Origin of the sequence: Streptomyces sp. CC224B, assembly GCF_030010595.1 — a bacterium.
Classification (GTDB): domain Bacteria; phylum Actinomycetota; class Actinomycetes; order Streptomycetales; family Streptomycetaceae; genus Streptomyces; species Streptomyces longispororuber.
Map to the genome: position 1 here is coordinate 57,048 of NZ_JASCXL010000011.1, position 56,232 is coordinate 113,279.

The window sequence follows — 56,232 nt, forward strand, 5'->3', positions numbered from 1 at the left end:
TCGCGGCCGATTTGCTGGCCGATGCCGAGGAGCAGAACGAGGAAGTCAGGACCCACCGCGCACGGGTTCTGATCTGGGAGGGTCCGGAAGGCGCCGCCGACGACGCCCTGTACCTCCACGAGCGCGAACCCGGCACCGAGTAACCACACCCGCAGACGCGGGCCCGTCCACCACCTCACATGACGAACGGGCCCGACTGACCAAAGGGAGCGACCCCCCATGGCTGACACCCAGGCTACCCAGCAGCCGGCCAGGGCCGCGAACCTGCCGCCCGCGGTAGGCCGGTCCGTATCCGTACGCATCCTCGACGAGGGCATGTACGACGACCTGCGGGTGATCATGCAGACCGGATGCGACGTGAGCGCCGCTGTCCGACAGGCGTTGCTCATCCTGGCGAACGTGTACCACGAGGCGTGGAAGGGCGGGCACTACCCGCCGGGCGTCGCGCCCGTCATCACGCACACGAGCATCGCGCCGTACTGCCCTGTCCGACAGCCTGACCAGGCCGTATGACAGATGCGCGCCCCGCTGTACGACACGGCGGGGCGCGCGCCGCGCGTCCGGACGCGGGCCGCCATGCGCACGCGCGCGGGCGTCGTACACCGCCGGTTGCGCCGTTATCGTTCCGTGACCTAAAGTGGGGCCCGTCTTCGGCGTGCCCGGAAACAACCCACTAGCCAACGCCCCGCAGGCGGCCCCGCCGCGGGGCGTTTCTCATGCCCGCAACCGCGTAGGCCCCGTGCAGCCGTCTGGGGGGCGGCATCGCGGGGGAGCCCGCCACGGCGTAGAACGGTCCGCGATGGGCAATCATGATCTTGGCCGCGCGGCCGACTCACCGCGCAGCTAGGTGGAGAGCGGGAGCCCTTCTGGCTGGGAGGCTCCCGCTCGCTTTGTTCATCGCCCTCGCCCCGCTGGCACTGCGCCACGGGGCGATTCCCATGCCCGGCACCGCCGAGGAGTAGCGCCAGGAGGTGACCGCCGATGGCACGCCCCATCACGGACGCCGACCGCCGCAAGGTGCGCGAGCTGCACGCCGCGGGCAAGTCCCGAAACCAGATCGCCCGCCAGATCAACAGGTCGCCCTCGACCGTGTCGAAGATCGCCGCAGCGTTCGACCCCCCGCTCGTCTTCGACCGCGCCGCCGAGGTCGCCGTCGCCACCGAGGTACGCCGCGCCGACCTCGCCTCGCGCCGGACCGCCCTCGCCCTCGACCTCCAGGCCGACGCCGAACGCCTACGGGCCCAGCTTTGGACACCGACCACGCACGGCGAGTTCGCCGGACGCGAGGGCGAGTGGCACGAAACCCACCTGCCGCAACCACGCTTCGGCGACCAACGCGCGATCGTCGCCTCGGTACAGACCGCCGTCGGCACCTCGCTACGCCTCGCCCCGGCCGAGGGCGGCGAGGACGCCGGACAGGTGCGCTCCATGCTGGGCGCCCTCGGCGAGGCCCTGACACAGGCCGCCACCGACGACCAGGCCCACGACGACGGGGGCGACGCCGGGGGGTGAGCCGCCGTGCTCGACCTCGATCGCCTGCCCCTGTCCCGCAAGCAGCTCCGCTCGATCGGGCAGGCGACCGCCCGTATCAACCTGTGGCACGGCTCGGTTCGGTCCGGCAAGACGATTGCGAGCCTGCTCGCGTTCGTCATTGCCGTTGCCACTGCGGGACCGTCGGGCCTGATCATCGTGTGTGGGCGCAGCCTGCAAACGATCGAGCGCAACGTGTTGGAGCCCCTACAGGACCGCGCGTTGTTCGGGCCCCTCGCCCGGCACATCGTGCACACCCGCGGGGCGACCACGGCGACCATCCTCGGCCGCACCGTCCACCTGATCGGCGCCGCCGACGCCCGCGCCGAGGGCCGCCTACGTGGCCTCACCGCACAGCTCGCCTACGTCGACGAGGCCACCCTCGTACCCGAAGGCTTCTGGACGCAGCTCCTCGCCCGCCTGAGCGTCCCGGGCGCCCGCCTGTACGCCACGACCAACCCAGACAGCCCGCGCCACTGGCTGAGGACCGGGTATCTCGACCGCGCGGGCGAACTGAACCTGCGTGCCTGGCACTTCCGCCTCGCCGACAATCCGTCGTTGTCGCCCGAGTACGTCGCCGACCTCACCGCCGAGTACGTCGGCCTGTGGCGCCGCCGCATGATCGATGGGGCGTGGGTGGTCGCCGAGGGCGCGATCTACGACATGTGGGACGAGGGGCGGCACGTCGTCGCCGACCTCCCCGACATGCGCCGGTACTGGCTCGGGTGCGACTACGGCACCACGAACCCGTTCTCGGCGGTCCTGCTCGGCGAGGGCACCGACGGCCGCCTGTACGTGTGCGCCGAGTGGCGCCACGACTCCCGCGCCGCGCACCGCAGCATGACCGACGCGCAGTACAGCGCCGCCGTCCACGCATGGCTCGACGCCCTCGGCATCACGCCCGAGTGGACGTTCATAGACCCGTCCGCCGCCAGCTTCTCTACGCAGATGTGGCAGGACGGGCACCCCGGCCTCGCCCGCGCCGCGAACGACGTGACCGACGGCATCCGCAGTGTGTCGAGCCTGCTCGCCGCCGACCGGCTGCTCGTCCACGAGTCGTGCGAGGGCCTGCTCGCCGAACTCCCCGGTTACTCCTGGGACCCCAAGGCGACCGAGCGCGGCGAAGACGCGCCGATCAAGGTCGACGACCACTCAGCCGACGCGTTGCGGTATGTCGTCCACTCCACCGCGCACGAGTGGCGCCACCTGCTCACCGCCCCCGCATCCCACATCGCCAGGAGGTGAGCCCCGATGGCACTGCCCGAGACCGGCGCAGCGTGGCCGCCGCCCGAGTGGGCCGCGTACTACGACCGGATCGCCGTCGACGACGCGTGGTACTCCGGCGACCGGGGCCGCCTCGCCCGCATCTACGGCCGCGAGCCGAAGACGCCGCGCCGCCGTCTGTGGAGCCGTCGCAGCACCGCGCACCGCCCCGGCCGCGACACCCGCCTACACGTCCCCCTCGCCGGCGATATCGCGCAGACCAGTGCTGACATGTTGTTTGCGGACATGCCGCGGATCGTCGTCGAGGACGCCCGGACTCAGTCCCGCCTCGACCAGATGCTCGATGCCGGCCACGTTCAGCAGATGCTCTTGTCGGCCGCCGAGCAGTGCGCCGCCCTCTCCGGGATCTACCTCCGCGTGACGTGGGACCGCGACCTAGTCGACCGGCCGCTGCTCACCGCTGTGCAGCCCGACAACGCCATCCCAGAATGGCGTTTCGGGATGCTCGCCGCGGTGAACTTCTGGCGGGAACTGTCCGGCAGCACGACACAGGCCGTATGGCGCCACGTCGAGCGGCACGAGCCCGGCCGGATCGTCCACGCCCTCTACCAGGGCAGCGGCGACAACATCGGCCGACGCGTCCCGCTCGCCGAGCACCCCGACACGGCCGCCCTGGTCGGCAGCATCGAGAACGACGGCGAATCGACGACGACCGGTATCCGGCGACTCACCGCCGCGTACATCCCGAACATGACCCCCAACAGGCTGCATAGGGGATCACCGATCGGGCGCAGCGACTACGCCGCCCCGATCTATGACCAGCTCGACAGCCTCGACGAGGTGTGGACGAGTTGGATGCGCGACATCCGCCTCGCCCGCGCGCGGCTGATCGTCCCTGATGGCTACCTCCGCAGTCACGGGCCCGGCAAGGGCGCGTCGTTCGACGAGGACGCCGAGGTATACGCCCAGCTCAACATGCCGCCGACCGAAAACGGCGGCATCACCTTGAGTCAGTTCGAGATCAGGGTCGAGGAGCACCAGCGCACGACCGAGGCACTGACCAGGCAGGCCGCCCAGTCCGCCGGGTACGCCGCCCGGTCGTTCGGCCTCGACCAGGACGGGGGCGCCGCCCGGACCGCGACCGAGGTCGACAGCGACGACGACAAGAGCACGATTACGCGCAGGAAGAAGGCAGGCCACTGGAAACAGGGCATGTCCGACGCCCTGTTCGCCCTGCTCGACCTCGACGCCGCGCACTTCGGCAGCAGGGCGCCCGCGGAGCGCCCGCGGGTCGAGTTCCCCGACGGAGTCGCCGAGTCGCCGATCGATACCGCGACGACCCTCGACCTGCTCAACCGCGCACAGGCCGTGTCGACCGCGACCCGGGTCAAGATCCTGCACCCGGAGTGGGACGACACGGAGGTCGCCGCCGAGGCCGCCGCGATCCTTCGGGAGACCGGCACCGCCGCCCCGGACCCGGGCGATACCTACCCGCTCGCCGCGTAGACGACGAGGGGGTGCGCCGTGCCGATTCACCCGGGCATGGTCGAGGATCTGGCCGCGACGACGCGCGACACCTACGCCGCGGCCGAGGAGAGGTTGTTGGGCATCATCGCGCGCCAGCTCGCCGCCGGCCTCGACGCGCCCGGGTGGGTCGAGGCCAAGCTCGCCGCTGTGCAGCAGGTACGCCGCGCCGCACAGGCCGTCGTCGATGAGCTGGGGAAGGCGACCAGCCTCGATGTGTTCGACGCGGTCGCCGAGGCGTACAACACGGGTCACCGCGCCGCCGTCGCCGAGTTGGGCGCCCTGTCCGACGACGCCCGCGCCCTGGTCGACGACCGCGTGCCGAACGCCCAGGCCGTCGACCGCCTCGCACAGGAAGCGGTCGACGTCGTCACCGCGACGCACCGGTCGATCCTCCGGGCCGTCGTCGACGGTTTCCGGGCCGTCATCGCGTCCGTGGCCGCCACGCCCCTACTCGGCACCGGCACCCGCCGGCAGGCCACCCAGGACGCGATGCGGGCGTTTGCCGACCGCGGGATACAGGCGTTCGTCGACCGCGCCGGCCGCCGCTGGTCGCTCCCCTCTTACGCCGAAATGGCCGTGAGGACCGCGACCGCGCGGGCCGCGACCGAAGCCCACATGCGCACGCTCGCCGAGGCCGGTGTCGAGTTGGTCGTCGTCAGCGACGCCCCGCGCGAGTGCCCCCTGTGCGCCCCGTGGGAAGGGCGCGTGTTGACGATCAGCGGGCCCGCGGGGGCGCGCACCGTCGAGGCCGAGCACGCCACCGAAGACGGCCGCATGGTGCCCGTTCGCGTCGCGGGCAGCCTCGACCAGGCCCGCGCCGCAGGGTTGCAGCATCCCAACTGCCGCCACAGCGTGAGCATGTACTCGCCCGGCTTGACCCGGATTGAGCAGGCCACCAGCGACCCGGACGGGTACGCGGCCGGGCAGCGTCAGCGCGAGATCGAGCGGACCATACGGAAGTGGAAGCGCCGCGAGGCCGCCGCCGTCGCCCCTGTCGCGCAGCGCGCCGCCCGCGCCAAGGTCAGGCAGTGGCAAGGCGCCATGCGCCAGCACCTCGCCGACCACCCCGACCTCCGGCGCAACCGCGTGCGCGAGGAGATCGGCGCCGGCAACCTCCCCGAGAAGCGGACCGAGGCGACGCCCGAGCAGGTCGAGGCCGCCCGCGTGTGGTCGGGCGACGACGCCAGCGTGCGCGCCATGAGCGACGACGACCTCGCCGCCGCCATGCGCTCGGCCCTGCTCGACGACCGCGCCCGCGCGCGGATCGAGGCCGAGGCAGACCGCCGCGACCTCGCCGCCCTGCTCGACCGCGCCGCGCCCCGCGGCACCCTCGCCGCCGACCTCACGCCGTTCAGCGACAGCGAGCTAGGCCGCGTGATCGGCCACGTTGACGACGCCGACGCACTGCGGATCGCCGCCGAACTCGACCGCCGCGACGTCGCCGCCCGCCTCCCGGGCGTCCGCCCGGACCTGGTCGGCCTGTCCGACGACGAACTCGCCGCCCGCGTCCGCCACGCCATCGAGCACGGCCTCGACGACGTCGACCAGCTCGCCGCCGAGGCGCACCGCCGCGACATGCTCGCCGCGATGTTCCCCGGCGGGCGCCTGGTCGACGACCTGTCCGCCCTCGGTGACGACGACCTCGCGTGGGTCATGCAGTACGCCGACGACGGCGAACTGTTGCGGGTCGCCGAGGAGTTCGACCGCCGGGACGGAGTCGACGCGGCGCCGCTGCCCGAGCCGGCCGACACGGGCGACCCCGTCGCCGACATGCTCGCCAACCGCGACGCCCTCGCCGAGGTAATGGGCGCCGTACCCGACCCGATCGTGTGGGGCGCCCTCGCCGGCGACAGCGAGGCCACCGCGCCGCGTGACTGGGGAGCGCTCAGCGACGAGGAGATCGAGCAACTTTCCGACGAGGAGTTCGCCCAGTTCCGCAACTCCGAGGCCGCCGCCGCCTACTGGCAGCGCCTCGCCGACCGCGAGGCCAAGGCCGCCGAGGAAGCCGGGCAGGAAGCCGTTCCCGAACACCGCATCACCCGGGCCGAGGCCCGAGAGATGTACTGGGAATGGGTGCAACGGCAGATCGCCGACGCCGAGGCCGCCACCAACGGCTACATGTTCAACAAGAAGTACGCCACCAAGGGCTACAGCTACGAGTCGTTGTTCACCGGCCCGCACCGCATCGGCTACGCCCGCGCGTCCGACGAACTCAAGGAGTGGTGGGAGACCCACCCGCGCCTCACACAGGCCGAGTTCATCACGCAAGTCACCGGCAAGACGCAGCGTTGGGCGACCGGCGCGAGCGAGAATCGGTGGGACGAGCAGATGAAGAGGTGAGCATGGGCGCGCGAGGCGACATCATCCGGGCGACCGTCGCGGGCCGGAAGGCCGGCCGGGACGGCGAGCGCGCGAGCGCCTGCCCGTACCCGGCCACGTCCCTACTCCGGACCGCGTGGATCAAGGCGTACGCCGAGGCCCGGCCCGTTCCGGCCGATGTCGTCGACGACGACCAGGCCGTCGAGTAGCACCACCCCAGCACCACACCCCGAAGGGGGGTCCGCCACCACGGCGGGCCCCCCTTTCGCATGTCCGCACACCCCCCGCCCCGTTCTACGAGGAGCCACCGTTGCCTGAGCAGCCCCCGAACCCGTCGGCCGACCCCTCGACGGACCCGACCAACCCCCCGGCCCCCCCAGCCGGACCCCCGGCCGCACCCTCGCCCCCGGCCGCACCCTCGGCCAACCCGTCGGCCCCGCCGCAGGGCGACCCCCAGACGCCCGCCGAGGGCGACGTGTCCGCGCTCCCCGAGTGGGCCCAGAAGCTCATCAAGGACGCCCAGCAGGCCCCGAAGGAGCCAGCCCCGGCCGCGGTCGAGCCGGCCGCCGAGGGCGACGTGTCCCGCCTGCCGAAGTGGGCACAGCAGCAGCTCACCCAGGCGCAGGAACAGGCCCGCACCGCCGCCGTACAGGCCGCCGTACTGCGCACCGCGCCGAGCGCCGGCGCCAACGCCGCGGCCCTGCTCGACTCGCAGTCCGCCATGACCGCGCTCGCCGCGGTCGACCCCACCGACCACAACGCCGTGACGGAGGCGATCAAGGCCGCCGTTCAGGCACAGCCGCACCTCGCCGCCGCCGTGGGCCCCGCCCGGGGTGGCGCCGACTTCGGCAGTGCCACCCCGCCCGAGCGCAAGCCCGGATCGCTGCACGACGCCATCGCCGCCCGCCTGGGCGCCTGACCTAGGAGCACCCCTTGCCCGTCACTCTCGCCGAGGCGAAGAACAACGCACAGGACGACATCGACGTCGCTGTAATCGACGAGTTCCGCAAGGAATCCGCCGTCCTCGACAGCCTGACGTTCGCCGACGTCGTCAACCCCGCCGACGGGGGCGACACCCTCACGTACGGATACCGCCGTCTGATCACCCAGCCGACCGCGAATTTCCGGCCGATCAACACCGAGTACACCGCGTCGGAAGTCCAGACGCAGCGCTACACCGTCGACCTGAAGGTGATGGGTGGATCGTTCCGCGTCGACCGCGTCGTCGCCCGGGTTGGTCCGGCCGCCTCCGGCGCCGTCACGCTGAACATGACCCAGAAGATCAAGGCGACCCGTACGGCTTTCCAGGACACCGTGATCAACGGCGACGTGTCGGTCGACGCCGAGTCGTTCGACGGCCTCGACAAGGCACTGACCGGCACGGCAACGGAGTTCCGCGCCAACGTCGTCACCGACTGGTCGGATTTCGACACCAACGCGCGCGCCGAGCACAAGGCCCTCGACGCCATCGACGAATGGCTGTCTCTGCTCGACGGATCGCCGACGATCATCCTCGGCAACAAGCGGGCCCTTGCCCGCGTCCGCGCCGCCGCGCGCCGCGCGGGCATGTACACACAGAACCCCCTCGACGGCCTGCTCGGTCCGACCGGCCGCCCGATCGTCCGCGAGCAGTACGGCGACATCGTGTTCGCCGACCCGGGCGACAAGGCCGGCACGAACAACGCGATCATCCCGGTGGAGAACCGGACCGTCGGCGGCACCGCCGCAACCGGCCTCACCGACCTCTACGCGTACCGCGTCGGCCTCGACGGATTCCACGGCGTCGCCTGCATGGGCGGGACCGTCGTCCGTCAGTGGCTGCCCAACTTCGAGACCCCGGGCGCCGTCAAGTTCGGCGAGGTCGAACTCGGCCCCGTCGCCGTGGCGCTCAAGAGCACCAAGGCCGCCACCGTCTTCCGCAACATCAAGGTGGGCTGACCCATGGCACTCATCCGCACCCCCGTTGAGGGATACAGCGGCCCGGGCGTGGCCGGCCTGCACTTCGTCGACGGCCAGGCCGAGACCGACGACGAGGCCGTGATCGCCTACGCCCGCCGGCGTGGCTACGACGTCCAGGACACCGCTTCCAAGCGGAAGGCTCCGGCGAAGACCGAGACACCGAAGGAGTAACCCGGTGCCCCGCGTCTACGCCACCCCCGCACAGCTCGCGGCGTGGACAGGGGAGCCGGCCCCGCCGGACGCCGAGCGGCTGCTCGCCCGCGCCAGTGAGGACGTCGACGACGTCCTGCTGTGCGCCGTCTACGCCACCACCGCCGCGGGCATGCCGACCGATCCGGCCGTCGTGCAGGCCCTCGCCGACGCCACGTGTGCTCAGGTCGAGTACCAGCTCGCCACGGGCGACGACGGCACCGGCGCTACCGGCCGATGGGGCAGCGTCTCTATCGGGCCCGTCACCCTCGGCGAGCGCCGCGACGCACCGGCCGCGGCCGGCGACGTCGACCTCGCCCCCCGCGCGCACCGTGCCCTACGCCGCGCCGGACTGCTGCCGGGGGTGATCTGGTGAGGCGCGTACCCGGGTGGCTGCTGCGCCACGAGGTGACCATCGAGCCTTACCTCGGCGCGTCCGCCTACGGGCCCCGCTACGGGCCCTCTGCCCCCGCGCGCGCCCTGGTCGCCGAGACCGTCAAGCGCGTGCGCGACCGCACGGGCGCCGAGACCGTCTCAACCGCGCAGATCATCGCCGCCCCCGATCTGACCTGCCCGACCGGCTCGCGCATCACGCTGCCCGACGGCCGCCGCACGACCGCGATCAGCGTCGCCCACCACACCGCGCCGGGTCTGCCCGTGCCCGCCTGTACGGAGGTGATGTGCGAATGACGCAGCGCACCCGACTTCGCTGGAACGGCGACGCGGCCCTCGCCGCGACCCGCGCCGGCGCCGCCCGCGGACTGCGGCTCGCCGCCGAGCACATCCTCGAAGTCTCCCGCCGCCGCGTCCCGATCGAAGAGGCCACCCTCGACCGCTCTGGGGCCGCGACCGTGGACGAGTCGTCGCTCACGGCCGCTGTCTCGTACGACACCCCGTACGCGATCAGGCAGCACGAAGAGCTGACCTACCGCCACGATGCGGGGCGCACCGCGAAGTACCTCGAACGCCCCCTCGCCGAGGAGGCCGACACGGTCGGCGAGATCATCGCCGCGCAGGTGAGGCGGGCCCTGCGGTGACGTTCCTCCCCGACGTCGTCGACGGCCTGGCCCGCCTGCTCGACGCGCAGAGCGTCGGCACATACCGGCCCGACGGCCTGTACGCCGCGGGCGAGACCGCCATCACCGACACCGTGATGCCCGAGGCGCCCGACCGCGTGATCGTCCTGACTGCGTACGCGGTCGAGGAGTCGGCCGCGCTCACCGACACCGTGCTCGCCGTGCAGGTGCGCACCCGCGCCGGGCCTGACCCGCGCGAGGTCGCCGCCCTCGACGACGCCGTGTTCGCCGTCTTGCAGGGTCTCGGCCGCCACACCTTCGGCGCCGCCCACGTCACGTTCGTCTACCGCTTCTCGTCCGCCTCCTTCGGCGCCGACGCCAACGGCCGCCAGGAGCGCACCAGCAACTACCGCGTGCGCGGCCACCGCTCCCACCCCCGCCTCGAATAGGAGAACCTTCCCGTGAGTACGCCCACGCCTCCAGAGACCGAGACCGCGCTCGCGCGTCGTTACCGCCTCGAACTCAACACCGGCACCGACACCACGCCCACGTGGATGCTGGTGCCGGGAGTCCAAGAGTTCGCCCCGAAGGTCGAACCCACCCACCAGAAGTCGACGACGTACGAGGACGAGGGGTGGGCGAATCCCACCGTGACCGAACTCGCCTGGTCGATCGAGGTCAAGCTCGCGCACCGCTGCCACCCCACGACCGGGGCATTCAACGCCGCACAGGAAAAGCTCAGGCTGGCGTCCGAGAACTTCGGCAGCGCCTCGCGCGTGCACGTGCGCTACTACGACCGCGAGGGGCGCCCCGAGGCGTATGAGGGGTTCGCCCTGGTCACGTGGGAGCCCGACGGGGGCGCGGCCGATGACCTCGACACCGTCAAGGTGACGTTGACCGGCAAGGGCGCCCGCAAGACGATCACTAACCCGGCTGCGCCGCCCGCTGGCGGGGGCGCGCTCACCCTCGCCGCCACCGAGGGCAAGACCCTGAAGAAGGTGGCTGCCTGATGGCGTTCGAAGCCCTCGACGAACTGCTCGATGAAACGCTCGTCCTGCCCATCGGTGGGCGCCGGTACACCATCCCCGCGCCCACCGCGGATACCGGTCTGCGCGTACAGACCATCGTGCAGGCCGCCGCTGTCGCTGCGTCCGGTGGGCAGGTCGACGAGGAAGCCCTCGGCGATGCCGCCGAGGGCGACCTGTACCGCGACCTGCTCGGCCCCGCCTACGACGAGATGGTCGCCAACGGCGTCACCTGGCCGGCGCTCAAGCACGCCGCGCGCACCGCCATTGCGTGGGTGGTGCAGGACAAGACCGCCGCTGAGCGCGTGTGGTCCTCCGGTGGCGACCCTTCTCGGCTGGCCCCGAACCGGCAGGAACGGCGCCGGTCGGGCGGGGCGAATACGACGAAGTCTCAGGACTCTGGGAGTGGTACGAGTGGCCGCCCGGCACCGGCCCGAGCACGGCACAAGCGTCGTCGCTGACCTGGCCCCGTCTCCTTGACCTGTGGCCGTTGATTGAGGCTGATCTCCACGAGGTGTACGGAATCGACGTCGGCGACCGGTGCCTTATGCGCGCCCGGTCCTGGCGATGGCTGCGCGTGCGGATCTTCGGCCTTGCGTCGACTGACTCGCGCCTGTCCCGCCACCTTGCACCACCCGAACAACCCCCGCGGTAGTTCGCTGCTGTAGCAGCCCGCGCCCACCACCGAGCACGAGGGAGGTGGGGCGCGTGGCGCTGACCGTCGGCGAACTCACCGGCTTCATTGATCTTGACGACTCCGGTGCACAACGCGGCCTCGCCCGCACACGCGCCGGACTCGACGAACTCACCCGCGGCACCGACGGCCGCTTGCGCGATCTGCGCGGGAGGTTCGTTGCGGAGTCCGCGGCCATGGGCGGCGCCCTCGGCGACGGCGTCCGCTCCGGAGCGCTGCGCGCGGCCAAGGGTCTCGCCCTGGTCGGCGGCGCGGTTCCGCTCGTGGCTGCGGGCACTGCCGCGCTCGGCGGCCTGGCCGCGGGCGCGGTCGCCGCCGGCCTCGCGGTGAAAGCCTTCTCCGCTGCGGTCGGCCCGCAGATGGAAGCCGTACAAGAGGTCGCCACCCTCGCCGAAGAGGCAGAGAAGGCCGCCGCCGAGGGCGCAGCGGACGCGGCCGAGAAACAGCAGGCATACACCGACGCTCTCGCCCGGCTTCCGCCCGCGACCCGGGACGCGGCATCGGCGTTCATCGGCCTGAAATCGGACTATCAGGCGTGGTCCGACAGCCTGTCGACCACGACCATGCCCGTCGTCACCAAGGGCATCACGGTCCTGCGGGACCTGCTCCCCACGCTGACCCCTGTCGTCGAAGCCGCCGCGGACGCGTTCGGCGGGTTCTTCGACGACGTCTCAGCGGGCATCAAGAGCGCTGAATTCAAGGAGTGGGCGAGCGAGACGGCCGCCGTTGGCGGGCCCGCGCTGCGCGACATCCTCGACGTCGTCAAGAACTTCGCGATCGGGTTCGCCGGATTGCTCCAAGCCTTTCTGCCTGCCTCGACGGGGGTGACCGGCGGTCTGGTCTCGATGTCGGCCGCGTTCGCCGACTGGGGCACTTCGCTCGACGACAGCGACGGGTTCGCAACGTTCCTCGACCTGGCCGAGCAGGGCGCCGGAACGCTGGGCGCCCTGGGCGGCGCGGCCCTCGAACTGCTCGTCGCCCTCTCGCCCCTGCTCGGCGTCTCCGCGCAACTGGCGATCTACCTGGCGCAGGTCATCAGCGCCGTGCCGACACCGGTACTCGCCGCGCTCGCCGTGGTCATCGGTTCCGTGACCGTGGCCACGAAGGCATGGGCACTGGCCCAAGCAGTCGTTGCGGCTCGTAACCGCATCTGGACGAGCACCCAATGGGCCCTGAACACCAGCATGTTCGCCTCGCCCGTCTTCTGGATCATCGCGGCAATCGTCGCCCTGGTCGCCGTGGTGGTGCTGATCGCCACCAAAACCACACTTTTCCAACAGGCGTGGTCGGTGGCGTGGGGCGCCATCAAGTCGACCGCTGACACGGTCGTCGCGGGTATCGCCACGGCGCTGGGCTGGTTCGGGCAACTGCCTGGCCGTCTCGGCGGCTGGTTCGGCGCCGCGAAGGAAGCCGCGGTGCGTCAGCTCCTCGGCCTGCTGCTGTGGCTCGGCGGTATGCCGGGCCGTGCCGCGTCTGCTCTGTCCGGGCTGCCGGGCAGTCTGGGCCGTTCCGCGCGGGCCGGATTCGCGGCCTTCCGCACGGCCGCCGGCCAGAAGGCCGCCGAATTTCTCGGGTGGGTGCGCGGCTTCCCCCGCAGCATCGCCGCCGGTATCGGCTCCCTTGGGGGCCTGCTGACCGGGAAGGGCCGCGACATCGTGCGCGGCCTGTGGGCCGGTATCCGGTCCATGGGCGGATGGCTGAAGCAAACCCTCACCGGCTGGGCCAAGTCCATCGTGCCGGGGCCGATTGCGCGGGCGCTTCGCATCGGCTCGCCCTCGCGCCTGATGGCGGACGAGGTGGGCCGGTGGATTCCCGCGGGCATCGTCGACGGCATCGAGGCCGGGGCCCCCGCTGTCGACCGCACCATGCGCACCCTCGTGAGCACCCCCACCCCGGGCCAGGCCACGGCCGCGGCCATGGCCGCGCGCACCAGCACGCCCGCGGGCGGCGCCGGGTCCGGCGGGCGCCTGGTCCTCGACGTCACCGGCGCCGACCAGGACCTCAAGCGCCTCATTCGCCGCATGGTCCGCGTGGACGGCCGCGGCAGCGTCCAGACCGCTTTCGGCACGTGAGCAGGGGGTGAGCTGTGGCCTTCCCCGACACCCCGCTCGGCGTGCGCGTCGAGCTGCTGCTCGGCGCGTGGCAGGACATCACCGGCGACGTGTTCACGCAGTCGCCCGTCACGATCACGCGCGGGCGCCCGGACCAGGGCGCCCGCACCGACGCGGCCACGTGCACGTTCGTCCTGGACAACCGCACCGGCCGCTACTCGCCCCGCAACCCGCACAGCGACCTGTACGGGCTCATAGGCCGCAACACCCCCGTGCGCGTGTCCGTCCAGCCCGACCCCGCGGGCCCGCGCCTGGTGCGCTTCGTCGGCGAGGTCGCCGCCTGGCCCGTGCGCTGGGGCACCCCGCACGACGTCGCCGTACCGGTGCAGGCCGCGGGCATCCTGCGCCGCCTCGGCCAGGGGACCAAACCGCTTGACTCCACGCTGCGGCGCCGTATCCCCTCGGCGAACCCGCGCGCGTACTGGCCCATGGAGGAAGCGCGGGAGGCGACCCGCGCCTACTCGCCCATTCCGGGTGTGCGCCCCGCCGCCGTGACCGGGGTGGAGTTCGGCGCGGTCGACACCCTGCCCTCGTCGCGCGCGCTGCCGCGCCTGACCGGGGCCGCCACGCTGTCCGCGATCGTGCCCACCCACGAGGCATCCGGGCAGTGGCAAATGGAGTTCGTCTACAACGCCGACGACAAGATCCCCCCCGGAACGGGGGATTGGGCCGAGGTAATCGGCGTGTCGACCACCGGCACCGTGCGGCGCTGGGTGGTGGGCATGCGCAACGGGGCCGCGCGGCTGTACGGCTTCGACGCCTCGGGCGAGGACGTGATTTTCAAGGCCGTGGGGGTCGGCTCCGACGTGTGGCACGGCTGGGTGCGCATGCGCCTGTGGGCCCGCGACGAGGGCGCCGGCATCACCTACCAGTTGGCGTTTCAGGACGTCGGCGGGGATGCCGGTGGCCTGACCGGCACCCTCGCTGGCGCATCGGCGGGCCGCGTGACCGCCGTCACCGCCACCTGGGGGCCGCTCACTGAAGGGTGGTCCATCGGTCACGTCGGCGTCCTGCGGACGGCCAACGCCTGGTTGTACGACGGCAGCGATGACGGCTACGCGGGCGAAAGCGCGTGGCGGCGCATGGCGCGCCTGGCCACCGAGGAGGGCATCCCGATCGTCCGCATGGCGGGCCCGCTCACTACCGAGCGCGTCGGCCCCCAGCGCCCCGAGACGCTGCTGTCGCTGCTGGAAGCCGCCGCCGCCGCCGACGGTGGTCTGCTCCTGGAAGATCCGACCCGACTGGGTCTGCTCTACCGCGACCGCTCCACCCTCTACACCCAGGCCCCGGCGCTCACCCTCGCCTACGGCCAACCTGGGTTGGCCTCCCCGCTCGACCCCGTCGACGACGACGAGGCAGTGCGCAACGACATCACGGTCACCCGCAGCGGCGGCAGCTCGGCGCGCGCGGTCCTCGAAGAGGGCCCGCTGTCCGTGCAGGCCCCGTCCGCGGGCATCGGTGTGTACGACGAGGCCGTAACGCTCGCCCTGGACGACGATCTACAGCCCGAACAGCACGCGCACTGGCGCTTGCACCTGGGCACCGTCGACGGCGCGCGCTATCCCGCGGTGTCCGTGATGCTCCACAAGGCGCCCCACTTGATCCCCGGTGTCACGGCCCTGCGCGAGGGCGACGTCATCCGCCTGACTGGCCTTCCGCCGTGGGTGGCTCGCGAAGACGTCGACCTGATCATGCAGGGCTGCACCGAGACGCTGGACGTGCGCCGGTGGGACATCACGTTCACGTGCTCGCCCGCCGCGCCCTGGATGACCGCCAAGACCGATCATCCCCTGTACGGCAAGGCCGACACGGACGGGTGCGCCCTGCTCACCGCGGCGACGGCGACGGCGCCCGTGCTGGACGTGGTGAGCCAGGGCCTGCCCTGGACGTCCGACCCGGCCGAGATGCCGCTACCGCTCCGCCTCGGCGGGGAAGTCGTGCACGTCACGGCCGCAGCGCCGCTCGGGGACACCTTCGCGCGCACCGTCACCGACGGGTGGGGCACCACGGCCGCCGGCCTGACGTGGGCGACGGCTGGCGGAGCGGCCTCGGACCGCAGCGTTGACGGGGCCCGCGCGGTGGTCGTCCTGCCGTCGTCGGTCAGCACCCTGCGCGTTCAGACCTTGCTCGCGGCCGTGCGTGACTGCGAGGTCCGCGTGCGCATCCGCCCAGGGCAGGTCTCCACCGGCGGCAGCCTCATCCCGGGAATCTTGCTGCGCTACACCAGCGTCGCCGCCAGCTACCGCGTGCGCCTGCACCTGGGCACGAGCGGTGACCTGGCGCTGTCCGTCTCCCGCGGCTCCACGCAGGTCGGCAGTACCTCGCCGGTCCCCGGCGGCTACACCGCCGACGAGGAGATCGAGCTACGCGCCCGCATCGACGGGCACCGCATCCGGGCCCGCGCCTGGCAGGCCGGCGCGGTCGAGCCGCAGGACTGGCAGACCGACGTGACGATCACCGACGCCCCGATCGATGCGGGCGCCGTGGGGCTTTCCGCGTCCGGCTTCTCCGCCAACACCAACACCGCACCCGTAATCCGCTTCGGCGCCTTCGAGGTCGTCGGCGGACAGCGGCTGACCGTGACCCGCTCCGTCAACGGTGTCGCGAAATCACACGCACCCGGCACGGATGTGCGGCTGGCCCATCCCGCAATCGCATCCCTGTAAGGAGATACATGGCGACGCCTGTTGATCGGTGGCTGCCTGGCATGGATATCACCGCGGGCCGCTTGGAAAGCATGAACCAATCTCGGTCGAGCTTCATGGTGACCAATTTTGGCGCGGACCCCTCCGGCAGTATCAATGCCCACGCGGGTATTCAAGCCGCCCTCGACCTGGCCAGGGATATAGGCGGCGCCCAGGTTTTCGTACCGCCTGGAATTTACCTGATCGGCGCCACCCTGCGCATTTACTCCAATACGCGGCTCACGCTCATGGCGGGCGCCGAATTCCGTCGCAACCACGCTGGAACGATGATCGTCAACGGCGACCGTGGGCAGGCGTTCCCCGGCTACACCGGCCATTCACGGATCACGATAGAAGGTGGCTTGTGGAACATGCGCGGCACCGCTCCGGGCCTCACCGGTAGCGCGATGTGCATTTCCATCGGCCACGCGACGGACATCACTATTCAAGATTTGGAGGTACGTGACACCCCGGGATATCACGCCATCGAGCTGAACAGTACGAGCCACGGAGTGATCAGGAACGCCAAATTCAGAGGCTATATCGATCCGGGCGGCCGGGACTTTTCAGAGGCTATCCAAATGGACCTGGCGAAATCTTCCGGAGCTTTCGGGGCTTTTGGCCCTTATGACCACACGCCATGCGAGGATGTGCTGATCACAGGGTGCCACGTCGGAGCCTCCGGGACCCCGGGAACAACAGCATGGCCGCGTGGTATCGGTTCCCATTCGGCGACGATCACGAAGTATCACCGTCGCATACGAGTGTCCGACAATAGCTTTGAAAATGTTCTCCAGTACGCGGTGAGCGCGTACAACTGGGAGGATTTCACGTGCACCGGAAACACGTTCGTGTCATGCGGCTCCGGTGTCAGGCTCCGTGCCGTTATCCTCTCCGATCCCGAGGACACGAAAACGCCGGACGGGACCCAGACCAACGCATCCCAGGTGATGCGGAACCACACGATCACTGGCAATGCCTTTCGGGGCGGGGGAAGCTACGACGACCCGATCGTCGCATTGGGCGAGTCGTCCGGCCAGATCCTCAATGCCGCCATTGCGGGCAACAGCATTGACGGCTCGCAGGGCGGGCAGAACGGTATTCGCCTACAGCAGGCGTCGCGCGTGACTATTTCCGGCAACGTACTGGCGAATCTCAGCGGTACGGGACTGTCCATCGGCGTGTCCGGCAATGTGGTCGCCACGGGCAATGAGATATGGAACGTGGGGGGCAACGGCATTGCACTGACCACTGTTGACCACTCCACCATCGCCAGTAACCAAATCCGCGAACCAGGCTCGTCCGGAATTCTCGTCACCGGAAACAGCGACAACATTCATTTGCGCAACAACTACATCAAATCCCCAAGTCGCTCCAAACATGGGGATGCGTGGGGAATTCGCCTCCAGGGCGGAAGTTCCTCCATTTCTCTTTCCGGGAATAAGGTCCGGCCGCACGGCTCCGGAAATGAGGCCTCGCACGCCTTCTCAGCCGAAGGTGGCACCAATCCCGTCACCCTCATTCAGCGATACGGCAATGACTTCCGCGGCTCGTGGACGGTCGCGCCCATCGCCGAGGGCACGGGGGTCACCTCCAACACCTCGGCCGCCGACGTCACCTGACGCCCGCGCCCCGCCCCCACCTCGTACACCCCCCGTGCAACCGCGCCGGGGGTTTCCTCATGCCCAGCTCAGGAGCAGCCCGTGAAGTTCGTCCCGCGCGCGCAGTGGCGCGCCCGCCCCTCCCGCTACTCGCTCACCTACATACGCAGCACCCGCGGCGTGAAGATCCACTATGAGGGCACGTTCGTCCCGGCGAGCCTCGCGCGCCCGGAGTCCCACAAGCTGTGCGCGGCCCGGATGCGGGCCCTTCAGGCGAGCCACCTCGCCAACCCCGTGGAGGACTATTCCGACATCGCGTACAACGCCGTCGTGTGCCCGCACGGGTACGTGTTCGAGGGCCGCGGCGCCCACAAGAAGACCGGCGCCAACGGCAAGGCCACGCTCAACGCCCGCGACTACGCGGTATGCGCCATGCTCGGCGACTCCGGACTCACCGAGCCGACCGACGCGCAGCTCGACGGGCTGCGCGACGCGATCGAGTGGCTGCGTACCAGCGGGGGCGCCGGCCGCGAGATCGGCGGGCACCGCGACGGCTACCCGACCGCCTGCCCCGGTGGACCGCTCTACACCTGGGTCAAGCAGGGCGCCCCGCGCCCCGGCGGGGGCAAGCCCGACCCCAAGCCGCCGCGGGAGTACGAGCCGTTCCCCGGTGTCGCCTGGTTCAAGACCGCGCCGCGGTCGCCGATCATCACGGCCATGGGCCGACGCCTGGTCGCCGAGGGGTGCTCGGCCTACACCGAAGGGCCCGGGCCGCAGTGGACCGACGCCGACCGCGCGAGCTTCCGCAAGTGGCAGCGTCGGTTGGGCGACGACCCGCGGTACTGCGACGGGTGGCCCGGCCCCCGCCAGTGGGCCGCCCTCAAGGTCCCCAAGGCCTGACCCCGCCGCCCCCGCCCCCGCTGTCGCATCCCCCCTTCCCGAAATGAGGACCCCATGACCGACGCCGCGCGCCGCACCATCCGCACCGTGATCCAAACCGCCGTGGCCCTGGCCCTGGCCCTGCCCGCCATCGTGGACGCCTCCGGCATCCCCGCCGCCCTGCCCTGGGTCGCCGGCGCCCTCGCCGTCGCCGGCGGCCTCTCCCGCGTCATGTCCCTGCCCGCGGTCGAGGCCCTGCTCGACCGCGTCGGCCTCGGCCTGGTCGACGACACCGGCGAGGGCACCCCGTGACGATCCCCACCCCGTCCGATCCGACTGTCGCCGTTGAGTTGGAGAAGATCCGCGGGGAGCTGGCCGCGGGGTTCGCTCGCGTCGACGGCTCCCTCGCCCTGCTCGTACAGCGCGGCGACCAGACTGACCGCGCCCTCGCCGACCACGAGGCACGCCTCGACGCCCTCGAACGCGCACGGTGGCCGCTCCCGTCCCTGGCCGCCCTGGTCGCCCTGTGCGGCCTCGCCGTGTCCCTCTGGACATCTCTCCGCTAGCTGTCGCCCCCTCCGCCTACGGGCGGAGGGGGCTTTCGCCGTTCTCGGAGATCCCTCCCGAAGGCGAACGGGTACCGTTCAGGTGTCGAGTCAGACAGGAGCCAGCATGCACGCTCTACCTCATGACCACACCGGTAAGCGCATCAAGCGACTGCGCCTAGAACGCCACCTCACCCAGCGGGCCCTTTCCGACCTCTCCCGAGTGCCGTACAGCACTCTTACCAAGACCGAGCAGGGCGTCATTCCGGCCAGCCCACATGTTGTCGCGAGCGTGGCGCGCGCCTTGCGCGTGGACGTCTCAACCATCAACGGTCAGCCGTACATGGTTGAGTTGCGCACTGATGAACTAGACGTCCTGATACGGCCCATTCGCGAAGCGCTCGACGTTTACGACTTGGGGGCCGATCCCGACATCGCCCCCCGTCCGCATGCGCTCCTCGCCGATGATGCCGAGGCCCTGCTCGTTGCCGTCCGAGCTGGGGAGATCAAGCGCGCGGCGAGCGAAGTCGCCGGCCTCATTCAGGAAGCGACCACCGCAGCACACACCGCTCACACCTCAGAGGGGTGGCTACTCCTCGCCAGCACCTACCGCACGGCCTACGACGTGGCGACGAAACTCGGCTTCGCGGACCTTGCCGCAATCGCCCTGTCCCGTATGGACTGGGCCGCGCACCGTGGCTCTGACGCTGTGTTCGGCGGCATGTACCGCTACATGCGCGCCTTGACCTACCTCCGCGAGGGCCAGTTCCGCACCGGTGACCGCTTGGTCCGCATGGGGCTGAACATCCTTGAACAGGCCGACCCTGGGCGCGAGCGCGACGTCGTGACGGGACAACTCCACCTTGGGGCAGCAGTCATGGCAGGTCGAGCCCATGACGGGTCCCGCGCGGAAGGGCACCTGACCGAGGCAGAACGCCTCGCCGAGCGCACCGGCGAAGCCGTAAAGGTGCACTGGCTGAGCTTCGGCCCTACCAACGTCGCCGTACACCGCGTCAGCGTCGCGGCTGAACTCGACGAGTACGGCGACGCGGTCAGCGCCGGGCGTACGGTCCGCTTCCCGAAAGACTGGCCCGCTTCTCGCCGCAGCCATCACTACGCCGAGTACGCCCGCTCGCTGATGTGGACGGGTGACCTCGACACCGCGTACAACAACCTTCTGAAGTCCCGGAAGGCGGCTCCCCAGCAGGCGCGGTATCACCCCACTGTGCGAGAGACGTACGCAGGGCTGGAAGCCGCGAAGCGTCAACTACCCGACAGCTTCCTCTCGTTCGGCTCTTGGCTTGGTGTGTAACAGCACGTAAAGCTCTAGCCCCGGCTATCAACATGTCTTGATAGTCGGGGCCTTTCCATGGGGCCAACATGCGGTGACGGCCGCTCCTACCCGGAGTGACGAAGACGCCCGTAGCCCATCCCCAAGGGGCCCGCATGTCGACAGCCCAGCAACCACCGGAACAGCACACCGCCGCCGACGAGCCACCGGCGGACAAGCTGACGGCGCAACTCGACGCGCTACAGCGAGACATCGAGCAGCACCTCGCCGCTCTGCGAGGAGAGGCGGACCGGTGGCCCTCGGGCACCTCCGGAAGCGCCCGGCGCCTCGACTACCGCGAGCACAGCACCCGCACCTACCGCGCCGAGTCCGGCCGGTGGCTGTGAGTACGTCGCCCCCTCCGTGCGCCCAGCGCTCCGGTGACTCATCGCTCGCGCCCGGCACCAGACCGACGACGTAGACCCATCGGTTTCCGCCAGATGGACTCCCGGCGCCTCGCGTCTGCGCCGAGCGCCCCGAACGCCCGCCCCCTGCCCGTGACCGCCACGGCTCCCCCAAGGCCCGGCACCCCGGGCAGGGGGCGGGTCAAAGCCCCACAAGCACCACCCCGTACCTCCGGAATCCGGCACCACCACACCGTCACGGAGAAGGGAAGACCCACACCATGACCGCACCCACTACCCCGACCGGCCTGCACGCCATCGAGTTAGAGATCACCGGCGGGTGTCAGCTCACGTGCACCCACTGCCTGTCCGAATCGAGCCCACAGGGCACGCACGGCCGCATGACGGTTGGGGACTGGCAACAGGTCATCACGGACGCAGCAGCCCTAGGCATCCCTCAGGTCCAGCTCATCGGCGGCGAGCCCACGCTGTACCCCTACTGGGTGGACCTGCTCGACCTCGCCCTCGGCCTGAACCTGCACGTCGAAGTGTTCAGCAACCTGTACCACGTCCGCCCTGCCTGGTGGACCGTCTTCGAACAGGACGGCGTCAGCCTCGCCACGAGCTATTACAGCGACGATCCGGCCGAGCACGACCGCATAACCCAGCGGCCCGGCAGCCACCAGCGCACCCGCACCAACATCCAAGAAGCCCAACGCCGCGGTATCCCGCTCCGTGTCGGCATCCTCCATATCCAACCGGGCCAACGTGTACAGCAAGCCCGAGCGGACATCGAGGCCATGGGCATCAACGACATCCAGATGGACCGCGTACGCGCTGTAGGCCGCGCCGTCATGGGCAGCGACGGCCCCAGCGCCGCGGAACTGTGCGGCCGGTGCGGCATCAACCGCGCCGCCATCCTGCCCAGTGGGGACCTCACCCTGTGCGTGCTGTCGCGCTTCATGCCTGTGGGGAACGTCCGCGTCACCCCGCTCGCTGACCTCATCGACGGCCCCCTGTGGCGTGACGCCCGGAGCAAGATCCCCCCACTCAGCCCAACCGCCTGCCAGCCCGACGGCTCCGACTGCAACCCCGCCAACACCCCCGCCTGCCTCCCCAAATTCCCCGTAGCGCCCATCTACCTGACCACGCAGGACGGCACCCGATGACGATCTGGGAAGCGCACGCCGCGCGCCTCGCTGACACCGTGACCCACCCCCAGTCCCGCTGGCGCGACGCCGTGCGCCACACCCCCCGGCACGTCCTCGTCCCCCGCTGGTGGCAGAGCGAACGCGCCGGCGTCACCTTGGTCGACGGGCCCGCCGACCCTGACCGCTGGATGCGCGCCGCCTACAGCGACACCACGCTCGTCACCCGCCTCGGACCACTGCACGCCGATCACGCCCACCCCGATGACCGCCCCCGCTGGTGGCCGTCCTCGTCCTCGACCCTGCCCTCGCTGGTCGTACAGATGTTCCGCCACGCCCGACCCGACAACGGCATGGACGTTCTCGACATCGGCACCGGGAGCGGCTACGGCACCGCCCTGCTCTGCCGACGCTTCGGCGACCGGCACATCACCAGTGTCGACGTGGACCCCTACCTCACCGGCACCGCCCGCGAACGCCTCGCCGACATCGGGCACAAGCCCCACATCGCCACCGTCGACGCCACCGGCCCCCTGCCTGGCACCTTCGACCGCATCATCGCCACCGTCTCGGTGCCCCGCATCCCCGCCTCATGGCTGGCCGCCCTGCGCCCCGAGGGACGGCTCGTGACCACGATCACCGGTACCTCGCTGATCATCGGTGCCGACAAGCACCCCGGCGGTGGCGCGGTCGGGCGCATCGAACGTGACTGGGCCGGATTCATGGGCATCCGCCACAACCCCGACTACCCGCCCCGCCTCCTGGCCCGATTCCCCCACGCGCGCGACCAGGAAGGCGACGAGATCACCACCGGCCGCTACCCCGTCCTCAACGTGGCGGAAGCGTGGGAGGTGAATACGCACCTCACCCTCGCCGTGCCCGGCATCGAAACCCATTTCGAAACCGACGGTGACCACCGCACGGCGTGGCTCCTGCACGCCGACGGCTCATGGGCCCGCGCCCGCGGTCGCTGGACCGACGCCCCCACCGTCCACCAAAGCGGCCCGCGCCGCCTGTGGGACGTCCTTGAACGCATCCGCCACAAGCTCAACCTCGAAGGCAGCCTCGGTCTGTACGGCTACCGCGTCCGCATCGAACCCGACGGCCGATGCCACATCAGCCAGGGCGAATGGTCCGCAGTGATCGAGTAACCGCCCCAACTCAGGCGCCCCGCCGACAAGACCCCGACGGCCGGTCCTACGCGGCCGTCGGGGGTGACACCACGCCACCAGCTACACAGGAGCTGACAGCGCCATGCGAAACCCTATCCGGCTCATACACCAGCGGTTAAGAGCGCACGTCGGCCGCCGCGCGCCCGGCCGCCACACTGCCGCTTACCTCACCGCCGCCCCGCCCCCGCCGCCCCGCCCGCTGCCCGCGCACGTGCGCGACCGCGCCCGACCCCTCGTCGGCGAAGACGTCGCCCTTGTCCGCCCCTACCTCACCGCCTACGAGGCCCGGCGCGACCGCGACCGGACGCGGGCCCGCCCCCAGCTGCCCACCCCGGTCGACTACCCCACGCTTCGGCTGGCCGCCGTATGACGACGTGCTGCGCCTGCGGGCGCCTCACCGAAGCCCCCGTTCCGATCCGCGACCACATCACCCCCCGCGGCACCGCGCACACCCAAATCGCCTGCCCCGACTGCGCACCCCACCTCACCCCCGGCCCCCTCACCCCCGACACCCCACCCCCCATGCCGCTCCTGCCCTACAGAAACCGCGCGCCCCTCTGGCCCCTCACCCCCACCCGGGCGCACCCCACCTCACAGAACGGAGCCACCCCGTGAGACGCAACCTCCCCGCGCCCGACTGGGCTGCCACGTCTCCCGCTCTCACGAGCGTGGAGACCACCCGAATCGCCATCCACGGCCGGATCACACACCAGATCGCCACCGCCCACGACATCCAACTCGGCCTCGCCCCGCTCCTGATACTGCCCATGCTCTACGACCTCGCCGCAACCGGCCTGTGGGAGCGCCACAGGAGCGGGCGCCTACGCCTCACAGACCGCGACTGCCACGTCTTCACCTTCAACCACGAAGGCACCGCCGTGAAGGAGTACGCGGCCAGCCACCCCGACCACCGCTGCCCGCGCCCCCCCCAGCCCGACGAGCGCGAACGGCGCGCGTGGCTGCCCCACTTCGTTGATGATCACAAGACCCTCCCCCCGCCCGAGTACCCCCGCGACGGGTGGCGCCTCATCCTGCGCCGCGCCGCCACCCTCCCCCTCACCGTGCTCCCGCCCGCCCTGGCCTTCTACGCCCGGTACCACTACAAGATCAACACTCTCGCCCCGACCACCGTCGCCCGCGTCTTCCACTCCTTCGCCGACACCGCCCCCACCGTCTACGACCGCTGGCAGAACACCCCCGGGCACCACCTCGTTGAAGACCCCGCCGGTCTCTTCTGGTCGCTCAGCCGCACCATGAGCAACAGCGCCAAACCGGCTGTTACCGGCATCTACCCACCCCGCGGCATGCCCGCCGACCACCCCGCCGACCAGCGAGCGAACCGCGCCCCGGGCTCCTCCACCCTGGCCACCCGCCACCGCCCCACCCACCGGCCATAGCGCCAGTGATCTTGCCCCACCCCTCCTAAACTGACCGGGCCGCTGCCACGAGAGGATTGATCACAAATGCGCCCCGCCGAGGCTCAAGGCCTTTTCACCGACATTCTGAAGAACCACCCTGACGTGCAACGCGTCCAGACCCTCGCCGAAGCGGGCGACACCAAGCACCCCTGCGGCCTCGCCGTCACCGTGGCCGGCCGCGAGACCCGGTGGCAGATGATCGGCCAGCTCGCCGAAGGGGCGAAGCACGACGTGCCCCCCCCCGCCACCCAGGGTCAGCCCGCCCCCTACACCGCCGCCCCCGCATCCGGCCCCGCAGACGCATGGCTCGCCGGAGCCATCGGCGCTGCCGAATCCCCCGAAATCGCCGAACTCGAAATCTGGTCGGCCCGCGAAGACGGCAGCCGAGAGGGCGTCACCGTCTTCTGGCACAACGCCGAGCGCACGTTCATCCGCAAGCTCTGATTTCCCGCCGCCTCACCGCGCGGCGGGCGCACCACAGCAATCAGCACCACCCCACCCAAGGGAGGAACTGATCATGTGTGCCAGACGCGGACACCGCTTCGACCCCGGTCTATGCGCCAACGGATCTCAGTGCCAGCAATGCGGCGCCGTTTTCAGCCTTCCCCCAGGGAGCGGCACCCCCCTGCACCAACCGCGGGACGGCGGCCGTGAGACCTGCCAGGGGTCCGGCGCCCCCACCGTAGAAATCGGCTAAGCCACCACCCCAAACAGAGCAGCCCGGGCGCCCCACAAGGGCACCCGGGCTTTCCTGCTCAACACACCAAAACGCACACACGCAACAGGCCGAGACGTAACGTCAATCAGTCGGACGCTGCTCGCGGAGTTCCTTAATAGCCCGCCGCCGCGCCAGCCGGTGTGTGCGCCTAATCTGTGCTTCCTGGAAACGCCGCTTATCCCGCTCAGTCTCTGGAATTACCGGCGGGACAGTGCGCGGCTTTCCGTCGGCGTCGACCGCCGCGAACACCAGGTAGGCCGACCCCACCTGTTGCGCAGGCGACGATTCGTTCCAGCGCTCCGCCATCACCCGAACCCCGATCTCCATGGAGGTTCGGCCCGTCCAGTTGCATTGCGCATGGACGTGAACCAGGTCGCCGACTCTGACCGGCTCCAAAAACACCATTTCGTCCATCGACGCCGTGACCGCCGGCCCACCAGAGTGGCGCCCAGCGACGGCCCCCGCCGCGTCATCGACGAGTTTCATGATCACGCCGCCGTGCACCGTGCCGAGGAGGTTCGTGTCCCCCGCCGTCATGATGTGGCTGAGCGTGGTACGAGACGCCGCCGTCGGCTTGCCGGGAAGCTCCGTCACGGCCGCTATGGGCGCACGATCAGTCATGCCACCAGCGTAAGGGCACTTATGCGCCACTTCCGCCCCACAGGACACAGAGCGGCCCCGACGTCACAGAAGGTGACACCGGGGCCGCCCGCGCGCTGTCTGCCCTGGTCAGGCGTGTTTATGCCTTAGAGGATCACACGTGAACGAGGTCGCCCACCCTGACGGGCTCCAGGAAGACCATCTCGTCCATGGAGGCGGTCACGGCGGGTCCGCCGGAGTGGCGTCCGGCGACGGCCCCCGCCGCGTCGTCGACGAGTTTCATGATCACGCCGCCGTGCACGGTGCCGAGGAGGTTGGTGTCGGCGTGCGTCATGATGTGGCTGAGCGTGGTGCGGGACGCCGCGGTCGGCTTGCCGGGAATCTCCGAGTCCGGGCCGGGGGCCTGATCTGTCATGCCCTCCACCCTATGTCGAGCGCCGGGAAACGCCGCTCCCGGGCGCTTTGCCACAGCTCTGCAACAGCAGTGACCCGAAACAACGCCCTCCCTGTGAGGCGGGGCGCGCGGCACTGCACACTAAGCCACATGAGCGATTGGCGAGACGCGCGGACCGAGGGCAACGGGGACCGCCACGGGTACGGCAGCGGCAGCGCACAGCCCGAGGGCGCCCGCGTGATGCGCCACGTCCAGCGGCCCGACTCGGTCCCGCGCCAGCCCTCGTACGACGACAACGTGTACGACGACCTCTACCGCGACCAGCGGCCCCAGCCGGGGCAGCCCGGTCAGCACGCCCAGGGCCCCGGCGGCCCGGAGGGCTACGACAGCGGCTACAACACCGGGCAGGTCTACGGCGCGCCGGCCGGACCGCGCCGCGGCGGGCAGGGGCCGGGCGGCCCCCAGGGCCCGCAGGCGCCGCCGCGACCGAGGCCGCCGGTGAACTGGAGGAAGCGCATCACCTGGGGCCTGGTCACGTTCCTGGCCCTGCTGATCGTCGTCTCCGTCGGCACGTACTTCTGGGCGGACTCCAAGCTCAAGCGCGAGGTCGACCTGTCGAAGGTCATCGAGCGGCCCGCGGGCGGCAAGGGCACGAACTACCTGATCGTGGGGTCGGACAGCCGCGAGGGCATGTCCGACGAGGAGAAGAAGAAGCTGCACACCGGCTCCGCCGAGGGCAAGCGCACCGACTCGATGATGATCCTGCACGTCGCGGACGACGGCGGGAACACGATGATCTCGCTGCCGCGCGACTCGAACGTCACCATCCCCTCCTTCAAGGGCGCGGACTCCGGCAAGCTCTACCCGGGCACCGGCCGCCAGGTGAAGCTGAACGCCGCGTACGCCGAGGACGGCCCCGAGCTGCTCGTGCGGACCGTCGAGGCCAACACGGGCCTGCGCATCGACCACTACGCGGAGATCGGCTTCGGCGGCTTCGCGGAGATCGTCGACGCGGTCGGCGGCGTGGAGATGGACATCCCCAAGGCCTTCAAGGACAAGAAGTCCGGCGCCGACTTCGAGGCGGGCAAGCAGACGCTGAACGGCGAGGAGGCCCTGGCCTTCGTGCGTACGCGGTACGCCTTCGCGGGCAGTGACCTGGACCGCACCAAGAACCAGCAGAAGTTCCTCGCGGCCCTCGCCAACCAGGCGGCCACGCCCGGCACGGTCATGAACCCGTTCAAGCTCTACCCGACGATGGGCGCCGGCCTGGACACGCTGATCGTCGACAAGGACATGGGCCTGATGGACGTGGCGTCGATGTTCTGGGCGATGAAGGGCGTCACGGGCGGCGACGGCACCTCCATGAACATGCCGATCTCCGGCACCGTCGGCGGCAACCTCGTCTGGGACAAGGCGAAGGTCAAGCAGCTCGTCGAGCAGCTCAACAACGACGAGAAGGTCACCGTCACCGGCAACTGACACCGCCTCCCGCGCCCGTCCGCGCCCCTCCGCACACTTCCGCGTCCTTCCGCGCCCTTCCGCCCCTTCCGCACCCGCCGGGCCCCGCCGTCACCACGGCGGGGCCCTTCGCGTACGCCGGACGTACGCCCGGTGGCGCCGGAACGTACGCCCGGTGGCGGCGGGCGTACCCCGAACGCTCCGCCCGCCGCGAAGCCGCGCGCCCGCCGTGCGACGGTGGTGCGACCCAGCCAGTACTGCCCACACCGGACCGCGGAGCTGCCATGGCGGAGCTGCAGGACGAATACGACACCCCCGCCGAGGCCGGAGAGCTCGGCGGGCGCCCGGCCACCGCCACGGACGCCCGGCGCGTCACCGGGGCGCCCCGGCCCGAACCCGCCGCCGGCCGCGAGGACGCCTTCGGCCGGGCCCGCGCCCTGCTCGACGCGCATCCCGTCGCCGACGGCCACAGCGGTCTGCTGCGGGCCCTGCGGGCGATGCCGTACTGCGACCTGGAGTCCGGCGACGGCAGCGTGGAGACGGACGTGCCGCGGCTGCGCGCGGGCGGGGTGGGCGCGCTGTTCTGGTCGCTGCACGTGCCCGACGACCGCGACGGGGACCGGGCGGTGGCCGCGGCGCTCGAACAGCTCGACCTGGTCCGGCACGTCGCCGCACGGTACGCCGACGACCTGCGGCTCGTCCGGGACGCGTCGGAGACCGCCGACGCCCGCAACCGCGGCCGGATCGCCGTCGTGGTGGGTCCGGCGAGCGCCCGCGCCCTGGGCGACTCGCTGGGCGCGCTGCGCTCGCTGCACGCGCTCGGCCTGAACGTGCTCACCCTCGCCGGTACGCCGTGGGCGGGCGAGGACGGCCTGAGCGCCTTCGGCGAGCAGGTCGTACGGGAGGTGAACCGGCTCGGCATCCTCGCGGACCTGACCGGGGCGCCGGAGGCGACGGCGCGGCGGGTGCTCGGCCTGTCCAAGGCCCCGGTGGTCTTCACCCGCTCCGGCGCGCGGGCGCTGCGCGAGCACCCGGCGAACCTGAGCGACGGCCTGCTGGCGGCCGTGGGCGCGGCCAAGGGGCTGTGCCTGGTGCCGCTCGCCGCCGAGCAGACGGGGACGCGCGTGCGGGACGTCGTGGACCACCTGGAGCACGTGCGGAACGTCGCCGGGCCGGAGTGCGTCGGGCTCGCCGGGACCTACGACACCGCGGCCGCGCACCCCGAGGAGCTCGGCGACGTCTCGCGCTTCCCGAGGCTCGTCGCCGAACTGCTCGACCGGGGCTGGGCGGACGCCGAGATCGCGGCGCTCACCTGGGGCAACGTGCAGCGCGCCCTGCGCGGCGCGGACTTCACGGCCCGGGCGTCGCGCTGACGCGGGGCCGGGCGGGGCTCAGTCGATCCGGCACAGGCAGAACGGGTGCCCCGCCGGGTCGGCGTACACGCGGAAGTCGCGCTTGCCGCCGTCGTCGTCCAGGTCCAGCGGGCGGGCGCCGAGGGCCAGGACGCGCTCCTGGGCGGCCTCCAGCTCGTCCGTGGTGCTGCCCGCGTCGAGGTCCAGGTGCAGCTGCTGGGCGTTGCTGTCCGAGCGGGGCCACTCGGGCGGCGTGAAGTCCTCGGCGAGCTGGAACGACACCTTGACGCGGCCGGGCGCGACCAGGTCGATCCACCGGCCGTCGCCCTCCTCGACGATCTCGCCGCCGATGACCGCGGCGTAGAACTCGGCGAGGCGGCGGGGCTCGGGACAGTCCAGGACGACGTTGCGGAGCTTGGCGACGGGGGTGGCCATGTCTTCTCCTCGGCAGGGTCTCGGCAGGGTCTCGGCAGGGTCGAACGCGGGTCGATGGGTTACCGCTTCAGACTTCTACCCGGTAACGCCTGGGGTTACCCCATACTGTGACAGTGGCGGTAACGTCGCAACCATGAACGACAGAGCGCCCGCACCCGGTGGGCTCGCCCTGGTGCAGGCCCTGGTGAACACCCTCGACATCGGGGCGGGTACCGACGAGCTGGACACCGAAACGGGGCGCGCGCGGTTCGGCCTCGCGCCGGGTGAGGTGGCCGCCGCGCGGGAGCTGCGCGAGGCCCTGCGGGCGGCGTGCCTCGCCCACGCCGGGCACGCGCCGCACCGCGAGGTGCGGCCCCTCGGCGACCTCCTGGCCGGGGCTCCCCTGCTGGTCCGCGTCGACCCGGCCGACGGCTCGGCGCGGCTCGTCCCCGCCGAGCCCGGGACGCTCCTGTCCCGGGTGGCGGCGGCCGTCGCGGAGGGGCTGGCGGCGGGCACCTGGCAGCGGCTCAAGGGGTGCGAGTCCGCCACCTGTCACTGGGCGTACTACGACCGCAGCCCGGGCGGCCGGGGCCGCTGGTGCGACATGGGGGTGTGCGGGGCCCGCGCCAAGATGCGGGCGTACCGGGCCCGCAGGTCCCGGCGCCCCTCGTAGCCGCACGCCCTGGCGCGGGGAGCCGCCCGGACGACGACAGCCCCCGGCGCGGTGCCGGGGGCTGCCTTGTCTCCGCGGGGTGTTCTCCGGGGGCGCGTGCGCCGCTACGGAAGGTTCCTGGCCATCACGATCCGCTGGACCTGGTTCGTGCCCTCGTAGATCTGCGTGATCTTGGCGTCGCGCATCATGCGCTCGACCGGGTAGTCGCGGGTGTAGCCGTAGCCGCCGAGGAGCTGGACGGCGTCCGTGGTGACCTCCATGGCCACGTCGGAGGCGAAGCACTTGGCGGCGGCACCCTGGTAGGTCAGGTCGGCGTCGCCGCGCTCGGAGGCGGCGGCGGCCTGGTAGGTCAGGGCGCGGGCGGCGGAGATCTTCATGGCCATGTCCGCGAGCATGAACTGGACGCCCTGGAAGTCGGCGATCGGCTTGCCGAACTGCTTGCGCTCCTGGACGTAGCCCTTGGCGTAGTCGAGGGCGCCCTGGGCGATGCCGAGGGCCTGGGCGGCGATGGTGATGCGGGTGTGGTCCAGGGTCTTCATCGCCGTGGCGAAGCCCGTGCCCTCCGCGCCGATCATGCGGTCGGCGGGGATGCGGACGTTGTCCAGGTAGACCTCGCGGGTCGGCGAGCCCTTGATGCCGAGCTTCTTCTCCGGGGCGCCGAACGAGACGCCCTCGTCGCCCTTCTCCACGACGAAGGCCGAGATGCCCTTGGAGCGCTTCTCGGGGTCGGTCACGGCCATGACCGTGTAGTACTCGGAGACGCCGGCGTTGGTGATCCAGCGCTTCACGCCGTTGAGGACGTAGTGGTCGCCGTCCCGGACGGCCTTGGTCTTCATGCCCGCCGCGTCCGAACCGGCGTCCGGCTCGGAGAGGCAGTACGAGAACATCGCGTCGCCCTTGGCCAGCGGCGTCATGTACTTCTTCTTCAGCTCCTCGGAGCCGGAGAGGATCACGGGCAGCGAGCCCAGCTTGTTGACGGCCGGGATGAGGGAGGAGGACGCGCAGACGCGGGCCACCTCCTCGATCACGATGACCGTGGCGAGCGCGTCGGCGCCCGCGCCGCCGAAGGTCTCCGGCACGTGCACGGCGTGCAGGTCGGAGGCGACCAGGGCGTCCAGGGCCTCCTGCGGGAAGCGGGACTCCTCGTCGACGGCCGCGGCGAACGGCGCGATCTTCGCCTCGGCGAGCGAGCGGATCGTGTCGCGGAGCATCTCGTGCTCCTCGGACGGGCGGTACAGGTCGAAGTCAGCCGTTCCGGCCAAGGTCTCTCACGCTCCAAAGGACGCCGCGGACGCTAATTACCGTTAAGTAACACGCTGGTCGAATCGAATCTTAGGGCGCCGCTCCCGTCACCGGTACGTGAGTTTGACGACAGGGTGATCGTGCCCGGTGAGAGGCCCCGGCACGCCCGCACTATGCTCGGGCAGCGCAGCGCAGCGCTCGAACCACACTGGAGCACCCTCATGGCCCTGAAGATCACCGTGATCGGCACCGGCTACCTCGGCGCCACCCACGCCGCGGCCATGGCCGAGCTCGGCTTCGAGGTCCTCGGCCTCGACGTCGTACCGGAGAAGGTCGACATGCTGCGGCGCGGCGAGGTCCCGATGTACGAGCCGGGCCTGGAGAAGCTGCTCCGGGCCCACGTCGCGGGGATCGAGGGCTCCACCGGGCGGCTGAACTTCACCATGGACTGGGAGGAGGCCGCCGACTTCGGCGACGTGCACTTCCTCTGCGTCAACACCCCGCAGAAGCACGGCGAGTACGCCTGCGACATGAGCCATGTGGACGCCGCCGTCGACTCCCTCGCCCGCCATCTGCGGCGCCCCGCCCTGGTCGTCGGCAAGTCGACCGTGCCGGTCGGCAGCGCGGACCGGATCGCGGCCCGGATCGCCGAGCTGGCCCCCGCGGGCGCGGACGTCGAGCTGGCCTGGAACCCGGAGTTCCTGCGCGAGGGGTTCGCCGTCGACGACACCCTGCACCCGGACCGGATCGTGGTCGGCGTGCGCGGCGAGCAGGCCGAGAAGGTGCTGCGCGAGGTGTACGCGACGCCGATCGCCGAGGGCTCGCCCTTCGTCGTCACCGACTTCCCCACGGCCGAGCTGGTCAAGACCTCCGCGAACTCCTTCCTGGCCACGAAGATCTCCTTCATCAACGCCATGGCCGAGGTCTGCGAGGCCGCGGGCGGCGACGTGGTGAAGCTCGCCGAGGCCCTCGGGTACGACGACCGCATCGGCGCCAAGTTCCTGCGCGCCGGGATCGGCTTCGGCGGCGGCTGCCTGCCCAAGGACATCCGCGCGTTCATGGCGCGCGCCGGGGAGCTGGGCGCCGACCAGGCCCTGACCTTCCTGCGCGAGGTCGACTCGATCAACATGCGGCGCCGCGGGCACATGGTGGAGCTGGCCCGCGAGGCCGTCGGCGGCGGATCGTTCCTGGGCAAGCGGGTGGCCGTGCTCGGCGCCGCCTTCAAGCCGGACTCCGACGACGTGCGCGACTCGCCCGCCCTGAACGTGGCCGGGCAGATCCACCTCCAGGGCGGCCAGGTCACCGTCTACGACCCCAAGGGCATGGCCAACGCCCGCCGCGTCTTCCCGACGCTCGGGTACGCCGACACGGCCGAGGACGCCGTCCGGGGGGCCGATGTGGTCCTGCACCTCACCGAGTGGCGCGAGTTCCGCGAGCTCGACCCCGAGGCGCTCGGGGCCGTGACGGGGCAGCGGGTCCTGCTGGACGGCCGGAACGCGCTGGACCCGGAGCGGTGGCGCGCGGCGGGGTGGACCTTCCGCGCCATGGGACGGCCGGGGGCCTGACGGGGCCGCGGCCTTGACGGGTCCGGAGCCTGACGGGCGCGGGGCCTGACGGGTCCGTGGCCTTGGCTGGCACGGGGCCTTGACGGGCGCGGGCTCGGGAGTGGCCGGGCCCCTGGCCTCGTACCGACGGGGCGCCCCACCCCGCACGTACAGAACGATCACCCGTTCTGCACAATCACCACATGGCCACTACACCAACTCCGCGCCCCGTCACGCCCGATGACGTCCCGTCCCTCGCCACGACACTGGCGCGGTCGTTCGCGTCCGACCCGATGATGCGGTGGCTGTTCCCCGACGCGGACACCCGCGGGGAGCGGCTCGAGCGGTACTTCGCCACCCTCTACACGCGGCACTACGGCCCGCACGGCCTGTGCGAGCTGACCGGCTCCGCCGCCTCCTTCTGGCTGCCGCCGCGCACCGGCGACGAGGCCGAGCCCGACGAGGAGCTGTTCGCGGAGCTGGGGGCCGTCCTCGGCGAGCACACCACCCGGCTCGAGGCCAGCTACGAGGTGATCACCCGGTACACGCCCGCCGAGCCGCACTGGTACCTCGCCGTGGTCGGGGCCGACCCCGCCGCCCGGGGCCAGGGGCACGGGGCCGCCCTGCTGCGGTCCGGCCTCGCCCGGGCCGACGCGGCGGGCCTGCCCGCGTACCTGGAGTCCTCCAAGGCCGAGAACGTGCCGTTCTACGAGCACTTCGGCTTCACCCTGCGGAAGGAGCTGAGCCTCCCCCTGGACGGCCCCTCGGTGTGGCTGATGTGGCGGGACGCCACGTAGCACCACGCGGCGCCGGCGCACAGAGGGCCGAAGCGCAAGGGGCGTGACCCGGTGGGTCACGCCCCTTGCGGTGTCCGTCGCCGCCGGGTCAGCGGCTCGCGCCGTCCAACTGCTCCAGCGTCGCGACCGACGGGCCGCGCCGGGAGCGGACGTCACGGGCCACGTCCTCCGCCGCGCCGAGGACGCGTACCGCGTTGCCCCACGTCAGCTTGGCGAGGTCGGCCGTGGACCAGCCGCGGTCGAGGAGCTCCGCGATCAGGTTCGGGTAGCCGGAGACGTCGTCCAGGCCCACGGGCGTGAACGCGGTGCCGTCGTAGTCGCCGCCGATGCCGATGTGGTCGATGCCCGCGACCTCGCGCATGTGGTCGAGGTGGTCGGCCACCGTCGCGGCGGTGGCGACGGGGCGCGGGTTCGACTCCTCGAAGGCCGCGTGGACCTCCATGGCCTCCGAGGTGGTGTCCAGGTGGTGGAAGCCGTGCGCGCGCATGTTGTTGTCGGCCGCCAGCGTCCAGTCGACCGCCTCCTGGAGGACGAACTTCGGCACGAAGGTCGCCATCGCCACGCCGCCGTTGGCGGGCAGGCGCTCCAGGACGTCGTCCGGGATGTTGCGGGGGTGGTCGCAGACCGCGCGCGCCGAGGAGTGGGAGAAGATCACCGGCGCCTCGGAGGTGTCCAGGGCCGCCCGCATCGTGGTCGCCGCCACGTGCGAGAGGTCCACCAGCATGCCGAGGCGGTTCATCTCGCGGACCACCTCGTGGCCGAACGGCGACAGGCCGCCGACGCCCGGCTCGTCGGTCGCCGAGTCCGCCCACGCGATGTTGTCGTTGTGCGTCAGCGTCATGTAGCGGACGCCGAGCGCGTACAGCGCCCGCAGCGTGGCGAGGGAGTTGTTGATCGAGTGGCCGCCCTCGGCGCCCATGAGGGAGGCGATCCGGCCCTCCGCGCGGGCCGCCTCCATGTCGGCGGCGGTGTGCGCGGCCCGCAGGTCGCCGGGGTGGCGGTCGAGCAACTGGCGGACGCAGTCGATCTGTTCCAGGGTCGCGCTGACCGCGGCGTCGCCCGCCAGGTCGGTGCGCACGTACACCGACCAGTACTGGGCGCCGACGCCGCCCGAGCGCAGCCGGGCCAGGTCCGTGTGCAGCCGGCCCGTCTGGTCCGCGGCGATGTCCAGCAGGTCGAGGTCGTACCCGGCCTTCTCGCGCAGCGCCCAGGGCAGGTCGTTGTGGCCGTCCACGACGGGGGACTCGGCGAGCAGGGCACGGGCGCGGGCCAGGGAGTCGGGCAGCTTCGTCATGAGGTCACTGTCCCGAACCGAAGCCGAAACCGGAACCCGTGCCCTCCACCTTGGCGCGCAGCCGCTTGCCCTTCTCCGTCGCCTGGTCGTTCAGCTCCTGCTGGAACTCCCGCATGCGGCCGAGCAGTTCGCCGTCGTGCGCGGCGAGCATGCGCGCGGCGAGCAGCCCGGCGTTGCGCGCGCCGCCCACGGAGACCGTCGCGACCGGCACGCCCGCGGGCATCTGCACGATGGACAGCAGCGAGTCCATGCCGTCGAGGTACTTGAGCGGCACGGGCACGCCGATGACCGGCAGCGGCGTCACGGAGGCGAGCATGCCGGGCAGGTGGGCGGCGCCGCCCGCGCCCGCGATGATCGCTTTCAGGCCGCGGTCGGCGGCCTGTTCGCCGTACGCGACCATCTCGTGCGGCATGCGGTGCGCGGACACCACGTCCACCTCGTACGGGATCTCGAACTCGTCGAGGGCCTGGGCGGCGGCCTCCATGACGGACCAGTCGGAGTCCGAGCCCATGACGACGCCGACGACGGGGCCCTGGTGGGGACCGTGGGGACCGCTTTCGGGACTGCTCATTCGGTGATCGTTCCTCTGAGGTAGCCGGCAGCGTGGCGGGCGCGGTCCAGGACCTCGTCCAGGTCGTCGCCGTAGGTGTTGACGTGGCCGACCTTGCGGCCGGGCTTCACGTCCTTGCCGTACATGTGGATCTTCAGCTTCGGGTCGCGCGCCATGCAGTGCAGGTACGCGGTGTACATGTCGGGGTAGTCGCCGCCGAGGACGTTCGCCATGACCGTCCACGTCGCGCGCGGGCGCGGGTCGCCGAGCGGCAGGTCGAGGACCGCGCGGACGTGGTTGGCGAACTGGGAGGTCACCGCGCCGTCCTGGGTCCAGTGGCCGGAATTGTGCGGGCGCATCGCCAGTTCGTTGACCAGCACGCGGCCGTCGCGGGTCTCGAACAGCTCGACGGCCAGGTGCCCGACCACGCCCAGCTCCCGCGCCACCCGCAGCGCCAGCTCCTGGGCCCGTCCCGCCAGCTCCTCGGAGAGGCCCGGGGCGGGCGCGATGACGGTGTCGCAGACGCCGTCGACCTGCTGCGACTCCACGACGGGGTACGCCACGGCCTGGCCGTGCGGGGAGCGTACGACGTTCGCCGCCAGCTCCCGTACGAAGTCGACCTTCTCCTCGGCGAGGACCGGAACGCCCGCGCGGAAGGGCTCGGCGGCCTGCTCGGCGGAGCGCACGACCCATACGCCCTTGCCGTCGTAGCCACCGCGCACGGTCTTCAGGACGACCGGGAAGCCGTCACTGTCCGTGTCACCCTCGGGGACGCCTTCGGCCGCGAACGCCACCACGTCCGCCGGATCGCTCACGATCCGGTGGCGTGGGCACGGCACCCCGAGCGCGTCCAGCTTCGCGCGCATCACCCCCTTGTCCTGGGCGTGCACCAACGCGTCGGGCCCCGGGCGCACGGGGATGCCGTCCGCCTCCAGGGCCCGTAGATGCTCGGTGGGTACATGTTCGTGATCAAAGGTGATCACGTCGCAGCCCCGCGCGAAGTCACGCAGCGTGTCGAGGTCGCGATAGTCGCCGATGACGACGTCGCTGACGACCTGCGCCGCGGAATCCTGCGGAGTGTCGCTGAGGAGCTTGAACCTGATGCCGAGCGGGATGCCCGCCTCGTGGGTCATACGAGCGAGCTGGCCCCCGCCGACCATGCCGACTACCGGGAACGTCACACCCACAGGGTATCGGCCATCCGTGGACGGCCCGATTCCGCGCTCCGCCGTCAGGGGCGTGCCGCGGTTCGGACGGCGTCCCCGCGCGCCGGCGGCGGGCGCTGGTTAGCATGGCTGGGTTGACGCGACCGGGGAAACCGCAAACGAAGCGGACGCAGCATCCCGTCGACACCGTGGAGAACCGGCTCCGACCGGCCGCCACCGACCGCGGCCGACACGGCCGACACGACCGACCGACACCGACACGGGGGCTGGGGCGACCATGAAGGACCGTGGCGCACTACGGGTGCGAGTGGACCGGCTCACACGGGAAGTGGCGAAGTTCGGTGCCGTGGGCGCCGTGGGGACGCTGGTCAACTTCGCCGTCTTCAACTTCGTGCGCCACGTCACCGACCTCCCGGTGGTGCGCGCCAGCGTCATCGCCACGCTCGTCGCGATCTGCTGCAACTACGTGGGGTTCCGCTACTTCACCTACCGCGACCGGGACAAGAGCGGCCGCACCAAGGAGCTGTCGCTCTTCCTGCTGTTCAGCGTGGTCGGCCTGGTCATCGAGAACGGCGTCCTGTACGTGGCGACGTACGGGTTCGGCTGGGACAGCAGGCTCCAGACGAACGTCTTCAAGTTCCTCGGCATGGCCATCGCCACGCTGTTCCGCTTCTGGTCGTACCGCTCCTGGGTGTTCCGGGCGCTGCCCGCGCGGGAGGCGGTCGCGCATGCGGAATCGTTCCTGGAGGAGGACGCGCGCGACGGCGCGGAGCCGCGGGGAACGGCGTCGGGGGCGCGGCGCCGGGGCTGAGGGGCCGCGGGGCTGAGGGCGGGCCGCTGTCGCGGCCGTGCGCCGCGGGGCTCTGGCGGGTGCCGTCCGGCGCGGTCCGCCGCGGCCGCGGGGATGAGGCGGGTGCCGCTGTGGCGGGTGCCGTCCGGTCGGGCGCTGTCGTGGGCGCCGCTCGCTCGGGCGCTGCCGTGCGGGCTCAGCGGACCGTCTGCTCGTCGCGGCGGGGGCCGGATCCGTGCCCGGCCCGGCCGCGCTTGCCGTCCTTGCCGCCATCCTTGCCGGGCTTGTCGCTCTCTCCGCTTCTGTCGGCCTTGTCCGCATCGGCCGCGTCGTCCTGGGACGGCTGCTGGCGCGAGAGGAAGAGGCCGAACACCGGGGGCTGGGCCTGGAGCATCTCCAGGCGGCCCCCGTCCGCTTCGGCCAGATCGCGGGCCACGGCGAGCCCGATCCCTGTCGAATTGCGGCCGCTGATGGTGCGCTCGAAGATCCGCGCGCCGAGGTCGGCGGGCACGCCCGGGCCGTTGTCGGTGACCTCGATGACCGCCTGGTTGCCGGTGACGCGGGTCCGCAGGGCGACGGTGCCGCCGCCGTGCATCAGCGAGTTCTCGATCAGCGCCGCCAGGACCTGGGCGACCGCGCCCGGGGTGCCCACGGCCTTCAGGTGGCGCTTGCCGGAGCTGACGATGGCGCGGCCCGCGCTGCGGTAGGCCGGGCGCCACTCCTCCAACTGCTGCTTGATCACCTCGTCCAGGTCGAAGGAGACCGCGGAGCCGGTGCGGGGGTCGCGGGAGTTGGTGAGCAGCCGCTCCACCACGTCCGTGAGCCGCTCCACCTGCGTCAGCGCGATCGTCGCCTCCTCCTTCACCGTGTCCAGGTCGTCGGTGACGGTGATCTCCTCCAGGCGCATGGACAGGGCGGTCAGCGGGGTGCGCAGCTGGTGCGAGGCGTCGGCGGCCAGGCGCCGCTCGGCGGTGAGCATGCGGGCGATCCGCTCCGCGCTGGAGTCCAGCACGTCCGCGACGCGGTCCAGCTCCGGGACGCCGTAGCGGCGGTGGCGGGGGCGCGGGTCGCCGGAGCCGAGGCGCTCGGCGGTCTCCGCGAGGTCCGTGAGCGGCGAGGCGAGGCGGTTGGCCTGGCGTACGGCGAGCAGGACCGCGGCGACGATGGCGAGCAGGGCGACCCCGCCGATGATCAGCAGGGTGCGGCCGACCTCCTGGGTGACGGCGGTGCGGGGCTCCTCGACCGTGACCTTCTCCCCCTCCTCGCCGTCCTCCTCGGCCCGGATGACGTCGCCCTCCGGGCGGGTGCCGACCTCGATGGGGGCGCGGCCGGGGATCTCGATGCGGGCGTAGCGCTCGATGTCGACCTGCTCCCGCAGGACCTCGCCGGTGACGCGCTCGTCGCTGATCAGGCGGCTGTCGACGATGCTCGCGAGGCGGACGGCCTCGGAGTTGACGCGCTCCTGGGCGCTGTTGCTGATCGTGCGGGTCTCGACGATCACCAGGGAGACGCCGAAGACGGCGATCACCACGAGGACGACGGCGAGGGTCGAGTTGATGAGGCGTCGGCGCACGGGGCCCTCCGGCCGGGCGGGGGAACGGACCCGACCAGTGTGCCCCGCCCCACCCCCGGGGCCCGACCACCACCGCCCTTCCCGGCCGGGCGGCACCGGGGCTGCGCCCGCTCGGGCGCCCTGATACCCGGCCGGGCGGCACCTGGGGCTGCACCGGCCGGAGGCCCTGGCGCGCGGCCGGGCGGCACCTGGGGCTGTGCCCACCCGTCCCGCCCAGCGGGACGATTGCCCACAGCGGGGCGGGCGGTCGCCGCCCACGGCGGTGGCGGGCGGTATCCACGGCGGGGAAGCGCTCCGCGTCGGGGCCGGACGGGCAAGGCCGGGGAGTCACGGGTGGGCGGGCGGGAAGAAACCCACGACGGCGGGACAGCGCACCGCGTCGGGGCCGGGCCGGCAAGGCCGGGGAGTCACGGGTGGGCGGGCGGGAAACAACCCGCCCCGGCAGGGGCTAGGACTTCTCGAAGCGGAAGCCGACGCCACGGACCGTGGCGATGTACCGCGGATTCGCCGCGTCGTCCCCCAGCTTCTTGCGCAGCCACGAGATGTGCATGTCCAGGGTCTTCGTGGAGGACCACCACGTCGTGTCCCAGACCTCGCGCATGAGCTGGTCCCGGGTGACGACCCGCCCCGCGTCCCGCACGAGCACCCGCAGGAGGTCGAACTCCTTGGCCGTGAGCTGGAGTTCCTCCTCCCCCATCCAGGCCCGGTGCGACTCGACGTCGATGCGTACGCCGTGCGTGGCGGGCGGCTGCGCCGGCTCCGAGGCGCCGCGCCGCAGCAGCGCCCGTACCCGCGCGAGCAGTTCGGCGAGGCGGAAGGGCTTGGTGACGTAGTCGTCGGCCCCCGCGTCGAGCCCGACGACGGTGTCGACCTCGTCGGCGCGCGCGGTGAGGATGAGGATCGGCACCGTGTGCCCCTCGGCGCGCAGCCGCCGGGCGACCTCCAGGCCGTCCATGCCGGGCAGCCCCAGGTCGAGCACGACCAGGTCCACGCTGCCCTGCAGCCCGGCGTCGAGGGCGGTCGGACCGTCCTCGCGCACTTCGACCTCGTAGCCTTCCCGGCGCAGGGCGCGGGCCAGCGGCTCCGAGATGGACGCGTCGTCCTCGGCGAGCAGTACACGGGTCATGGGGTGATGGTAGTCCGCGGCGGACAAGCTCCGAAGGCTGATCGCACGGTGATCGCCGAGCACGGGGCCCGGCCCGGCCACGCCACCCCGCCGACGTCGGCCCCGCACGACGCCGGCCCCGACCACGCACACCACGGCGCACCGCGACGCACCACGCCGCCACGACGCACCGGTTACACACCGGCCACGCACCGACCACGCACCGACAGCGCGGCCACCGCCCCACCCACACCCCTCGGAAGATCAAGTTCCGGGATGCGATCCTTGGGGACATCTCACAGACACCTTGGATTGTGCGAGGTTGGTTCCAAGGTCACCTGTGATCCATGTCTCAAGTCCTTCCAAATCACGCTCTGTGGTGTCGTATGGTGTCGAGACGCCTGTAGCACTACTCAAGGACCTTTGGCCCGCTATTGCGCGCCAAGGGTCTCTTCTGTGTGCGGGCTGGCCTTCGCCAGCCTGGAAGGAATGACCTGTGGTCGGGCCCCGTACGCGATGAGGCGTCGGGGTGTGGATCTCGGTGTCTCCGTCTCTCGTGTCCGCGCGCAGCGGGACGAAACCCCCTTCAGGCGAGGGGGTGGACGGGACGGCGCCGGTGCCGACCGCCCCCACCGGGCGCGCCCATGGCGTCACGCCACACGCGTCCCGACACCCACGAGGATCGACCCATGGCGACCAGCCTGACGAAGGACTCGGCCGGCTCCGGCACCGAGAAGACCTTCTTCGGCCACCCCCGCGGCCTGGCCACACTCTTCATGACCGAGATGTGGGAGCGCTTCAGCTTCTACGGCATGAAGGCCCTGCTCCCCCTGTACCTGGTCGCGCCCGGCGGCATGAACATGAACGCCGCCACCGCCACGGCGATCTTCTCGATCTACATGGCGATGGTCTACCTGCTCGCCATGCCGGGCGGCTGGTTCGCGGACCGCCTGTGGGGCCCGCGCAAGACGATCACGATCGCCGCCCTGGTGATCATGGCCGGTCACGTCACCCTCGCCCTGCCCGGCCAGGCGATGTTCTTCTTCGGCCTCATCCTGGTCGCGATCGGCTCCGGCCTGCTGAAGGCCAACATCTCCACGATGGTCGGCCACCTCTACGACGGCCCGGACGACCCGCGCCGCGACGGCGGCTTCACGCTGTTCTACATCGGCATCAACATGGGCGCCTTCATCGCGCCGCTGGCCATCGGCACGGTCGGTGAGAAGGTGAACTGGCACCTGGGCTTCGCCCTCGCCGCCGTCGGCATGGGCCTCGGCCTGGTGCAGTTCCTGCTCGGCGGGCGCCACCTGAGCGAGCGCAGCGCCGTCGTGCCGAAGCCGGTGGAGAAGCCGGAGCTGATGGGCCTGCTCCGCAAGGCCATGCTGTGGGTCATCGCCGCGGTCGTCTTCTACGGCGTCACGGTCGCCACCGGTGTCTACACCCTGAACTGGGCGACGGTCCCGATCGCGATCCTCGGCCTGGTCATCCCGATCTCGGTGCTCACGCGCATCAAGCGCGACAAGGAGCTGTCGCAGGTCGAGCAGTCCAGGATGACCGCGTACATCTGGTTCTTCGTGGCCGCGGCCGTCTTCTGGATGATCTTCGACCAGGGCGCGTCCACCGTGGCCCTGTTCGGCAAGAACTCCACGGACACCACGATCCTCGGCTTCGACTTCCCGGTCTCCTGGTACCAGTCGGTCAACCCGGTCCTGATCATGGCGCTGGCCCCGGTCTTCGCGTGGCTGTGGCTGGCGCTGAACCGCAGCGGCAAGGAGCCGAGCACGGTGGTGAAGTTCGCCTCCGGCCTGGTCCTGATCGGTGCCTCGTTCTTCGTCTTCCTGATCCCGCTGACCATGGCCGCGGACGGCGAGAAGGTCGGCGCGTACTGGATGGTGGCGATCTACTTCATGCACACCGTCGGTGAGCTGTGCGTCTCCCCGGTCGGCCTGTCGGTCACCACGAAGATGGCCCCGGGGAAGTACGCCTCGCAGATGCTGGGCGTCTGGTTCCTCGCCGTCACCGCCGGTGACTGCACCACCAGCCTGCTCTCCACCGCGGGCGTCGACCTGAACAAGACCGGCGTCGTGGGCATGGAGGCGACCCTCGCCGTCGTCGCGGGCCTCGCGGTCTACATGTACCGCAAGAAGGTCAAGACGCTCATGGGCGACGTGAACTGACACCGCCGCCGCGCGTACGCCGTACGAGGCGTACGAGGCGTACGGGGCGTACGCGGCCTGCGGGCTGAAGGCCGTACGAACTGAGGGCCGCCGCACCACCCGGTGCGGTGGCCCTTGGCGTTTCCCGCCGCCCGGCGGGCCCGGGCCGGGGACCATCGGGCCATGACCGTACGTCGTACGCTCCTGACCCTCGCCCTGTGCGGCGCCCTCCTGTCGTCCGGCACCGCCGCGGAGGCGTCCCGTCCGTCCGCCGGGCCGCAGCCGCCGCGCATGCACGCCTACGGCCCGCACCCGCGCCAGACGATCACGGTGTACGGCACCGGCGGCCCGGCCCTGGTGGTCCTGCACGGCGGGTCGTGGGCGCGGGACACCGACTGGAGCGGCTGGTCGCGGTGGTTCGCCGCGCGCGGCTTCACGGTGTACGAGACCGACTACCGGCTCTCCTCGGACGCCGTCTGGCCCGCGCAGCGCACGGATGTCCTGGCCGCGCTGCGCTGGGTCGCCCGCCACGCGGGCCCGCGCGCCGGGAAGCCGCTGCTGCTCGGCTCGTCGGCGGGCGGGCACCTCGCGGTGAGCGTCGGCGCGTACGGCGAGGGCCGGGCGTACGCGCGGGGCGTCGCCGCGCTGTCCCCCGTGGCCTCGCCGTACCGGGCCTGGCTCGACGGCACCCGGCCGGACGCCCCGCCCGAGCGGCGGGGGCTGGCCCGGGCGGCGGAGCGGCTCGCCGGGTGCGTGCCCGACCGCGCGGGGGCGCGGTGCCGGGAGCGGTGGGACGACATGACGGCCGCCTCGCACGCCTCCGGCGCGCGGGACGCTCCGCTGTACCTGGTGCACTCGGCGGGCGACTTCGTGCCGCCCGCGCACGCGGCCGAGCTGGCTGCTGCGCAGCGTCGTGCGGGGCTGGAGGACGTGACCGTGCGGACGGTGCCGGGGGATGCGCATGGTGGGCCGCTCCTGCGGGAGCGGGGGCTCGCCGAAGGCGTTCTGCGGTGGCTGCGGGCCCGCGCCCGCGGGTGAGGCCGCGGTGCCCTCCGCTTTCCTGCGCTTCCCTCCGCTTCCCTCCGCCGCCCTGTGCTTCTCTGCACTTTCCTGTGCTTTCCTGCGGTGGTGTCTTGGGCGCGGGTCGTCCTGGGCTGGGCGCGCAGTTCCCCGCGCCCCTTTCGGGGCGCTCACCCCGAGCGGAGTGACTGGTCGGGGCCGGTGGCGTTTCGTCCCTTTGGTGGTGTTGCCTGCCGACCGCCGTCCTGGGCTGGGCGCGCCGTTCCCCGCGCCCCTTTTGAGGCGCTCACCGCGGGCGTAGTGACTCGTCGGGGGCGTTGCGTTTTCCTTCGGGGCCCCGCGTTCCTTTCAGGGCGCCCCACCGGGTGAGCAGTGTGATGGTGCGGACGGTGGCTGCGGCTGCCACCAGGCACAGCAAGGTCCAGAACAGCGGTACGCCCCAGGGGCGGCCGACCTTCCAGGGGTGTTCGGCCAGGAGTTCGGTGCCGTGGCGGAGCGCGACCATGTGGTCGCCGTGGGCGCCCGCCGGCAGCTCCACCGGGAGGCTGATCCTGGCCTTGCCGCCGGGGGCGACCGTGCCGCGCCACTGCTGTTCCTCCCAGCGCGGGGCCCGCACGCCGTGGGCGGCGCCGATCCGGAAGACGGGGTCGACGACCGGCGTGGAGCCCCTGTTGCCCACGGTGAGCACGAGCCGCCGCGAGGGCGCGGCCCCGAACCACGTCAGGACGCCGTCCGCCCCGTCCAGCCGGGGCTCCCCGAGGACCGCGAGGCGGCCGCCGCGCGGCTTCGGCAGCGCCCGCACCGGATGCCCGGCGATCGTCAGTGGGGCGGTCGCGGTGGCCTTGGCGCCGGTCACGGTGGCGACGCGCACCACGCACGGGCAGGGCCGGGGCGGCTCGGTGACGGGCAGGTGCCGCCGGAAGGCGCCGTCGCCGTCGGTGGTGACGGCCCGGCCACGGGAGTGGGCGCAGGAGCCGGTTCCGCCGGGCACACCGCCCGCGGGCGCGGCCTGTCCGCACACGAGCAGCATGAGCAGCGCGCGGGGCCGCCACCCCGCGCCGGTGACGGTGACCGAGCCGCCGGTCCCGGCCTGGGCCCTGGAGAGGGTGACGGCGGGCCCGCGCGTGTCCGCGGCAGCCGTGCCCCGGGCGGTCACGGCGTACCCGAGGAGCGCCAGGACCACGGCGAGGGCGTACACGCCCGGCCGCCTCCGCCCCACCTTCACCGCTCACCCACCCTCACCGCTCGCCCCACCTGCACCGCTCGCCTCCCGTCCCCGTGACGGCCCGGCGGGACCCGCTCAGCCGCCCGCCCGGACGGGGAGCCGTGCCCGGCGGGGACCCGCTCAGCCTCCCGCCCGGTTCCGCCGCGTCAGCCACAGCACCCCGGCCGCGCCCACGAGCAGCACGGTGCCGCCGAGCGTGCCGAGCGCGAGGGTGGAGTCCGCGGGTCCGGTCCGCGGCAGCTCCTCGTCCCCGGACGGGGTGTCCCGCGCGCCGTCCGAGGCGTCCGAGCCGGAGCCCGCGCCGGGCGCGGAGCCCGCGTCGGAGCCGGAGCCGGAGCCCGCGTCGGAGCCGCCCGCCTTCCGGACGTCCAGGGTGAGCGACGGCTTCGGGTCGTTCGCGGGGGTGCACGTGGTCGTCGTACCGAGGGCCTTGATGGTGAGGACCCCGGCGGTGAAGGTGACCTTGCCGGACTTCTCGGGCGTGTACGTGCCCGTCAGGGTGCTGATCTTGATGGGGGTGTTGGCCGGGACGGGCTCGGCGTTGGGCGGCCCGGACACCGTGACGGTGCCCTTGTCCGCGCCGCCCAGCTCGATGACCGCGCTCGGCTTCATGGCGCCCTTGCCGAGTTCGACGGGGCTGGAGGAGACGCCCTTCTGGAAGGACATCGTGAGCTTGTGGCCGGCGCCGCTCCTGGTGCTCTTGATGTCGATCGGCGAGACGGCGCCCTTGTTCCCGATGGGCGTCCTGCACTGGTAGTCCACGTCCTGGACCTCGGCCCGCGCGGCGGGTGCGGTCAGCAGCAGGGCCGATCCGGCCAGAGCGGCGGTGACCACGAGCGCGGCGGGCTGTTTCTGGTACGACACCTCGTCTTCCCCTCATGCCGTGGTGCGGGCGGATCCGTGCCGCACGGCCGCTTTAGCTGACGGCACATCAGATCGGGCGCTCAAGGTACGCCGGGGACCTTGCCGAGGGAAGACACAGGGAGGAAGACGAAGACGGGGGACGACATGCGGACATGAGGACGCGCCGGATCCGTGGGGATCCGGCGCGTCCCGAGAGGCTCGGCAGCCGTGGTCGTCCGGGCGCGCGGCCCGGGGCAGGGGGCGCGTACCCCTAGCTCGGCGCCTCCAGCTCCGCCCACACCGACTTGCCCGTCGCGCCGGGGGCCCGGACGACGCCCCAGTCGAGGCAGAGCCGCTGCACGATGAACATGCCGTGCCCGCCGGGCCGCCCGGCGCGGTGCGGCGTGCGCGGCTCGGGCCGGCCGGCGCCGCGGTCGGAGACCTCGATGCGGAGCACCTTCCTGTCGGCGTCGCAGGAGAGCCCGAGCTCGTCGGGCCCCTCGGCGTGCAGGCAGGCGTTGGTGACCAGCTCGGAGACGACGAGCAGGACGTCCTCCGCGGCGGCCCGGCGGTCGGCGGTGGCCGCGGGCAGCCAGCCCCAGGCGTGCAGCGCCTCGCGGGTGAAGTCCCGCGCGAGCGGCACCACGCCACTGGCACCCTCCAGGCTGAGCCTGCGGACCTGACGGCCCGCGGGCCCGGGGGCCGGGTGCGCGGGAGCGTCCGCGACAGCGGCCTCCGGGTCCGGGCCACGGTCGCCCGGCGAGTAAGGCCGGGTGGCGCTCATCAGCACTTCACCTCACCGACAAGAGGACTCTGGACAAGTGACGGGCCGCGGCCCCCGGCGGCGGGTCGCTGGCCCACCCGGCCGCTCCCCGGCCGCTTGTCGTTTCTGACGTTTGTTGTGTCATACGAACCACCGGCCGCCGGACACCGGCCGCCGACGGATACTGGGTGACTTCTGCCCGGCCGATCCGTGCGGACACCCATGGATTCTGCAGATACCGTGTGGCGCCCATAACGCATTGGTCACAGAGTGACGGCTGACGCATAACGCTTCACTTCATACGTCCCACTGTTTCCCACGCGTCTCACGCTCCCCACGAAAACAGGTGGCGCTCAGTCGGCGAGCGCCGCTTCCAGCGTCTCGTGGACGGTGAAGACGGCGTCCGCCCCGGTGATCTCGAAGACCCGGGCGACCACCGGCTGCATACCGGCCAGATGCACCGCTCCACCCGCCGCCTCGGCCTTGAGCCGGGCGCCCAGGAGCACGTTCAACCCCGTGGAGTCGCAGAACTCCAGCCGTGAGCAATCCACCACGAGGCGTGAGAAGCCCTCGTCGACGCAGCCTTCCAGCGGCTCCCGCAGCAGATCGGCGGTGTGGTGATCGAGCTCACCCACCGGCGTCACGACGGCACCGCTGCCCTCTTTCCGGACTTCCACCAGAAGCCGGCCCCTGTGTGCACTGCCGACCGTCCCGCGGTCCATGCCGTCACTCTCTTCCGACCGTCGTGAGTTGTTCCCTGACGCGCGCCGTGGCGCACGATGACGCCCCTGAACATTACGCCTTCCGTACGCCTCGGGGTACCCGAACATCCCCCTGAATTCCGACATTTCGCCACGAAGCGCACTTGCGATGCCTCCGCGGAAGCGGGTAGGGGTAGAAGAGACACCACTCGACCCGGACGGCCATGGAGGCGCCGCACACCGCAGTGCACGTAGTGGCATCGGCAGCCATATGCCGAGAACGATGGAGGACACCATGTCACCCCGGCTCGACGAATCGCGAACTGACCAAGCGACGTCGACACCCCCGCCGAACCCCGCCCGACCCACGATCCCCGGCCCCGCCGCCGAAGCCCTGCCGCCGGTCCGCACGGACAAGGCGCTCGCCGGCGAGCGGCCCGAGTGCCTCTCCGGGCTCCCCGAGATCCCCCCGTACGACGAGGTGGGCGCGCTCGACGCGCGAGCCCTGTCCAAGACGCTCTTCGAGCGGCTCGAGTCCCTCGAAGAGGGCACGCACGCCCACGCGTACGTGCGCAACACCCTGGTCGAACTGAACCTGGCGCTCGTCAAGTTCGCCGCCTCCCGGTTCCGCTCCCGCAGCGAGCCGATGGAGGACATCATCCAGGTCGGCACCATCGGCCTCATCAAGGCCATTGACCGCTTCGAGCTCAGCCGCGGTGTGGAGTTCCCCACCTTCGCGATGCCGACGATCGTCGGCGAGATCAAGCGCTTCTTCCGCGACACGTCGTGGTCGGTCCGCGTCCCGCGGCGCCTGCAGGAGCTGCGGCTCGACCTCGCCAAGGCGGGTGACGAGCTCGCCCAGCAGCTCGACCGCGCGCCGACGGTGGCCGAGCTCGCCGAGCGCCTCGGCCTCACGCACGACGAGGTCGTCGAGGGCATGGCCGCGTCCAACGCCTACACCGCGAGTTCGCTGGACGCGCAGCCCGAGGAGGACGACTCCGAAGGCGCGCTCGCCGACCGCATCGGCTACGAGGACCACGGCCTCGAAGGCATCGAGTACGTCGAGTCCCTGAAGCCGCTCATCGCGGAACTGGCGCCGCGGGACCGCAAGATCCTCTCGCTGCGGTTCGTGGCGAACATGACGCAGTCGGAGATCGGCGAGGAGCTCGGCATCTCGCAGATGCACGTGTCGCGCCTGCTCTCCCGCACGCTGGTGCGCCTGCGCAAGGGCCTGACGGTCGAGGAGTAGCCGCGCCCGGCGCGGTGTCCCCGGACCCGCCCTTCCCTCACGCCCTGGGGCCCCGCCCCCTGGACCCCCGTGCCGCCGCCCGACGGCGCGCCGGGGCCCGGGGGGCGGGGCCCCGGCTCGCGTCAGGGTTCGGGTGCCCGCCGGTTCCCGTTCTAATCCACCGGCCGCGCCCTCATCACCAGCTTGTTCACCCCCCACAGGGCGATGCCGATCGCGAGCAGCACCCCGGCGCGGATGTAGACGTCGGCGGGCCGGTCGGCCAGCGGGCTGGCCAGGATCAGCGCGGTGATCGCGCCGAGGACGGGCAGCGCGGTCGGGGTCCGGAAGTGCCGGTGCTCCACACGGTCGCGGCGCAGTACGAGGACCGCGACGTTGACGACGGCGAACACGCACAGGAGCAGGAACGCCGTGGTGTCGCCGAGCCCCTCGATCTCGCCGGTGGAGACCAGGCCGATCGCCAGCAGGGACACGAAGACGATGCCCGTGACGGGCGTGCGGCGGCGGGCCAGGACGCGCCCCATGGCGCGCGGCAGGATGCGCTCGTTGGCCATCCCGTAGCAGAGGCGGGAGGCCATCATGATGTTGATCAGCGCCGAGTTGGTGACCGCGAACAGCGCGATGAGCGCGAAGAGCTTGTGCGGGAAGTCCACGCCGCCCGCCTTGACGACCTCGAGCAGCGGGCCGCTGGAGCCCTCCAGGGTCCCGTGGTCCACCAGCAGGGACGAGACCAGGGCGACCAGGACGTAGATGGTGCCGGTCACCGCCACGCCGATGAAGATCGCGCGGGGGAAGGTGCGGGTGGGGTCCTTGGTCTCCTCGGCCATGTTCACCGAGTCCTCGAAGCCGACGAAGGCGAAGAAGCCGAGCGCGGTGGCGCCCAGGATGCCCGTCATCAGCGCGTAGCCGGAGCCGTCCGACTCGAACTCGGTGAGCCGGCCGGGCTCCCCGTCGCCGGTCAGGACCGCCCAGGCGCCGATGGCGAGGATGATCATGAGTCCGGTCAGCTCGACGAGCGTCAGCACCACGTTCGTCTTCACCGACTCCGACACCCCGCGCAGGTTCAGCGCGGCGAGGGCGAGGATGAACGCGATCGCGATCAGCGTCGGCGGCAGCGCGTCGCCGGTCAGCTCGCTCAGGTAGTCGCCGCTGAAGGCGCGGGCGGCGGCGCTCGCCGACGACAGGCCCGAGCACATGACCATGAAGGCGACGATGAAGGTCAGGAACGGGACCTTGAACGCCTTCTGCGTGTAGAGGGCGGCGCCCGCCGCCTTCGGGTACTTGCCGACCAGCTCCACGTACGAGGCGGCCGTCAGGATCGCCACGACGAAGCCGATGAGGAAGGGCAGCCACAGCGCGCCGCCCACCTTCCCGGCGACCTTGCCGGTGGTGGCGTAGATGCCGGTGCCGAGGATGTCGCCGATCACGAAGAGGATCAGCAGTTTCGGGCCGAGGACCCGGCGCAGGCCGGGCTCTTCGGCGGGCGGGTGCGCGGTGGCGCTGCTCGTTCCTGAGGTCGTCACAGGAGCCTCCCCCGAACATGGCGTGGACCGTGAGAAGGAGCTCTTGCCCCTGACGGGCCGTCGGAATGCGGGAGTTGAGGAAACTCAGAGGTCATCGGGGGTCTCTCCGGCGTCGGGGACGGGGCGCGGACGAGGGTGCGGACGAGGGCGGGGGCGGTGGCTGGGGCGGTGGCGGGTGCGACGGCGGGACGGGGGCCGCGACCGGCGGCGCCCGCCGGTATCCGTCGGCACCCGTCGACGACCGTCGTCGTCCGCCGACGTCCTCCGGCACCCGTCGGCCGCTCGTGCGCGCTACAGCCCGCGCAGCGCGTCCGGCGCCTCGCCGCCCGCCTCCGCGACGATCTCCCGCGTGGTCTGCTGCGCGCGCACGCGCGAGAAGCGGACCGTGCCGTCGGCGCCCACCGCGTACCCGTGCACGGCGGGCCGGGGCAGGCTGTTGTACGAGTAGTGGTGCGCGAAGTAGTACGCGCCGGTGTCGAGCGCCGCCACCAGGTCGCCCGCGGCGAGCGGCGGCAGCGGCCGGTCGGTGGCGAGCAGGTCGCCCGCGAAGCAGGCGGGACCGGCGACGTCCTGGCCGGTGGCGGGCCCCTGCCTGGGGCGGCCCGCGGCGTCGTAGGCGACGATCCTGAGCGGCCAGGACTCGGGCGCGTACACCGTGCGGGTGGCCGACTGGACGCCCGCGTGGGTCACCGCGACGGCCCGCCCGCCCGCCTGCTTCACGTACTCGACGCGGGCCAGCAGCACGCCGTGCTTGGCGAGCAGCGAGCGGCCGAACTCGGTGACGAGGCCGTAGCGCCCGTCGAGCAGGCCGGGTACGCGCTCCTTGAGCAGGCGGGCGTACTCCGCGTGCGTGGGCCGCTCGTCGTCGGAGCCGAAGTTGACGGGCAGCCCGCCGCCGATGTCGACGGTGTCGACCTGGCGGCGCCCGGCGCGGGCGTTGATCTCCTCGGCGAGTTCGTACGTGGCCTCCACGCCCTGGACGAGCAGGTCCAGGGGCATGCCCTGGGAGCCGGAGTGGGCGTGCAGCCGGGTCAGCCACGGCCGGTCGAGGAAGGCCTGGACGAGCCGGTCGCGGGCGCCCTCGTCCCGCAGCGGCACGCCGAACTTGGAGGTGGCGGTGGCCGTGGAGAGCGCGCCGATGGAGCCGCCGCCGACCTGCGGGTTCACGCGGACGCCGAGCGGCGAGGCGGTGGGCGCCGAGCGGACCAGGGCGTCGATGCGGGCCAGCTCCTGCGGGTTGTCGGCGTTGACGGCGATGCCGAGGGCGAGGGCCTCGCGCAGCTCGGCGGGGGTCTTGGCGGGCGAGTCGAGGACGGTGCGCGCGGGCGGCACCCCGGCGGCGCGGGCCAGGGCCAGCTCGCCGGGGCTGGCCACCTCGGCGCCGATCCCGGCCTCGTGCAGCAGCCGCAGCACGGGCATCAGGGGCGTGGCCTTCACGGCGAAGGCGTGCAGGACGGGGGTGCCGGGCGGGGTGACGGCCGCGAAGGCCGCGGCGAGGGCGGCCGCGGAGGCGCGGATGCCGGTGACGTCGAGGAGGCCGGCCACGGGGGCGTCGGGGCCGAGGACGCCCTGGTCGACGGCGGCGCGGACGGCGAGGTCGCGCCGTGCGCGGGCGGAGCCGCCGGGGAGCGGGGCGCCGTCGGCGGGGGCGGGGACGCCCTGGCCCGGGCCGGCCGTACCGGCCGTGTCGTGATCGAGGCTCATGTGCTCCAGGCAATCACCCGGGCGCCGCGGGCGCTGGCCGTACGCCGCTATTGACTAGTCCTATTCACGTCACCAGGATGTGAATAACAAGGTCACAGCAGGAGGAGGCACCGCCATGTCAGGACCGAGGCCCGTACGAGCGCCGCGCGGCACCGAACTGAGCGCCCTGGGCTGGCAGCAGGAGGCCGCGCTGCGCATGCTCCAGAACAACCTCGACCCCGAGGTCGCGGAGCACCCCGACAAGCTCGTCGTCTACGGCGGCACGGGCAGGGCGGCCCGCGACTGGCGGTCCTTCGACGCGATGGTGCGCACCCTGAAGACCCTCAAGCAGGACGAGACGATGCTCGTCCAGTCCGGCCGCCCCGTCGGCGTCATGCAGACCCACGAGTGGGCGCCGCGCGTGCTCATCGCCAACTCCAACCTGGTCGGCGACTGGGCGAACTGGGAGGAGTTCCGCCGCCTGGAGGCCCTCGGCCTGACCATGTACGGCCAGATGACGGCCGGTTCGTGGATCTACATCGGCACCCAGGGCATCCTCCAGGGCACGTACGAGACGTTCGCGGCGGTCGCGGCGAAGAAGTTCGGCGGCACCCTCGCCGGGACCATCACGCTGACCGCCGGCCTCGGCGGCATGGGCGGCGCCCAGCCGCTCGCCGTCACCATGAACGACGGCGTGGCGATCTGTGTCGACTGCGACCCGCGCGCCATCGAGCGCCGCATCGAGCACAAGTACCTGGACGTGCGGGCCGACTCCCTGGAGCACGCGCTCCAGCTCGCCACCGAGGCCCGCGACGCCCGCCGCCCGCTGTCGATCGGCCTGCTCGGCAACGCCGCGGAGCTGCTGCCGCGGATGCTCGCCGAGGGCGCGCCGATCGACATCGTCACGGACCAGACGTCCGCCCACGACCCGCTGTCGTACCTGCCGCTCGGCGTGGACTTCGACGACATGGCGGCGTACGCGGCCAAGGACCCGGCGGGCTTCACCACGCGGGCCCGTGAGTCCATGGCCCGGCACGTCGAGGCCATGGTCGGCTTCATGGACGCGGGCGCCGAGGTCTTCGACTACGGCAACTCCATCCGCGGCGAGGCCCAACTGGCGGGCTACGAGCGCGCGTTCGCCTTCCCCGGCTTCGTGCCCGCGTACATCAGGCCGCTGTTCTGCGAGGGCAAGGGCCCGTTCCGGTGGGCGGCGCTCTCGGGTGAGGCCTCGGACATCGCCAAGACGGACAAGGCGATCCTGGACCTCTTCCCGGAGAACGAGTCGCTGCACCGCTGGATCAAGATGGCGGGCGAGCGCGTCCACTTCCAGGGCCTGCCCGCCCGGATCTGCTGGCTCGGCTACGGCGAGCGCGACAAGGCGGGCGAGCGCTTCAACGACATGGTGGCCTCCGGCGAGCTCCAGGCCCCCCTCGCCATCGGCCGCGACCACCTCGACTGCGGCTCCGTCGCCTCCCCGTACCGCGAGACCGAGGGCATGCGCGACGGCTCCGACGCCATCGCCGACTGGCCGCTGCTCAACGCCATGGTGAACGTGGCCTCGGGCGCGAGCTGGGTGTCGATCCACCACGGCGGCGGCGTCGGCATGGGCCGCTCGATCCACGCGGGCCAGGTCACGGTCGCCGACGGCACGGCGCTCGGCGCCGAGAAGATCCGCCGCGTCCTGACGAACGACCCGGGCATGGGCGTGATCCGGCACGTGGACGCGGGCTACGAGGGCGCGGAGGCGGTCGCGTCGGAGCGCGGCGTGCGGGTGCCGATGCGGGAGGGCGAGTGACAGCGGACCGGCCCTCGGCCCCGTCCTCCGGCGCCAAAGGGGCTGACTCCCCGGCCGGGGCGGCCTTGGGGAACCCCCCGTCCTTCCAGGAGATGTGGCGCGAGCTGCACCCCGTCGGGCGCGACCGCGGCACCGGCGGCTACCGCCGCTCGGCCTGGACCGGCGCGGACGCCGACTGCCGCACCTGGTTCCAGGAGCAGGCCGCGCGCCGCGGCCTGGCGTACGAGACGGACCGCAACGGCAACCAGTGGGCCTGGCTCGGCGACCCCGCCGCGGGCGACGCCGTCGTCACCGGCTCGCACCTGGACTCCGTCCCGGACGGCGGCGCCTTCGACGGCCCCCTCGGCGTGGTGTCCGCCTTCGCCGCGCTGGACGAACTCCGGGCCCGTGGCGCGGTGTTCACCCGGCCGCTCGCCGTCACGAACTTCGGCGACGAGGAGGGCGCCCGCTTCGGCCTGGCCTGCGTCGGCTCCCGGCTCACGGCCGGGCAGCTCACCAAGGAGCAGGCGTACGAGCTGCGCGACGGTGACGGCGTACGGCTGCCGGAGGCGATGGAGGCCGCCGGGTACGACCCCGAGGCCATCGGCGCGGACCCCGGGCGCCTCGCCCGGATCGGCGCGTTCGTGGAGCTGCACGTCGAGCAGGGCCGCGCCCTCGACCTGTCCGGCGACCCGGTGGGCATCGCCAGTACCATCTGGCCGCACGGCCGCTGGCGCTTCGACTTCCGCGGCGAGGCCAACCACGCGGGCACCACCCGGCTCGCCGACCGCCGCGACCCGATGCTGAGCTACGCCGAGACGGTCCTCGCGGCCCGCCGGGAGGCGGAGCTCGCGGGCGCGGTGGCCACGTTCGGCAAGATCTCCGTCGAGCCGAACGGCGTCAACGCCATCCCGTCCCTGGTGCGCGGCTGGCTGGACTCGCGCGCCGCCGACCAGGACACCCTCGACACGGTCGTGACGGCCGTGGAGAAGGCGGCCCGCGAGTACGCCGACCGGCACGGCGTCGACCTCACCGTCGTCCGCGAGTCCTTCACCCCGGTCGTGGAGTTCGCGCACGCGCTGCGCGACGAGCTCGGGGCGATCCTGCGCGAGCGCACCGGCCGCGACGTCCCCGTGCTCGGCACCGGCGCGGGACACGACGCGGGCATCCTCTCCGCGTCCGTCCCGACTGCCATGCTGTTCGTCCGCAACCCCACGGGCGTCTCGCACTCCCCCGCCGAGCACGCGGTGGAGGACGACTGCGCGGCCGGGGTGCGGGCACTCGCCGACGTACTGGAGGGCCTGGCGTGCCGGTGACGCACACGTACTGGGCGGAGCACGCCTGGCTGGAGCCCGTGGTGGAGCCGGGCGTGGCGCTCGACGTGGGCGCGGACGGCAGGATCGCGGCCGTCCGCACGGGCGTGGCGGCCCCGCCGCCGGGCGCGACGGTGCTGCGCGGCCTGACGCTGCCCGGCCTCGCCAACGCCCACTCCCACGCCTTCCACCGCGCGCTGCGCTCGACCGCGCAGGTCGGCAGCGGCACGTTCTGGACGTGGCGGGAGGTCATGTACTCCGTGGCCGACCGGCTCACGCCGGAGACGTACCACGCGCTCGCGCGGGCGGTGTACGCCGAGATGGCCCTTGCGGGCGTCACCGCCGTCGGCGAGTTCCACTACCTGCACCACGCGCCGGGCGGCGCCCGCTACGCCGACCCCAACGCCATGGGCGAGGCCCTGATCGCGGCCGCCGCCGACGCGGGCATCCGCATCACGCTGCTCGACACGGCGTACGTGGCCTCCGGCCTCGGCGACGCCGGCGCGGGCGCGCCGCCCGACCACCACCAGCTCCGCTTCTCCGACGGCACGGCCCAGGCCTGGGCCGAGCGGGCGTCGCTCCTGAAGGACCGCGAGCACGCCCGGATCGGCGCGGCCGTCCACTCCGTACGGGCCGTGCCCGCGCGGCAGCTCGGCGCCGTCGCGGAGTGGGCCGCCGCGCGCCGGGCCCCGCTCCACGTGCACCTGTCCGAGCAGCGGGCCGAGAACGAGGCGTGCCTGGCCGTCCACGGCTGCACGCCCACGCGGCTGCTCGCCGACCACGGCGTACTCGGGGAGCGCACCACCGGCGTCCACAACACCCACCTCACCGACGAGGACATCGCGCTGATCGGCGGGTCCGGCACCGGCACCTGCATGTGCCCCACCACCGAGCGGGACCTCGCCGACGGCATCGGCCCCGCGCCCGCCCTGAAGCGGGCGGGCAGCCCGCTGTCCCTCGGCAGCGACAGCCACGCCGTCATCGACCTCTTCGAGGAGGCGCGGGCGATGGAGCTGAACGAGCGTCTTCGCTCGCACACGCGCGGCCACTTCACGGCCGCGGCGCTGCTGCGGGCGGCGTCGGCCGACGGGCACGCGGCGCTCGGCTGGGCCGACGCCGGGGCCCTCGCGCCCGGGGCGCTCGCCGACTTCGCGACGGTCGCGCTGGACTCCGTGCGGACCGCGGGGGCCGCGCCGCGGCTCGGGGCGGAGGTGGCGGTGTTCGCGGCGAGCGCGGTGGACGTGCGGCACACCGTGGTCGGCGGCCGCCACGTCGTCCGCGACGGCGCCCACACCCTCCTCCCCGACGTCCCGTCGGCCCTGACCCGGGCGGTGACAGCGCTGCACTAGGCCTCGCGGGGGGCGCCTCAGACCCGCCCCTTTCCCGTAACCAGGGGCTCCGCCCCCTGGACCCCCGAATCGCGCTGACGCGCTCGTCCTCAAACGCCGGACGGGCTGAAAGATCTCCAGCGGAGCCTTCCAGCGCGGACACGGCTGAAGATCTCAGCCGCGCTCGGCGGAAAATTCCAGCCCGTCCGGCGTTTGAGGACGAGGCGCGGAGCGCCGAAAAGCGGGGTCCAGGGGCGGCAGCCCCTGGTTAC

The 56,232-nt window shown here is 72.1% G+C and carries 54 protein-coding genes and 2 pseudogenes (1 of these 56 cut by a window edge); 41 read left to right on the forward strand and 15 right to left on the reverse strand.

Translation table 11 applies throughout. The features are described from left to right. The 29 genes from QK440_RS06845 to QK440_RS06985 form a co-directional block, all read left to right on the forward strand. A protein-coding gene (locus QK440_RS06845) for a hypothetical protein (protein WP_282792076.1) crosses the window boundary here: on the forward strand, positions 1–143 show its final stretch. The gene continues 712 nt to the left of window position 1, outside the view; the window shows 143 of its 855 coding nt (coding positions 713–855); the start codon falls outside the window, past its left edge; the stop codon is at positions 141–143. Between the two features lie 76 nt (positions 144–219). Next, positions 220–513 carry a hypothetical protein gene (locus tag QK440_RS06850; protein WP_282792077.1) on the forward strand — a complete coding sequence of 98 codons (294 nt, stop codon included), beginning with the start codon at positions 220–222 and terminating at the stop codon, positions 511–513. 468 nt (positions 514–981) lie between these two features. Next, on the forward strand, positions 982–1,512 hold the full coding sequence (locus QK440_RS06855) for a helix-turn-helix domain-containing protein (RefSeq protein WP_282792078.1): 531 nt from the start codon (positions 982–984) through the stop codon (positions 1,510–1,512). A 6-nt stretch (positions 1,513–1,518) separates the two neighbouring features. Continuing rightward, a complete protein-coding gene (locus tag QK440_RS06860; RefSeq protein ID WP_282792079.1) occupies positions 1,519–2,775 on the forward strand; it encodes a PBSX family phage terminase large subunit in 1,257 nt (418 codons plus the stop codon). 6 nt (positions 2,776–2,781) lie between these two features. Beyond that, positions 2,782–4,260 (forward strand): phage portal protein, encoded by a 1,479-nt coding sequence (locus QK440_RS06865; protein ID WP_282792080.1) that lies wholly within the window; start codon positions 2,782–2,784, stop codon positions 4,258–4,260. An 18-nt stretch (positions 4,261–4,278) separates the two neighbouring features. Next, complete coding sequence (locus QK440_RS06870) at positions 4,279–6,621, forward strand: phage minor capsid protein (protein WP_282792081.1); 2,343 nt, start codon at positions 4,279–4,281, stop codon at positions 6,619–6,621. A 2-nt stretch (positions 6,622–6,623) separates the two neighbouring features. Then, complete coding sequence (locus QK440_RS06875; RefSeq protein WP_031017712.1) at positions 6,624–6,809, forward strand: Rmf/CrpP fold protein; 186 nt, start codon at positions 6,624–6,626, stop codon at positions 6,807–6,809. A 101-nt stretch (positions 6,810–6,910) separates the two neighbouring features. Beyond that, the gene (locus tag QK440_RS06880; protein ID WP_282792082.1) at positions 6,911–7,519 is read left to right on the forward strand and encodes a hypothetical protein; all 609 of its coding nucleotides are present in this window, start codon (positions 6,911–6,913) and stop codon (positions 7,517–7,519) included. Between the two features lie 14 nt (positions 7,520–7,533). Then, positions 7,534–8,538 (forward strand): major capsid protein, encoded by a 1,005-nt coding sequence (locus QK440_RS06885; RefSeq protein ID WP_282792083.1) that lies wholly within the window; start codon positions 7,534–7,536, stop codon positions 8,536–8,538. A 3-nt stretch (positions 8,539–8,541) separates the two neighbouring features. Beyond that, the gene (locus tag QK440_RS06890; RefSeq protein ID WP_282792084.1) at positions 8,542–8,730 is read left to right on the forward strand and encodes a hypothetical protein; all 189 of its coding nucleotides are present in this window, start codon (positions 8,542–8,544) and stop codon (positions 8,728–8,730) included. 4 nt (positions 8,731–8,734) lie between these two features. After that, positions 8,735–9,124, forward strand: a complete 390-nt coding sequence (locus QK440_RS06895) for a hypothetical protein (RefSeq protein ID WP_282792085.1) — start codon at positions 8,735–8,737, stop codon at positions 9,122–9,124. Next, positions 9,121–9,438: a hypothetical protein gene (locus QK440_RS06900; protein ID WP_282792086.1), complete on the forward strand. Its 318-nt coding sequence runs from the start codon at positions 9,121–9,123 to the stop codon at positions 9,436–9,438. Before QK440_RS06895 ends, QK440_RS06900 begins: the two co-directional genes overlap by 4 nt. Beyond that, complete coding sequence (locus QK440_RS06905; RefSeq protein ID WP_282792087.1) at positions 9,435–9,785, forward strand: hypothetical protein; 351 nt, start codon at positions 9,435–9,437, stop codon at positions 9,783–9,785. Before QK440_RS06900 ends, QK440_RS06905 begins: the two co-directional genes overlap by 4 nt. Beyond that, positions 9,782–10,213: a minor capsid protein gene (locus QK440_RS06910; protein ID WP_282792088.1), complete on the forward strand. Its 432-nt coding sequence runs from the start codon at positions 9,782–9,784 to the stop codon at positions 10,211–10,213. Before QK440_RS06905 ends, QK440_RS06910 begins: the two co-directional genes overlap by 4 nt. A 12-nt stretch (positions 10,214–10,225) precedes the next feature. Next, positions 10,226–10,774 (forward strand): hypothetical protein, encoded by a 549-nt coding sequence (locus QK440_RS06915; protein WP_282792089.1) that lies wholly within the window; start codon positions 10,226–10,228, stop codon positions 10,772–10,774. After that, positions 10,774–11,250: a hypothetical protein gene (locus QK440_RS06920; protein ID WP_282792090.1), complete on the forward strand. Its 477-nt coding sequence runs from the start codon at positions 10,774–10,776 to the stop codon at positions 11,248–11,250. Before QK440_RS06915 ends, QK440_RS06920 begins: the two co-directional genes overlap by 1 nt. A 247-nt stretch (positions 11,251–11,497) precedes the next feature. Further along, positions 11,498–13,555, forward strand: a complete 2,058-nt coding sequence (locus QK440_RS06925; RefSeq protein WP_282792091.1) for a hypothetical protein — start codon at positions 11,498–11,500, stop codon at positions 13,553–13,555. Between the two features lie 14 nt (positions 13,556–13,569). Next, on the forward strand, positions 13,570–16,260 hold the full coding sequence (locus QK440_RS06930) for a hypothetical protein (RefSeq protein ID WP_282792092.1): 2,691 nt from the start codon (positions 13,570–13,572) through the stop codon (positions 16,258–16,260). A gap of 8 nt (positions 16,261–16,268) precedes the next feature. Next, a complete protein-coding gene (locus QK440_RS06935; protein WP_282792093.1) occupies positions 16,269–17,900 on the forward strand; it encodes a right-handed parallel beta-helix repeat-containing protein in 1,632 nt (543 codons plus the stop codon). 81 nt (positions 17,901–17,981) lie between these two features. Then, positions 17,982–18,779: a peptidoglycan-binding protein gene (locus QK440_RS06940; protein WP_282792094.1), complete on the forward strand. Its 798-nt coding sequence runs from the start codon at positions 17,982–17,984 to the stop codon at positions 18,777–18,779. Positions 18,780–18,833: 54 nt separating this feature from the next. Beyond that, positions 18,834–19,070, forward strand: coding sequence for a hypothetical protein (locus QK440_RS06945; protein WP_282792095.1), 237 nt, complete (start codon positions 18,834–18,836; stop codon positions 19,068–19,070). Beyond that, on the forward strand, positions 19,067–19,324 hold the full coding sequence (locus QK440_RS06950) for a hypothetical protein (protein ID WP_282792096.1): 258 nt from the start codon (positions 19,067–19,069) through the stop codon (positions 19,322–19,324). Before QK440_RS06945 ends, QK440_RS06950 begins: the two co-directional genes overlap by 4 nt. Positions 19,325–19,430: 106 nt before the next feature. Next, complete coding sequence (locus QK440_RS06955) at positions 19,431–20,615, forward strand: helix-turn-helix transcriptional regulator (protein ID WP_282792097.1); 1,185 nt, start codon at positions 19,431–19,433, stop codon at positions 20,613–20,615. 134 nt (positions 20,616–20,749) lie between these two features. Next, positions 20,750–20,980 (forward strand): hypothetical protein, encoded by a 231-nt coding sequence (locus QK440_RS06960; RefSeq protein ID WP_282792098.1) that lies wholly within the window; start codon positions 20,750–20,752, stop codon positions 20,978–20,980. Between the two features lie 278 nt (positions 20,981–21,258). Then, positions 21,259–22,146 (forward strand): radical SAM/SPASM domain-containing protein, encoded by an 888-nt coding sequence (locus QK440_RS06965; RefSeq protein ID WP_282792099.1) that lies wholly within the window; start codon positions 21,259–21,261, stop codon positions 22,144–22,146. Continuing rightward, entirely contained in the window at positions 22,143–23,276 is a 1,134-nt protein-coding gene (locus QK440_RS06970; RefSeq protein ID WP_282792100.1) for a methyltransferase domain-containing protein, read from the forward strand. Before QK440_RS06965 ends, QK440_RS06970 begins: the two co-directional genes overlap by 4 nt. Before the next feature lie 232 nt (positions 23,277–23,508). Then, the gene (locus QK440_RS06975) at positions 23,509–23,667 is read left to right on the forward strand and encodes a hypothetical protein (protein WP_282792101.1); all 159 of its coding nucleotides are present in this window, start codon (positions 23,509–23,511) and stop codon (positions 23,665–23,667) included. A 241-nt stretch (positions 23,668–23,908) separates the two neighbouring features. After that, positions 23,909–24,694, forward strand: coding sequence for a hypothetical protein (locus QK440_RS06980; protein ID WP_282792102.1), 786 nt, complete (start codon positions 23,909–23,911; stop codon positions 24,692–24,694). A 66-nt stretch (positions 24,695–24,760) separates the two neighbouring features. Then, entirely contained in the window at positions 24,761–25,159 is a 399-nt protein-coding gene (locus QK440_RS06985) for a hypothetical protein (RefSeq protein WP_282792103.1), read from the forward strand. Positions 25,160–25,514: 355 nt separating this feature from the next. Here QK440_RS06985 and QK440_RS06990 read toward each other — a convergent pair whose 3' ends face one another. Together QK440_RS06990 and QK440_RS06995 are read right to left on the reverse strand one after the other, a co-directional pair. Next, positions 25,515–26,054, reverse strand: a complete 540-nt coding sequence (locus QK440_RS06990; protein ID WP_282792104.1) for an acyl-CoA thioesterase — start codon at positions 26,052–26,054, stop codon at positions 25,515–25,517. 136 nt (positions 26,055–26,190) lie between these two features. Then, positions 26,191–26,448: pseudogene (locus tag QK440_RS06995) on the reverse strand (acyl-CoA thioesterase); the annotation flags it as partial. 129 nt (positions 26,449–26,577) lie between these two features. Between QK440_RS06995 and QK440_RS07000 the strand changes: the two are divergent. Beyond that, positions 26,578–27,906 carry an LCP family protein gene (locus QK440_RS07000; protein WP_282792105.1) on the forward strand — a complete coding sequence of 443 codons (1,329 nt, stop codon included), beginning with the start codon at positions 26,578–26,580 and terminating at the stop codon, positions 27,904–27,906. Positions 27,907–28,169: 263 nt separating this feature from the next. Continuing rightward, positions 28,170–29,258, forward strand: a complete 1,089-nt coding sequence (locus tag QK440_RS07005; RefSeq protein ID WP_282792106.1) for a dipeptidase — start codon at positions 28,170–28,172, stop codon at positions 29,256–29,258. 18 nt (positions 29,259–29,276) lie between these two features. Here the strand turns inward: QK440_RS07005 and QK440_RS07010 are convergent, their stop codons facing one another. Further along, positions 29,277–29,672, reverse strand: coding sequence for a VOC family protein (locus QK440_RS07010; RefSeq protein WP_282792107.1), 396 nt, complete (start codon positions 29,670–29,672; stop codon positions 29,277–29,279). A gap of 133 nt (positions 29,673–29,805) precedes the next feature. On the opposite strand from QK440_RS07010, the gene QK440_RS07015 reads away from it, so the two are divergent. Then, complete coding sequence (locus QK440_RS07015; RefSeq protein WP_282792108.1) at positions 29,806–30,324, forward strand: CGNR zinc finger domain-containing protein; 519 nt, start codon at positions 29,806–29,808, stop codon at positions 30,322–30,324. Positions 30,325–30,428: 104 nt separating this feature from the next. Here the strand turns inward: QK440_RS07015 and QK440_RS07020 are convergent, their stop codons facing one another. Then, complete coding sequence (locus tag QK440_RS07020; protein WP_282792109.1) at positions 30,429–31,586, reverse strand: acyl-CoA dehydrogenase; 1,158 nt, start codon at positions 31,584–31,586, stop codon at positions 30,429–30,431. A 201-nt stretch (positions 31,587–31,787) separates the two neighbouring features. On the opposite strand from QK440_RS07020, the gene QK440_RS07025 reads away from it, so the two are divergent. Next, positions 31,788–33,131: a UDP-glucose/GDP-mannose dehydrogenase family protein gene (locus QK440_RS07025; protein ID WP_282792110.1), complete on the forward strand. Its 1,344-nt coding sequence runs from the start codon at positions 31,788–31,790 to the stop codon at positions 33,129–33,131. A 182-nt stretch (positions 33,132–33,313) separates the two neighbouring features. After that, positions 33,314–33,907: a GNAT family N-acetyltransferase gene (locus QK440_RS07030; RefSeq protein WP_282792111.1), complete on the forward strand. Its 594-nt coding sequence runs from the start codon at positions 33,314–33,316 to the stop codon at positions 33,905–33,907. An 88-nt stretch (positions 33,908–33,995) separates the two neighbouring features. On the opposite strand, the gene QK440_RS07035 is transcribed toward QK440_RS07030, so the two are convergent. From QK440_RS07035 to QK440_RS07045, 3 genes are read right to left on the reverse strand one after another with little or no spacing between them, the layout of a single operon-like run. Beyond that, positions 33,996–35,201, reverse strand: coding sequence for a dipeptidase (locus QK440_RS07035; RefSeq protein WP_282792112.1), 1,206 nt, complete (start codon positions 35,199–35,201; stop codon positions 33,996–33,998). 4 nt (positions 35,202–35,205) lie between these two features. Continuing rightward, positions 35,206–35,772, reverse strand: coding sequence for a 5-(carboxyamino)imidazole ribonucleotide mutase (purE, locus tag QK440_RS07040; protein WP_282792113.1), 567 nt, complete (start codon positions 35,770–35,772; stop codon positions 35,206–35,208). Further along, positions 35,769–36,986 carry a 5-(carboxyamino)imidazole ribonucleotide synthase gene (locus tag QK440_RS07045; protein ID WP_349239271.1) on the reverse strand — a complete coding sequence of 406 codons (1,218 nt, stop codon included), beginning with the start codon at positions 36,984–36,986 and terminating at the stop codon, positions 35,769–35,771. Before QK440_RS07045 ends, purE begins: the two co-directional genes overlap by 4 nt. Before the next feature lie 208 nt (positions 36,987–37,194). On the opposite strand from QK440_RS07045, the gene QK440_RS07050 reads away from it, so the two are divergent. Then, complete coding sequence (locus QK440_RS07050; RefSeq protein WP_282792115.1) at positions 37,195–37,728, forward strand: GtrA family protein; 534 nt, start codon at positions 37,195–37,197, stop codon at positions 37,726–37,728. A 328-nt stretch (positions 37,729–38,056) separates the two neighbouring features. Here QK440_RS07050 and QK440_RS07055 read toward each other — a convergent pair. Next, a pseudogene (locus QK440_RS07055) lies at positions 38,057–39,280 on the reverse strand (ATP-binding protein); the annotation flags it as partial. A gap of 448 nt (positions 39,281–39,728) precedes the next feature. Beyond that, the gene (locus QK440_RS07060; RefSeq protein ID WP_164324255.1) at positions 39,729–40,406 is read right to left on the reverse strand and encodes a response regulator transcription factor; all 678 of its coding nucleotides are present in this window, start codon (positions 40,404–40,406) and stop codon (positions 39,729–39,731) included. 668 nt (positions 40,407–41,074) lie between these two features. Here QK440_RS07060 and QK440_RS07065 point away from each other — a divergent pair. Together QK440_RS07065 and QK440_RS07070 are read left to right on the forward strand one after the other, a co-directional pair. Then, a complete protein-coding gene (locus QK440_RS07065) occupies positions 41,075–42,562 on the forward strand; it encodes an oligopeptide:H+ symporter (RefSeq protein ID WP_282792116.1) in 1,488 nt (495 codons plus the stop codon). Between the two features lie 162 nt (positions 42,563–42,724). Beyond that, positions 42,725–43,579, forward strand: a complete 855-nt coding sequence (locus QK440_RS07070) for an alpha/beta hydrolase (RefSeq protein WP_282792117.1) — start codon at positions 42,725–42,727, stop codon at positions 43,577–43,579. Between the two features lie 268 nt (positions 43,580–43,847). Here QK440_RS07070 and QK440_RS07075 read toward each other — a convergent pair whose 3' ends face one another. From QK440_RS07075 to QK440_RS07090, 4 genes are all read right to left on the reverse strand, one after another. Further along, a complete protein-coding gene (locus QK440_RS07075; RefSeq protein WP_349239270.1) occupies positions 43,848–44,759 on the reverse strand; it encodes a hypothetical protein in 912 nt (303 codons plus the stop codon). Between the two features lie 147 nt (positions 44,760–44,906). Beyond that, a complete protein-coding gene (locus QK440_RS07080) occupies positions 44,907–45,650 on the reverse strand; it encodes an LPXTG cell wall anchor domain-containing protein (RefSeq protein ID WP_282792118.1) in 744 nt (247 codons plus the stop codon). Between the two features lie 250 nt (positions 45,651–45,900). Next, positions 45,901–46,413, reverse strand: a complete 513-nt coding sequence (locus QK440_RS07085) for an ATP-binding protein (RefSeq protein ID WP_282792119.1) — start codon at positions 46,411–46,413, stop codon at positions 45,901–45,903. A 332-nt stretch (positions 46,414–46,745) separates the two neighbouring features. Next, positions 46,746–47,114, reverse strand: coding sequence for an STAS domain-containing protein (locus QK440_RS07090; RefSeq protein ID WP_282792120.1), 369 nt, complete (start codon positions 47,112–47,114; stop codon positions 46,746–46,748). 274 nt (positions 47,115–47,388) lie between these two features. Between QK440_RS07090 and QK440_RS07095 the strand changes: the two genes are divergently transcribed. Then, entirely contained in the window at positions 47,389–48,342 is a 954-nt protein-coding gene (locus QK440_RS07095) for an RNA polymerase sigma factor SigF (RefSeq protein ID WP_282792127.1), read from the forward strand. Positions 48,343–48,494: 152 nt separating this feature from the next. Here the strand turns inward: QK440_RS07095 and QK440_RS07100 are convergent, their stop codons facing one another. Together QK440_RS07100 and QK440_RS07105 are read right to left on the reverse strand one after the other, a co-directional pair. Beyond that, positions 48,495–49,862, reverse strand: coding sequence for an APC family permease (locus QK440_RS07100; RefSeq protein ID WP_282792121.1), 1,368 nt, complete (start codon positions 49,860–49,862; stop codon positions 48,495–48,497). Between the two features lie 291 nt (positions 49,863–50,153). Continuing rightward, complete coding sequence (locus QK440_RS07105; protein WP_282792122.1) at positions 50,154–51,566, reverse strand: diaminopimelate decarboxylase; 1,413 nt, start codon at positions 51,564–51,566, stop codon at positions 50,154–50,156. Positions 51,567–51,681: 115 nt separating this feature from the next. On the opposite strand from QK440_RS07105, the gene hutU reads away from it, so the two are divergent. From hutU to QK440_RS07120, 3 genes are all read left to right on the forward strand, one after another. Next, positions 51,682–53,340, forward strand: a complete 1,659-nt coding sequence (hutU, locus tag QK440_RS07110; protein ID WP_282792123.1) for a urocanate hydratase — start codon at positions 51,682–51,684, stop codon at positions 53,338–53,340. Between the two features lie 92 nt (positions 53,341–53,432). Continuing rightward, positions 53,433–54,635 (forward strand): allantoate amidohydrolase, encoded by a 1,203-nt coding sequence (locus QK440_RS07115; RefSeq protein ID WP_282792128.1) that lies wholly within the window; start codon positions 53,433–53,435, stop codon positions 54,633–54,635. Beyond that, entirely contained in the window at positions 54,632–55,981 is a 1,350-nt protein-coding gene (locus QK440_RS07120) for a formimidoylglutamate deiminase (RefSeq protein WP_282792129.1), read from the forward strand. Before QK440_RS07115 ends, QK440_RS07120 begins: the two co-directional genes overlap by 4 nt. The last annotated feature ends 251 nt before the right edge of the window (positions 55,982–56,232 follow it).

Coding starts and splice junctions, on each gene's coding strand:
- QK440_RS07095 (WP_282792127.1), top strand. CDS start 47,389: ATGTCACCCCGGCTCGACGAATCGCGAACTGACCAAGCGACGTCGACA.
- QK440_RS07050 (WP_282792115.1), top strand. CDS start 37,195: ATGAAGGACCGTGGCGCACTACGGGTGCGAGTGGACCGGCTCACACGG.
- hutU (WP_282792123.1), top strand. CDS start 51,682: ATGTCAGGACCGAGGCCCGTACGAGCGCCGCGCGGCACCGAACTGAGC.
- QK440_RS07090 (WP_282792120.1), bottom strand. CDS start 47,114: ATGGACCGCGGGACGGTCGGCAGTGCACACAGGGGCCGGCTTCTGGTG.
- QK440_RS07015 (WP_282792108.1), top strand. CDS start 29,806: ATGAACGACAGAGCGCCCGCACCCGGTGGGCTCGCCCTGGTGCAGGCC.
- QK440_RS07105 (WP_282792122.1), bottom strand. CDS start 51,566: ATGAGCCTCGATCACGACACGGCCGGTACGGCCGGCCCGGGCCAGGGC.
- QK440_RS07085 (WP_282792119.1), bottom strand. CDS start 46,413: ATGAGCGCCACCCGGCCTTACTCGCCGGGCGACCGTGGCCCGGACCCG.
- QK440_RS06850 (WP_282792077.1), top strand. CDS start 220: ATGGCTGACACCCAGGCTACCCAGCAGCCGGCCAGGGCCGCGAACCTG.
- QK440_RS06855 (WP_282792078.1), top strand. CDS start 982: ATGGCACGCCCCATCACGGACGCCGACCGCCGCAAGGTGCGCGAGCTG.
- QK440_RS06990 (WP_282792104.1), bottom strand. CDS start 26,054: ATGACTGATCGTGCGCCCATAGCGGCCGTGACGGAGCTTCCCGGCAAG.
- QK440_RS07030 (WP_282792111.1), top strand. CDS start 33,314: ATGGCCACTACACCAACTCCGCGCCCCGTCACGCCCGATGACGTCCCG.
- QK440_RS07000 (WP_282792105.1), top strand. CDS start 26,578: ATGAGCGATTGGCGAGACGCGCGGACCGAGGGCAACGGGGACCGCCAC.
- purE (WP_282792113.1), bottom strand. CDS start 35,772: ATGAGCAGTCCCGAAAGCGGTCCCCACGGTCCCCACCAGGGCCCCGTC.
- QK440_RS06965 (WP_282792099.1), top strand. CDS start 21,259: ATGACCGCACCCACTACCCCGACCGGCCTGCACGCCATCGAGTTAGAG.
- QK440_RS06985 (WP_282792103.1), top strand. CDS start 24,761: ATGCGCCCCGCCGAGGCTCAAGGCCTTTTCACCGACATTCTGAAGAAC.
- QK440_RS07025 (WP_282792110.1), top strand. CDS start 31,788: ATGGCCCTGAAGATCACCGTGATCGGCACCGGCTACCTCGGCGCCACC.
- QK440_RS07005 (WP_282792106.1), top strand. CDS start 28,170: ATGGCGGAGCTGCAGGACGAATACGACACCCCCGCCGAGGCCGGAGAG.
- QK440_RS06955 (WP_282792097.1), top strand. CDS start 19,431: ATGCACGCTCTACCTCATGACCACACCGGTAAGCGCATCAAGCGACTG.
- QK440_RS07070 (WP_282792117.1), top strand. CDS start 42,725: ATGACCGTACGTCGTACGCTCCTGACCCTCGCCCTGTGCGGCGCCCTC.
- QK440_RS06920 (WP_282792090.1), top strand. CDS start 10,774: ATGGCGTTCGAAGCCCTCGACGAACTGCTCGATGAAACGCTCGTCCTG.
- QK440_RS06945 (WP_282792095.1), top strand. CDS start 18,834: ATGACCGACGCCGCGCGCCGCACCATCCGCACCGTGATCCAAACCGCC.
- QK440_RS07115 (WP_282792128.1), top strand. CDS start 53,433: ATGTGGCGCGAGCTGCACCCCGTCGGGCGCGACCGCGGCACCGGCGGC.
- QK440_RS06875 (WP_031017712.1), top strand. CDS start 6,624: ATGGGCGCGCGAGGCGACATCATCCGGGCGACCGTCGCGGGCCGGAAG.
- QK440_RS06960 (WP_282792098.1), top strand. CDS start 20,750: ATGTCGACAGCCCAGCAACCACCGGAACAGCACACCGCCGCCGACGAG.
- QK440_RS06890 (WP_282792084.1), top strand. CDS start 8,542: ATGGCACTCATCCGCACCCCCGTTGAGGGATACAGCGGCCCGGGCGTG.
- QK440_RS06970 (WP_282792100.1), top strand. CDS start 22,143: ATGACGATCTGGGAAGCGCACGCCGCGCGCCTCGCTGACACCGTGACC.
- QK440_RS06865 (WP_282792080.1), top strand. CDS start 2,782: ATGGCACTGCCCGAGACCGGCGCAGCGTGGCCGCCGCCCGAGTGGGCC.
- QK440_RS06935 (WP_282792093.1), top strand. CDS start 16,269: ATGGCGACGCCTGTTGATCGGTGGCTGCCTGGCATGGATATCACCGCG.
- QK440_RS07035 (WP_282792112.1), bottom strand. CDS start 35,201: ATGACGAAGCTGCCCGACTCCCTGGCCCGCGCCCGTGCCCTGCTCGCC.
- QK440_RS07060 (WP_164324255.1), bottom strand. CDS start 40,406: ATGACCCGTGTACTGCTCGCCGAGGACGACGCGTCCATCTCGGAGCCG.
- QK440_RS07010 (WP_282792107.1), bottom strand. CDS start 29,672: ATGGCCACCCCCGTCGCCAAGCTCCGCAACGTCGTCCTGGACTGTCCC.
- QK440_RS06905 (WP_282792087.1), top strand. CDS start 9,435: ATGACGCAGCGCACCCGACTTCGCTGGAACGGCGACGCGGCCCTCGCC.
- QK440_RS07065 (WP_282792116.1), top strand. CDS start 41,075: ATGGCGACCAGCCTGACGAAGGACTCGGCCGGCTCCGGCACCGAGAAG.